The organism is Acetobacter senegalensis (assembly GCF_001580995.1).
In the GTDB taxonomy this organism is placed as follows: domain Bacteria; phylum Pseudomonadota; class Alphaproteobacteria; order Acetobacterales; family Acetobacteraceae; genus Acetobacter; species Acetobacter senegalensis.
Genome location: NZ_LHZU01000129.1, coordinates 1 through 57,671 on the forward strand (window position 1 = coordinate 1; position 57,671 = coordinate 57,671).

Here is a 57,671-nt window from a genome sequence, read left to right on the forward strand (position 1 = left end):
GAACGCAGGAACGCAGGAACGCAGGAACGCAGGAACGCAGGGTCCGGCCTTCCCGTCCCTTCCTCAAGAGAATTTTCCGCATAGTCCCATAAAAATTGGCCAGTCCTGACAGGAACTGGCCATTTTCTAATCTTTTATCCTGAAGAAAAAATCAGGCGACGAGCGGTTCAACATGCTTGAACAGACTTTCAAAGCGGGCTCGGTCTTCAGCAAGCAGGCGCACGGTAATGGTTGTGCATGTATCATCATCCTGCCGGTCAGTTACCTCACCGTGCTGATAGAGCCACGCCGAAGCTGCACCATCAGAAAGCGGAACCCGATACCGCACATTTTCCATGGAAGACGTAATACGGCGGTCAATCACATCCATCAGGGCTGGCAAACCGTCCCCGGTGATAGCGGAAATGGCCACAGTATCTTCTGTCTGCGGCACCGCATCCGGGCCACCCAGCAGATCAGCCTTGTTCATAACTTCAATCATGCGGCTGGCCCAGTCAGACTCAATCATGTCGTCCCGTGCCATGCCATCCAGCACACCAAACACATCTTTCTTCTGGGCAGCACTGTCTGGATGCGCAATGTCACGCACGTGCAGGATGATATCTGCCTCCGCCACTTCTTCCAGCGTGGCACGAAAGGCCGCAATCAGTTCTGTTGGCAGATCACTGATAAAGCCCACAGTGTCGGAAAGAATGATACGCCTGCCGGATGGAAGCGTAATGGCCCGCATGGTCGGATCCAGCGTGGCAAAAAGCTGATCCTTGGCGTAAACGGTGGCCCCGGTCAGGGCATTGAACAGGGTTGATTTACCTGCGTTGGTATAGCCGACAAGTGCAACAACCGGGAAAGGCACACGCTTACGGGCCTGCCGGTGCAAGCCGCGGGTACGCCGAACCTGCTCCAGTTCCTTTTTCAACCGCACAATGCGGTCACCAATCATCCGGCGGTCAGCTTCGATCTGCGTTTCACCGGGGCCACCAAGGAAGCCGAAGCCCCCGCGCTGACGTTCAAGGTGAGTCCACAGCCGCACCAGCCGCGAGCGCTGATATTCCAGATGCGCCAGTTCAACCTGAAGCGTGCCTTCCTTGGTGGCTGCACGTGCACCGAAAATATCAAGAATAAGGCCCGTCCGGTCGATCACCTTGCAGCCAAATTCCGTTTCCAGATTTCGCTGCTGGCCGGGGGTAAGCCGGGCATCAACCACCAGAACATCAATCTTGTCCGCTTTGACGGCGACCTTGAGCGAGTCGACCTGCCCGCTTCCCAACAGGGTGGCTGACCGTTTGGCCCGTACCAGCAGCACTGCCTGCCGGACAATGACCAGACCGATGGAGGCTGCAAGGCCCACAGCTTCTTCAAGCCGGGCTTCTGCCGCCCGGATATCCTGATCATGGGAGGATTTTTCCCACGGCAGGATAACGGCGCCGCGCGTGGCGGAGGGTTTTGTATCAGATAAAGTCGTCGCCAAGAGTTGCTTCTCTGTCTGCCGACGCGCCAGACGCCGGGGTTTCAAATATATTGACTGGTATGGAAGGCATGACCGTGCTGATGGCATGCTTGTAAATGAGCTGGGTATGCTCGTCCCGCTTTAGCAGAACGGTCGTCTCGTCAAACCACGTAATGTTGCCCTGTAATTTGACGCCATTGACCAAAAATACCGTAACAGACGCACGTGAGCGACGAATCTGGCTCAAAAACGCATCTTGCACGTTATACCCGGTTTCCTTTTCCACAGTGTGAGGCCCTATTCTCGTTTTTTGTTAAAGTCGGAACCCGCGTGCAGTGTACGCTGCAATCGCCCTAGCCCGCCCCTCGTTCTTCTGATGTTACACCAAGCTGTTTCAGTTTGCGATGCAATGCGCTGCGTTCCATGCCAACAAATATGGCCGTACGGCTGATATTGCCGCCAAAACGTAATAACTGCGCCTGAAGGTACTGGGTTTCAAACATATCTCGCGCTTCACGCAGCGGAAGGCTCATTACATCCGCCGCGGCATCAAACTTCAGCAGGGCTGGCGCGCCCTCCCCGATGGTGGAAGGCAACATGTCCGCCCGAATGGGCTCCACCGTATTGCCGGGCAGCATGATCAGCACCCGTTCCATCAGGTTCCGCAGTTCACGCGCGTTACCGGGCCAGTCATATGCCTGAAGGGCGGCTATGGCATCAGCCGAGAGTTCCCGTTTGGGCAGCCCGGCCATTTCAGCGGCCCGCCGCAAAAACAGTTCCGCAAGGCCCGGAATATCATCCCGCCGCTCCCGCAGCCCCGGTACGCTCAGGGGCACAACCGCCAGCCGATAATACAGGTCCTCACGGAAGCGTCCCGCCATGATTTCGGCCTGTAAATCCCGGTTTGTGGTCGCCAGAACACGCACATCAACCTTTACACGCGTAGAACCGCCCAGGCGCTCAAACGTCTGATCCTGCAAGGCACGGACAATCTTGCCCTGTGTCTCAAGCGGCATATCCGCCACTTCATCCAGCACCAGCGTGCCGCCATGGGCGCGTTCCAGAACCCCGGTGCGGCGGCCTGTACCATCTGGCGCACCTTCCAGCCCGAACAGTTCTTCCTCAAACCGGCCGGGAGCCAGAATCGCGCAGTTCAGGGCCACAAAAGGACCATCAGCCCGGCGTGAGCGCGCATGAATCATCCGCGCAGCCACTTCCTTGCCGGAACCGGGGCCACCCGTAATCAACACGCGGGAACCTGTGGGGGCTACCCGTTCAATCTGCCCACGCACAGCTGAAATCAGGGCGCTGTTACCAAACAGTTCCGTGTCCTGCCCGGCGCGCAGCCTGAGTTCTTCATTTTCCTTGGCCAGACGGGAGGCTTCAAGAGCACGCCGCACCACAACCAGCAACCGGTCTGCCTGAAACGGCTTTTCAATGAAGTCATAGGCACCGTGCTGCAACGCCGCCACGGCTGTTTCAATCGTGCCGTGCCCGGAGATCATGATAACGGGCACAGAGGGTTCTTCCGCGTGCAGTACATTAAGGATACCAAGCCCATCCAGCTTGGACCCCTGCAACCACACATCCAGCACAACCAGAGATGGCCTACGTGCGCGGAACGCCGCTATGGCTGCATCGGAATTTCCGGCAACCCGCGTTTCGTATCCTTCATCTTCAAGAATGCCCTCAATGAGCATCCGAATATCAGGCTCATCATCAACAATCAGGATTTCATGAGCCATGGTCGTCCTTCATCGGCAACATCAGAATAGCCACAGTTCCTGTTTCCTCCGTCCTGTCTTCCAGACGCACTGCACCCCCGTGGTCTTCCATAATTTTCTTCACAATGGCCAGCCCCAGTCCGGTGCCTTTGGCCTTGTGCGTCACATAGGGTTCCGTCAGGCGGTGCCTGTCATCTGAAGGCAGGCCCACACCATTATCTGCAACTGAAATCTCAACCTCGTCCTGATCCTCTTGCAGACCAATCCATATCGCGCCTGCCACGTTTACGCCATGTTCTCCAACATCACCCTGTTTTGCCGTCATGGCAATGGCATCTGCCGCATTCTGTAAGAGGTTGATCAACGCCTGGCTGATCAGACGCCGATCACACCGCACGATCGGCCCCCTGTCCGGCAGGCTGACATGGTAGGTAATCTCCGGGTGCGCATTGCGTTGCAGCACCAGAACTTCCCGCACGATGCGGGACAGATCTTCCTGAGTCATAACAGGCTGCGGCATGCGGGCGAATGCGGAAAACTCGTCCACCATACGCCCGATATCCCCCACCTGGCGCACAATTGTATCAGCGCACTGGGCAAATGTTTCAGGATCAGACGTAATTTCGCGCAGGAAGCGCCGCTTCAGCCGCTCCGCCGCAAGCTGGATGGGGGTCAACGGATTCTTGATTTCATGGGCGATACGGCGGGCGACATCCGCCCAGGCCGCCTTGCGCTGGGCAAGCTGCAGGGCCGTAATATCATCAAACGTGATCACATACCCTTCCGTTACCGTGCCGCGTAGCTCCGCCCCCAGCCGCACAAGCAACATGCGGCGGTTGGTTACCGGGCCTGTCTGCACCTCCCGCGTGATAACCTGATCGGGGGCCTGACGGGCTTCGGCCAACATTTCCGCAAAGTCCGGTACCCGGACGGAAAGCGGCTCGCCAATGGCATCCATCAGATCTGTCTGAAGCAGTAGGCAAGCGGCGCGGTTCGGCAGTTCAATCCGTTGCTCCACATCCAGCCCGATCACCCCGGCGGAAACACCGGACAGCACAGCCTCCGTAAAACGGCGGCGTTCATTGATCTGGCCATAGGCCGCCATCAGTTCCGAACGTTGGCTGGCAAGCTGTTCCGTCATGCGGTTAAAGGCGCGGGACAGGCTCGTCACTTCATCATCACGGTTGGATTCGGGCACATGGACGCCCAGATCCCCTTCACTGATACGGCGTGCTGCCAGAATCAGCAGACCCAGCGGCTTGGCAATCTGATTGGCCAGAGCCAACCCGATCAGCGCTGCTGCTGCCAGCACCAGCAAGGCCACCAGTGCAAAGATCATGATGAAGGTAAGCTGGATTTTCGCCTTGTTGTCATTCAGGCGCTTGTAATCCGCCACCACTTTTTCCGTGCGGTGCATGTGCTCCAGAATGGTGGGGTCCACCAAGCGGGTGATCACCAGCATCAGGGCAGGCGTCTGAGAAAGCTCTACCACGGCGCGCACACGGCGCTCATCCGGGGAATCAAGGATGGCAACATCATTGGTGCGGGCCATCAGCGTGGCAGCCGGAGGCGGTAGATCCTGCATATAGCCGGTGCGGCTCATCAACCCGCCAGCCGCCACCACCTTGTTGGTAATAGGGTCATACACCAAAGCTTCGGTCAGACCGCGCATGGTGGCCTGACTGTCCAGCATCTGGCCCAATGCATCCGGGTCCTGCAACAGGTTCATGCCGCTGGCCGCCAGTTCATTTTCCGCACTGGTGATATAGTTGGCCATCGAGAACGCATCTGTCCGGATATTGGCGTTGTGTTCCGTCAGATACCCACGTGATGCTTCAAGGGCTTCCGTCAGCGCTGTATTGACCCTGTCCGCAAACCAGATCTGAATGCCGTAATGAAAAAACAATGTGGCGAATGCGCCCACCACCAGAGTGGGGGCCACAGCCACAATGCCAAAAAGAGTGACCAGCCGCACATGCAGGCGCGCCCCGGCCAGCCCTTTGCGATGTTCGGCCAACATGGGCCCCACACGCATGGCCAGCGCCAGCAGCAGCAGACCCAGCACAAGGCTGTTCACCAGCAGAATCAGCGGTTCTATGATGGCATAATGCCCGAAGGACATACCGCCTGAGAGCGCGACAAAGGTTGCAAACCCCAGGCACAGCGCAAGCGCTGCCAAGGTAAGCGCCACACTTTTTCGCTCAAGGGACCGCAGCAGCCAATGCAGCCGGGTGCGGGAGAGCAGCGCCTTGAACGTGGAGAGAAAGTGCTTCATGCGCGCCGGTCAGACCACGCCACGCACAACCGGTATTTCCAGTTCACGTATTTTCTTGCGCAGCGTATTCCGGTTCAACCCCAGCATGGAGGCCGCTTTGATCTGGTTGCCCCGTGTTTCAGTCAACGTCATCTGAATAAGCGGGCGCTCCACTTCCATGATGACGCGGGAATACAGATCATTCAGGGGCATCCCTTCCCTGCCAGCCACAAGGTAACGCAGGATATGGCGGGAAACAGCCTCGGACAGCGGCTCTTCCACCGCTGTTTTCTCCACCAATGCCTCGTTTGCCAGCGGTTCAGCCAGTTCAGCGTCAATCAGATCACTACCTATGGTTTCCTGCGGATAAAGCGCCACAATACGGCGGATCAGGTTTTCCAGTTCCCGCACGTTGCCGGGCCACCGCCAGGACTGCAAACGCTCGATAGCGGACTCATCCAGCACCTTGGAAGGACCACCTGCGTCCCGGCACTGCGCCAGAAAATGGCGGGCCAGCAGCGGAATATCCTCCAACCGTTCCCTCAGCGGCGGCAGGCGCACAGGCACCACATTCAGGCGATAGTACAGATCCTCACGAAAGGTTCCGGCACGGATAGCCTGCCGCAGATCACGGTGAGTTGCGGCAATAATGCGCACATCTGCCCGAATGGGAGCACGCCCCCCAACCGTCGTGAATTCGCCGTCCTGCAAGACACGCAGCAGACGAGTCTGGGCTTCTGGCGGCATGTCGCCAATTTCATCCAGAAACAGTGTGCCTCCCGCCGCCTGCTCAAAGCGCCCCGGACTTCTGCCCCCTGCTGTGCGCTCCTGGCCAAACAACTCGCTCTCAATCTGGTCACGCGGGATAGCCGCCATGTTCACTGCAATAAAGGGGCCGCCCCGCCTGCGCCCATATTCATGCAAGGCGCGCGCCACCAGTTCCTTGCCGGTGCCACTTTCCCCGCTGATCATGACAGTCAGATCAGATGTCGTCAGGCGAGCGATGCTCCGATAGATGCCCTGCATCACCACGGACTGACCAATCAGCGGCAAACGTTCTTCCGGGCTGGCGCTTACGGCTGGTTTGGCCACTTCCTGCGCTGGGGCCGCCAGCGCCCGGCCAACAACGCTCAGAAGCTCTTTCAGGTCAAAAGGCTTGGCCAGATATTCAAACGCGCCCCGCTGTGTCGCTTTCACAGCCGTCATGAGGTTGGATTGTGCGCTCATGACAATAATACGCAGGTCGGGCCGCGCCTGCCTGATGCGCGGAATGAGATCGAGCCCGCTGCCATCAGGCATGATCACATCCGTAATCACCAGATCGCCCTCGCCTTCCTCAACCCATTGCCATAGCGTGGCTGCATTGGGCGTGGACTGCACCTGATATCCGGCCCGCCCCAAAGCCTGCCCCAGCACGGTACGAATAGAACGGTCGTCATCAGCAACAAGAATGGTGGGCAGAGGCGTCATGGCAGGAAGATCACATTCAGCAGCGTTGAAATCAGATAAAATCCGGAAGCGCGCAAAACGCTTCAGGTGACGGGATGGTCTTCAGAAACAACTGGCAGATACAGGCTTATTTCCGTCCGGCCGGGGCGGCTTTCTACTTCAATCACCCCACCGTGGTCATCCATGATCTTGCCCACAAGGGCCAATCCAAGCCCGCTTCCACTCATTTTGGTGCTCAGAAAGGGCTCGAACAGATGCGGACGAATGGTCTCGGAAATACCGGGCCCGGTATCCCGCACCGTGACCACCAACGGCAGATGCCGCCATTGGGTTGTACCGGGCACAGCCATGCGAATACCTGGCCGGTAGCTTGTCATAAGCGTAATTTCACCCGGCTTGCCGGTTTCCCGGATGGCTTCCGCAGCGTTTTTCACCAGATTGATAAGCACCTGAACAAGCTGATCCCGGTCTCCCCACACATGCGGGAGGGACGGATCATACCGCTCCACAATACGGATACCCGCGGCAAACCCCTGATTTGCCAGGAGTTTCACATGCTCCAGAAGCCGGTGGATATTAAGCGAACGGTAATCCGTTGGGGCTTCTCCAAACATGCCCATCCGCTCAACCAGCGCATCAATCCGGTCCACTTCATCACAGATCAAGGTGGCCAGTTCCCGATCCTGATCGGAAACCGCATTTTCCAGAATTTGTGCCGCCCCTTTTATGCCTGACAGGGGATTACGCACTTCATGCGCCAGCATGGCCGCCATGCCTGACACACTACGGGCAGCAGAGCGAAACGCCATCTGCCTGTCGAGCGTCCGCGCGGTGGAGGAATCATACACGGTCAACAGGATGGAACCCGGGCAATCGGGCACATCCGCCCCCTGCACCGTCACCCCTTCCCGATGGAAGCGCGGACTGCTGAAGGCCAGTTCATGCTCCGTTACACTTCCACCTTCACGGCGGAGATGCTGCACCAACAGAAAAAGCGGGTGATCAGAAGGAACCAGATCCTGCAAGGCGCCCTGACACAACTGATGCCGGGACATGGCAAAAAACTCTTCCGCGGCTGAATTGGCAAAACGAATGCCATCATCTGGGCCAAGTTCCAGCACTGGCACAGGCAGACTATCCAGAAGAATGCCGGGGTCTGACCTTTCTGTTGCTGAAAGAGCGCCGGGTTTCATGCAGACCTGATCACGCAGCGCAGGCCTGAGCCTGCTCCGCCGCTTCTGCATGGCGGGAAACGCGTGGCTCACGCACTGCGCCTGCTGCAATCTGCTGATCGTAAAAATCAGTCATCATGGCAATGGCTTCTGGCGCGTTATCAACCCGGTTGAACGCAGCCCGAAAACCGGCGGAATTCGGCAGGCCAGCAGAATACCAGGCAACATGTTTACGGGCCAACCGCAGGCCTGGACGCTCGCCAAAATGGCGGAGCATCATGTCATAATGTTCAAGCACAATGGCTTTTTCTGTAGGCAGGTCAGGGTCAGGCACGTTTTCACCCGTAAGCAGAGCCTGCGCCACCTGTGCCAGAAACCACGGCCGTCCATAGCAGCCACGGCCGATCATCACTCCATCCGCACCTGATTCCGCCAGGGCGGTTCTGGCATCATCAAGGGTCAGGATATCGCCATTCACAATAACAGGCAGGTCAACGGCGTCCTTCACCGTGCGCACAAAAGCCCAGTTTGCCGTGCCATTATAGAATTGCTGCCGGGTACGCCCATGCACCGTGATCATGCGAATACCAGCCTGCTGCGCAATACGGGCCAGAACCGGCGCATTCAGATGCTGATGATCCCACCCCATCCGCATTTTCAGGGTAACTGGCACATCTACGGCTTTGACCGTGGCTTCCAGCAGACGGCCCGCAGCAACCTCATCCCGCATAAGGGCCGAACCGGCCATCTGGCCCACGGCCACTTTCTTCACCGGGCAGCCAAAATTGATATCAATCATGTCCGCACCGCGGCCAACGGCAATGCGTGCTGCTTCCGCCATGGCATCAGGGTCACACCCGGCAAGCTGCACGGCGTTGGGGCCGCCCGCGTCTGCAACCTCGGCCATGCGGAGGGTTGTGTCATTCTCACGCACCATGGCCCAGGAGGCGATCATTTCTGAAACCACAAGCCCAGCGCCCAACTTGCGCGCCAGACGCCGAAACGGCAGATCTGTCACGCCAGACATGGGGGCCAGAATAACAGGCGTTTCAATACGGATGCCGCCGCCCAACTCAATAGGCCGCACTAACGGTTGCGTTTGCACTATCTTTTCCACATTGCCTATGATTTAGGCAGGAATAGCGTTTTCCCGCCCCGGAATCAATCTTTTATATCCGAAACATTCTAACGCTTCAGGACAACAAAAAGCTCAGTTTCCCAACGGTTTTATAACCGGGCCTTACATGTTGTAACGCGGGTTATAGTCTCCTGCCCAGCCAGCTTCAAGACTATCTTGCGCAGGCCTCTTCAACAGAAAAAAGGCACCCCTCCTTACGGAGCAGAGTGCCTTTCTGGCCTCAAGCAGCGCAAAAATGCCCTTCGGATCAGGGGACCAGAACGGAAACCGCCGCCGTGCAGGCAATACCTTCTTCACGCCCCGTAAAGCCCAGACGCTCGGAGGTTGTCGCCTTCACGGAAATGCGGCCAATATCCACCTGCAACAAATCCGCCAACCGCTGGCGCATGGCTTCTGCATGCGGGCCAATTTTGGGACGCTCGCAGATCAACGTCAGATCCGCATTAATCAGCATGCCCCCGCGCTCACGAATACGCTGACCGGCATGCACCAGAAAACGCGCACTGTCCGCATCTTTCCATTCATTCTGGCTTGGCGGAAAATGGCGCCCGATGTCGCCTTCAGCTAGCGCACCATAAATGGCATCACACAGCGCGTGTATCCCGACATCTGCGTCAGAATGACCAGCGAGCCCTTTGGTGTGCGGCACAGTAATGCCGCACAGAATAAGCGGACGCCCTTCTTCAAACGCATGCACGTCGTACCCAAGCCCCACGCGCGGCAAAAGGGTCGGGCCGATCAATCGTTCAAGACGCACGAGATCATCCTCATAAGTCAGCTTGATATTGTCTTCATCGCCACGCACCAGCGCCACGCTGAACCCGGCATCTTCCAGCAGCTTGGCATCGTCCGTCGCACTCTGGGAAGAAGCCGAACGATGCAGGTCACGAAACAGTCCGAAGCGGAACCCCTGAGGTGTTTGCGCGCGGAACAGGTGATCACGCGAGACTGTGCCCGCAATCACGCCATTTTCTTCCCGCTTGAGCGTATCAGCCACCGGCACCGCCGGTATTGCCCCCGGATGTTCGCTCAGGGCTGAAATCACGTTCTGGATTACGGTCGCGGTCACATAGGGACGCGCACCATCATGCACCAGCACCAGATCAGGCTTCTGATCTTCCGGCAGCTTGTCCAGCGCTTCAAGGCCGGCCCGCACACTGGCCTGGCGGGTTTCTCCCCCCGCTACCGGCGGCAGGGTTTCAAGCCCGTCCAGCGCATCCCGCAGGGAGTCCGGATGCCCGACTGGTTGCAGGCAGGTCACATGCGGCATCAGGGCTTCCGCAGCGTGACGGATAACCGGCAGGCCCGCCAGAAGCACATATTGCTTTGGCGTATCAGACCCGCTGGTAGCGGCGTAACGGCTGCCTGTTCCGGCAGCCAGAAGAATGGCAGCAACTCGCATGACGGGAGGAATGAGGCCGGAACCGTGCGGCGTCAAGGCGGAAAATGGCATACCGCATGACCATCAGAGGCTGCTACCCGCTTTGTCGGCCAGCCGGACATAAACCAGCAGACGGGGGACTAAAGCCTCTCGTATCAGTTGGATGCTCCTTTTTACACTTGAATGCGGTGCCTTCTTGACCCTGTAATACCACCGTCAGACGTCGAAGCCGCTTTTTCAGGCATAAAAATCTGGAGGGTTCTAAAAACCCTCTTTTCCGCCTGTATAAAAATCGCAGCCCATTGATATCGCTATTACTGCAAAAATCAAAATAGGGGTTTTTAGACCCCTTCAGATTACTGTCAGGTGGTCTGCTCAATAAAGAAACGGGGGCGCCGCTTCACCTCGGTATAAATACAGCCGATATATTCCCCAACAATCCCCAGCGCGAGCATCTGAAGCCCGCCAATCAGGCAGATCATGGCGTTAAGAGACGCCCACCCGATCGCAGGCTGGAAGAACAGCTTATCCACCACGCTCCAGAGGATGCTCACAAGCCCCAAGAGAAATACACTGACACCCAGAAGCGCGATCATCCGTAAGGGAACGACTGAAAAAGATGTCACTCCCCGCAATGCAAGGGCCACCATCCGGAACAGCGTGTATTTGGACTCTCCGCCCAACCGAGGCGTACGGGTATAATAGACGCTTGCTGTTCTGAACCCCACCAAGGGTACAATACCACGCAGATAAAGGTTTTCTTCCGTGAACGAGAGCACGGCTTTTCTCGCTTCAGGACCCAGCAGACGATAATCTGCGTGATCTTCAATGGTTTCCACGCCCATTATCGTCATGAAGCGATAAAAAAGACGTGCCGTGGTCCGTTTAAAAAGCGTATCGGCTGAACGATCCTGCCGCACCCCATACACCACCTGGCAGCCGTCCCGATAATGTTCGACCATGGCGCTCATGGCCGCAACGGAATCCTGCAAATCCGCATCTATGCTGATACAAGGACCTTCCTGCACAGCGCTCAACCCAGCCAGAAGCGCATTCTGATGCCCAACATTCCGTGACAGCTTCATCCCGCAAAAAGAGCCCGAGCGGGCAGCCAGATTGGTAATTATAGGCCACGTCTGATCAGTGCTGCCGTCATCCACAAACAGCACCTTGCTCTGTTGTGCCACAAGACCTGCCTCAACCATTTTCTGGAGTTGTTCTGCCAGACAAGTCGCAGACTGCAGCAGAACAGGCTCCTCATTATAGCAGGGCACGATAATGGTCAGCACGTCAGGCTGATCTGCGCCTTCATGCACGAGTACGCCCTCTTCCTTTTTCGGCATTTACGTAACAGGCACCATGAAACATGGAGCAATGTTGCCCTGCCTTGGCGCAACACGCCATGCCGCCTGCGCATTGGAGCAGATCACTCTGGTTTAACACCAGCCTGCGGCACCCCTGCCACATGGTAGGACTCAACAAAATAGAGAGGACGATTTTTTGTCTCGTTGAAAATACGACCAATATATTCGCCTATTAGCCCGAGCGTCATGAGCTGAACACCGCCCAGAAACAGGATAACACTCATCAGGCTGGGATAGCCGGGCACATGGGAGCCGAACAAAAGTGTGTTCAACACAATCCATCCGCCATACAACACGGCCAGCAGGGAAATCACAAACCCCAGATACGTCCCTAACTGCAAGGGCAGTACGGAGAACGAGGTAATTCCTTCCAGCGCAAAATTCCACAAGGACCAGTAATTGAAGCTGGTAACCCCTGCCGCCCGTGGCGCCCGATCATAAAACACGGCCTTGGAGGGATAGCCTATCCAGGCAAACAACCCTTTCATGAAGCGATGGCGTTCACGCATCTGCAACAGACTATCCAGCGCTCGGCGGCTAAGAAGCCGAAAATCGCCGGTGTCTGGCGGAATGACAACACGGTTCCCAAGTTTAGCCATCACCCGGTAAAACATCCACGCCGTAAAACGCTTTGGGATGCTCTCACCCTCCCGCGCCCGTCTGCGGGCATATACCATATCCACATCGTCCGACCATTCGGCCACCAACGTTTCAATAACTTCAGGCGGGTCCTGCAGATCGGCATCGATCACAATCACGCCCTGAGTTCCACGGGCATGGTCCAGCCCGGCTGTCAGCGCTATTTCCTTTCCGAAGTTGCGAGAAAGATTGACACTGGAGACCCGATTATCCTGCTGTTCCAGATCACGCATGACCACAAGTGTCTGATCTTTGGAACCATCGTTGACGTAAACCACCTCCCACGGCCGCCCGACACGGCCCATCACGGCGCAGAGATGCTGGTGAAACTCTGGCAAAACAACCTGCTCATTATAGCAAGGCACAACCACACTAAGAGAAGGGATATCTGAAACAGGTAATCGAGTGGGCATGTTTGAAAAACCGTATCGTTTAGCGCGCTACAACTTAAAAAGTATTTTCCAGAACGGAAAATCGTCATATGGCCTAGCTTACATCTTAATGAGCTTAGCAGACTAACTGAACAGCGTAGCAAGCATACGTGATAGGATGCAGCGTTTAAACGCCGATGCTGACTTTAATATTTTATCCTTCCCGTAACCATGCCTTATTTTTCTTCAAATCCACGCATGAACGATGATTTTTTCTGCTTTCTTTTTGTGCAGATAGGTACATCAAATAAGAAGCATCTTTTCAGCAACCCCAATCTCAGATCAGAGGATCTTCCTCGACATGGATTTATTTCATGCACAAGCAGGCGGGTTCTAAAAACCCTCTTTCCGCCTGCACAAGAATCGTAACACGTTGATATTGCTACTACTGCAAGAATCAAAATAGGGGTTTTAGACCCCTCAAGCTGTATGATGCCCTATGACGCCTCATAAGGTGACCTCGCGTGAATATGCCCGTCATGTAAAGCTAAAATATTGAGGCCTTTTTTCCAGTTATCTTCTGGATCAACAAAAAACCATCCCGAATGAGAAATCGTCTTTCTTCGTCCCCTCCAGACTGGATCGCCCATCCATTACGAGGCCCCACGCATGGAGCCCCGCACGGACACTTAACAGGAAAGCATCAATAACAGCATCAGTTCTACAGAGCGAAACTGCCCCGCATTCTGATACCTCCCCTGCTTAAAAAGCCGAATTTTCCTTCTGGTTTTTACCGAACGAAATCATCTGCTGTGTGTGAAACCGCCTCTCAGGCATTGCCAGGGTTAACCGACAGAGAGCAGTACGTAATATCGCTTTTATAGCTCGACAATCTTACCGGAAATTTTTTACAGGATGAAAAGTCTATCTGCATATTATAATGCTCCTTGAACTTAGTGATGGCCCAATTTTTGGCCACCTGATCATTTGGATCATTGAATAATACATACTGCTTGGGCGTCCTGTTTTTAGGCAGATAGGTATAATAAATATCCCAATATTTTTTAGTCCCGAAATCAAACAATCCTCTATTGATCTGAATAACATGTCCTTGAGGGTTGATGACCGGAACGACCCATGCAGAGAAAAAATTGGCATTAAACAAAACATCTGCCTCTTTTACCTCTTGCGGTATATTGCCCTCAAAATAAGGGTGACTGTAACTCCCCCGCCCCCAATCGGGCACGCCTTTGACAAAGCTGACCGCCACCAAAACCGCAGCCGCCCAACATGCCTTTTTTCCGGGTTCATACACAGGTGTCCGCTGCATATTTAAAATTTCATATATCAAAACATAGAAAATAATCGGGCAGATAAGGTCTGTAGGGATAAAATAACGGTAAACACCAAAAACATATTGCCAGACATAGAAAGAGAGAAAGAAAAATAGGAATAAAATATTATCCCGACTCCCCAGCAGACTCTTGAAGCCGAATTTCGCAATTTTTATCGCAAAATATAATGCAAAGAGAACAAAACAGAATAAAGCCGTATAGCACACAACCGCTTTATCATTTGATGCGGTAACAACCCGATCAATATGATCTGCAAAGTAAAAAGGATATATGATTTTTTCCAACCCATGGAATTGAAAAAACATCATGTCCCGCGTTGCATTCTTATCCAGGGACGCATAGGGAGAGCGAAAAATATTATTAAAGAAAGGGAACAGAGGGTTTCCGAAAAGGGTATACAGTTTGTAATACCAAACCCCGGAAGACGCCATCAACGCCAGGAAAGAGGAACTTAAAAAAGAAAAGGCACCGACAATTCGGCGGCCATAAAACAAAGAAATAAGAACAAGAAAAACAGGTATATAGAGCGCCGACGTCAGTTTAAGGCCTGTTGCAGCACCAATGAGCAAACCTGAAAAAATCAGTGCTTTATTTTCTTTTTCTGCAATAGCTTTAAGAACACAGCAAAACGACATTAAAATTGGAACAGCAATAAGATTATCATGCATGGAAGAGCCCAGTTCTCCGATGAAGAACGTGCTTCCAAAACAGCATATAGCTGTCAAAACAAATTGATGTATTTTATCTTTTATAAAGAAACGAGCGATATACATTATTGGAAAGGCCACAAGGCCCTGTAAAAATCCAAATAAAAATGCAACCACAAAAGGATTTAGATGCAATATTGCAAAATAGAAAAGAGAATCCAGATACGGGTTTAAATAGCTATGCGCGCCAGCAGGACCAAGATCATACCCTAACCTGCCGTTAAACCAAGCATACGCATTGTATAAATGGTAGTTCCACACATCTCCGTTTGTATCCTGACGCCGAAGAAGAGAGACACCACCTTCAACCAATGCCAGAAAAAATGGAAACACCATGTATTTCCATTTCTCTTGATACTCAGAATGTTTTTCCATGATGCATTCCCGACATAAGTTTTCTATTTTTTATATTTGTGAAAAATGCAGCGAAAAAATCATTCTCTTGCTTTTTCTTCTGCTATCGGAGGCGCTGGATAAGAAAGATAGCTCAGGCGACGGTTTTCCAATCGGTCAAGGGCAACACTATCCAGAATTTGACCGCAACAAAACGCCAGCGCTGCCAGGATTTCCATCCCTGTCGCTAATAAGGCTGTCGGCAGACGAGGAACATAACCGCTGCTCATGAATTCCAGAACAACCGGCAGCCCGAGCAGTATACCAGCGAAACAGAATATGAAGCTGATAACGCTGAAAAACAGAAAAGGCCGCTCGCGCCTGAGAAGATTAATAATGGTGCCCAGAATACGCACACCATCACGATAGGTATTCAACTTGGAAACCGAGCCTTCCGGCCGTTCCACATAAACCGTTTCAACCTCCCCTACCGGCATACATAGCTTGAGAGCGTGAACCGTAAATTCTGTTTCTGTTTCAAACCCAGCCGATAGTGCGGGAAATGATTTAACAAAACGTTTGGAAAAAATACGATAGCCGGACAACATATCTTTATTACCTTGCCCAAAGAGAGCACGGACAAGGTTTGTTAAGACTTTGTTCCCCAGAACATGGCCAAATCGATAGGCAGCCTGCCGCTCCGTAATGCGAAGGCCTGTCACCATATCAAGACAGTTTTCCTTGGCCAAAGCCAACATACGTGGTGCGGCTGCAGCCTCGTAAGTGGCGTCACCGTCTACCAGAACGTAAAAATCAGCATCGATATCAGCAAACATGCGCCGGATAACGTGCCCTTTCCCTTGCCTGACTTCCGTCCGCACAACAGCCCCTGCTTCTTTTGCAAGGGTCATCGTTTGATCTTGGGAATTGTTATCATACACATAAATGGTTGCGTTCGGTAAGGCGTCCTTAAATTCCCGAACAACCTGAGCGATTGTCACTTCCTCATTATAGCAGGGCAACAAAACAGCCACATTTGGAGACACCTCCGTTGAGGACGGCAAGACAGAAAATCTCGACAGATCAGGCATTTATATATCTACCAAATGAACGATTGTAGGGGATAAGGAAGCAGCAACAGACAATATTTTATGCGTGATGGCAAAGTGTGTGTAGGTGAGTGTCTTAACTTCATCAAACGTCATCAAGACACTTACTATACAGACACTTGATTGAGAAAAAATGAATACGGCTTGCATCCATTTTTGTCTCAATCAATGAGTGCTTTCAGTTAATCTGGATCAACAAAGAAGGCTGGCAGATCCAATTCTTTCGCCTGCAACGCTGCATCAATCCGGTCACATGCGGCAAGGGCTTCTGTGATGGTGACATCCATATCCAGATAACGGTAAGTGCCAAGCCGCCCGAGGAAAGACACGCCTTTCTCTGCGCGGGCGAGGCCGATGTAGCTCTCCAGCATCTGCTTTTCGTTCACGAGGCGGATGGGGTAGTACGGCACATCCTTCTCACCGGCCAAGCGGCTGTATTCGCGGAAACACACCGTCTTGGAGAATTTGTCCTGCTCCCAGGGGGCAAAGTGCTTGTGCTCGGAAATACGGGTGAACGGCACGTTTTCATCACAGTAATTGATGACGGCAGTGCCCTGATGATCACCTTCATCAACAAACCGTTCGAAATCCAGAGTTCTGTAGCCCAGCCGGCCCAGTTTGAACTGGAAGAAGCGGTCAATCGGGCCTGTATAGAAAACGTGCTGGAATTTTTCTTCCAGACTTTCAAACGAACAGCCCAGCCGGAGATCAATCCCCTCAACATTCAGAATATTCTGGACAATGGCCGTATAGCCTTCCTCCGGCATACCCTGATAGGGATGGTTGAAATAGTTGTCGTCATAATTGAAACGCAGGGGCAGCCGCTTCAGAATGGACGCAGGCAGTTCCGTGGGTTCAAGGCCCCACTGTTTGCGGGTGTAGCCATAGAAAAAGGCCCGATACAGTTCCGGCCCGATCATGCTCAACGCCTGCTCTTCAAACGAGCGGGGGTTGGTGATGGTTTTATCCGCTTTGCCTTCAATAAAGGCACGCGCTTCCTTCGGCCCCATGGTGGTGCCAAAGAACTGGTTGATGGTCAGCAGGTTCACCGGAAGCGTATAGACACGCCCTTGCGAAATGGCTTTTACCCGGTTCACATACGGTTTGAACGCGCCAAAACGCTGCACGTAGTCCCATGCGCGCTGGTCTGCCGTATGGAAAATGTGAGGGCCATATTTATGCACCATCACGCCCGTTTCGGCATCCCGTTCGGTATGGCAGTTGCCGCCAATATGCGGACGCTCATCCACAACCGTGACCTTATGCCCGCGTTCCGCAAGATGGCGCGCAATAATGGCACCACTAAACCCGGCACCCACAACGCAAAAAGACATCCAATCCCCCAGTGTTCATCACCTGCATGGCGGCTCCTGAACGGGTTTTCCCATTCATGGCAGCCATTCACATGACCGTTTTGTCAGACTGTCTCTTTCATGCCAGATTGCCACACTGGCACCAACCCATCCCTTGATGAAAATACAAGAGTGAGCTTATTCTCATTCTGTTTTTAATTATTTAACCTTTTGCGTCTTGTCGGCTGCTTTGGCGAACCGCACCCAATAGAGCAACGCAAAATGGAGCCTTCTCTCCCTTAGGAATAAAGAAGGCTCCTCTTCTCAGGCTGGATCAGGAACCAATCCAGCCTGCCCTCTCGGTAAAATTTGATCAGGCTTTTTCGTGCTGCGTACGCACGAACGTATCCAGCAACCGAACACCAAAGCCAGTTGCGCCTTTGGGCTGCCCGTTACGGGGCTTGCTGGACCAAGCCGTGCCCGCAATATCCAGATGCGCCCATGGTGTTTCTCCCACAAAACGCTTGAGGAACTGCGCAGCCGTAATGGACCCGCCGGGACGACCACCGATATTCTTCATATCCGCAATGTCGGACTTCAGCAGGGCGTCATATTCCTTGCCCATGGGCATACGCCACAGCTTGTCACCCGTAATCTCACCAGCCTGAGCCAGGCCACCGGCAAGGTTATCATTATTGGAGAACAGTCCGGCATATTCATGCCCGAGGCTGATGATGATAGCCCCCGTCAGAGTAGCCAGATCGACCATCAGTTTGGGCGCAAACCGTTCCCGTGCGTACCACAGGATATCCGCCAGAACCAACCGACCTTCCGCATCCGTGTTCAGAACCTCGATGGTTTGACCAGAGGCGCTCCGCACCACGTCCCCCGGCCGCTGAGCGTTGCCGGAAACCATGTTTTCCACCAGCCCGATGACGCCCACAGCGTTGACCTTGGCTTTGCGGCCCGCCAGTGCCGCCATCAGACCTGTAACGGTGGCAGCGCCTGCCATATCCCACTTCATTTCCTCCATACCCGCTGCGGGTTTGATGGAAATACCGCCGGAATCAAACGTCACCCCTTTGCCAATAAAGGCGAGAGGAGCATCGTCTTTCTCGCCACCGTTCCAGCGCATGATAACGGTGCGGGGTTCGGCATCACTGCCCTGCGCCACACCCAGCAGCGCGCCAAAGCCCAGCTTTTCCATTGCGGGCTGATCCAGCACTTCCACATCCAGACCAAGGCTACGCAGGGTGCTGACACGCTCAGCAAATTCAACCGGATTCAGCACATTCGCTGGCTCTGTCACCAGATCCCGCGTCAGAATGACGCCGCGCGCAACAGCGGACAATGCGGGCCATGCTGCTTCTGCCTGTGCGGCATCAGCCGCCAGCACAGTAAGAGATGCCAGACGATGTGTTTTATCGTCTTCCGGTGCGCCATGGTACAGAGAGAAATGATAAGCACCCAGCACGGCACCAAGGGCGACGTGAGCCGCATGGGGCAAGCTGCCAACAGCCAAAGCTGCCTTTTCCCCGCGCCCAAGAGCAGTGGCCGCAATACCGCCAGCCTTTTCCGCATCCTTGGGTTCAAAAGCCTCAGCGCGGCCCACACCAATCAGAACAACACGATCAAACCCGGCTCCGGGCGCCAGCACAACGGTGGAGGAACCTTCCTTACCGGTAAACTCATCCGCCTTGACGGCGCGGCTCAGAGTGCCGCCGGTTGCATCATCCAGGCTCTTAAACAGTGCAGGAGCTTCCGCGCCTTCAGGCACCAACAAAGCCAGCGCGCCACCCTGCGGCAATGTTTCGGCAGAAAATGAAATCTCAAGCATAAAATCCGGACTCCTCATGCTTTCTTTTAAAGCGGTCACGTATTGTTCAGCCTTTACCGCTCGCTCTCGGACAACCCTTTCGGCAGGAAGCAGAACCGGGCACTCACACTGAGACACGAACAGGTCTGACATGGCCATTCTGGGCAAACTGGGTACGTCTCCCCTGCGGCGTTGGCAATAGCCAGCGCGCCATCCCCCCCGAAAAAACCGCACACCCCGCGTTATCAAGGCACACAGCAGCGAATACCCCTCACCCTGCCTTACTCTGCAACTGGTGCATAAAAACCATCTCCGTTTTTTGCGCAGAATCAGAGTGCGTGGGGCATGACGGCCTCGTTCACTTGTCGTATGGTGCGGGCCATGACCAGCCACACAGATGCAGACCTTCTGGCTCTGGCCGCCCGCCTGGCGGAAGAAGCCGCGGAAATTATCCGCACCATCCGCGCCCGCGGGTTTGAGACACTGACCAAAACAGATGCCTCGCCCGTGACCGAAGCCGACCACGCAGCGGAAGCCCATATCCTCAAAGGATTGCGCTCTGCCGTGCCGGATATTCCCGTCATTGCGGAAGAAGAAGTGGCTTCCGGCCTGCGGGGAGTGGTTTCTCCCTCCTACTGGCTGGTGGACCCGCTGGATGGCACACGCGAATTTGCAGCTGGACGGGATGATTTTACCGTCAATATCGGGCTGGTGCGTGATGGCCGTGCCGTGCTGGGGGCTATGGCTCTCCCAGCATACCACCAGCTTTACACAGGTGGCATCAACGCGCCGGCAGAGCGCAGGGACCGCACGGGCGTTCACCGCATTCACACCCGCACACCGCCAGCAGAAGGGCTGAGTGTTCTGGCATCACGCCACTATGCTGATGATCCGCGTCTGGCGGCTTATCTGGGCGAACGGCGCATTGCCTCTATCGGGAATATCGGTTCTGCCGTGAAGTTTGCGCGCGTGGCGGAAGGCGCGGTGGATTTCTACCCACGCCTTGGCCCGACCATGGAATGGGATACCGCCGCCCCGCAGGCTATTGTGGAAGCGGCTGGCGGCCATATTACCCAACTGGACGGCACCCCGCTGCTTTACGGCAAACCGGACTGGAAAAATCCACCGTTTCTGTGTACCGGAACTCTGTAATTACATCCTTTCTGCGCGCTCTGGTGCTAGTGCCACCAAGCCAGATAAAGCCAGAACCTGTATAAAATTTGAGCTCCCCTAGCGTTAGGGGGCTTAAGCGCGTTAGACGGAACTGCATGACCCAGCGCCTTCCCGCCACACCTTCCGGCCTTGAAACCGCCGCCCGCATTTTGCGGGAAGGAGGGCTTGTGGCGTTTGGAACCGAGACCGTTTACGGCCTTGGAGGAGACGCAACACAACCGGCAGCCGTCGCCCGTATTTTCGAGGCCAAGAACCGGCCACGCTTTAACCCGCTGATCAGTCATTTTGCCACAGCAGACACTGCGTTTGAGCAGGTTGTCGCCACATCGCTGGCGCGTAAGCTCGCACAGGCCTTCTGGCCCGGTCCGCTCACACTGGTTTTGCCGCGTGCCCGCACCAGCACAATCTGTGATCTTGCAGCAGATGGGCTGGAGTCCCTGGCTGTACGGTTACCCAAAGGGGAGTGTGTGCAGGCGCTGTTACAGGCCGTCAATCGTCCCATCGCCGCCCCCTCTGCTAACCGTTCCGGCCGTATCAGCCCCTCAGACGCCAGTCACGTTCTGGAAGAACTGGAAGGACGCATAGACGCCGTGCTGGATAGCGGTCCCTGCGCTGTTGGGCTGGAAAGTACCGTTCTTGATCTGACTTCAGAAGACCGTCCGCTACTACTGCGCCCCGGCGGTATTCCTGCTGAAGCATTGGAAGAAATTTGCGGTCCCCTCGCCTATCCGGAAACAGAGACTGATGCCGCACCGGCCTCTCCCGGCAGAATGCTTTCCCACTACGCCCCTGCGCTGCCGGTACGGCTGAATGCAACTTCCGTAAAACCGACGGAAGGCTTGCTGGCATTTGGCCCGACACCACTTACCGGAGCAGGTGCCGTATGGAATCTCAGCCAGACCGGCAATCTGGAAGAAGCCGCAGCACGCCTGTTTTCCGGGCTGCGTTATCTGGATAAACAAGGAGCCCTGCTTGGCCTGACGGGTGTGGCCGTGCAATCCGTACCTGCGCATGGACTGGGCCGTGCCATTCAGGACCGTCTGCGTCGCGCCGCAGCCCCACGGCCGCTTTGAGGCTTCCATGAGCACATTTGACCCCAAAGAACTCAAAATCCTGTCTGATATTCTGGCTCTGGTGTTGGAAGATCAACCGGGCCAGTCCGCTACAGCGCTGGAAGCCATCAAGAACCGGGCGCGCCGAAACAACATGACCGGCGGTGCGCTGAAAAACCTGTTTCAGGCCATAGCACCAGACCCCTCTCAGGCCCGGAGTGCGACACGTAGCAGCCGCACCGCCCGCGCCAGCACCCCGATGGACGAACATCGCGCCCAATTGCGGCAGATGGCGGAAAGCATCAACAAGCTGGATCGGGATCTGCGCACGGCCCGCGCCCAGAACGAGACCCTGAAATCTCAACTCTATCTGACACAGCAGGCCAGAGCGGAGACACTTGCCCAGTTATCTCAGGTACAGACAGACGCCCGTTATCCACGGCTGATGATTATTTTCATGGCAGTTGGCGCTGGCCTGCTCAGCGGCATTGCCGGAACAGAAGTGTTTCATCTCTTTCAGCATACAGTCTGCAATGCTGCGGATAACGCACGTTATCTCTACTGACCAAACCATGCCGAAGTCTTTTTTGCCGTGCCATACATGATCTGATTTTACGGTACGGAGTATCCGTGTTTCCGCTCACTCCGTTGCGTCCTGTTTTTCAAACAAGGTTTGCCTATGTCTGATGCCTCTCTGCCCCCTGCCCTGCACGATGCCCTTCTGACCCTGCTGGGGCCAGCCGGATTCCTGACCGATGCAACCGACACGGCTTCCTTCTGCACGGACTGGCGGCTGCTGTATCATGGCCGCTGTGCTGCCGTACTGCGCCCGGCAACAACGGAAGACTGTGCGAAAGCTGTTGCCCTGTGTGCTCAGTATGACGTGCCCATGGTGCCCCAAGGCGGCAATACCAGCATGGTTGGAGGCGCGACACCGGATGAAAGCGGCAAGGCAGTTGTCATTTCCACAACACGGATGACGCGCATCCTGAGCATTGATCACGCTGATCTGACCATGACGGTAGAAGCCGGCGTGACGCTCAAGGCCGCACAGGATGCAGCCTGGGCGGAAGACCTGATGCTGCCTCTTTCCATTTCATCGGAAGGATCTGCTGATATTGGGGGTATTCTGGCTACCAATGCTGGCGGCAACAATACTGTGCGCTATGGCAACGCCCGCGAACTGGCTCTGGGGCTGGAAGCCGTGCTGCCGGATGGCTCCATTCTGAATCTGCTGCGCAAGCTGCGCAAGGATAATACAGGTTATGCCCTGCGGCAGCTTCTGGTGGGGTCTGAAGGCACATTGGGTCTTATCACCACCGCCGTGCTTCAGCTTCAGCCCCGCCCTCGCTCGCGCGAGACTGCGTTATGCGCCGTGGCTGACGCCAAGAGCGCGCTGGCTCTGTTCGCGGCCTTCCGCAAGCAGGACCCGGCCGCCATTCAGGCCTTTGAATATATGTCTGGCACCAGCATGGCGCTGGTCAACACACTGATAGAAAGCTGCCCACTTCCCTTGTCTGAGCCTGCACCTGCCTATGTGCTGGTTGAACTGGGCAGCCCGCGTGAAGATGAAAGCCTGCGCACCCTGATGGAAGATGTGCTGGGACAGGCGCTGGAAGAGGGATTGGTAACGGACGCGGTTCTGGCTGAAAGCGAGACCCAGCGCCAGAACATCTGGATGATTCGCGAAGAACACGCAGAAGCCCAGAAACGGGCTGGGGCATCGGTCAAAAACGATGTGTCTGTCCCTCTGGCCGCCATTCCGGACTTTATTGAAGAGGCGACAAAAGCGTGCGAATCCCTGGTTCCGGGCATACGCGTAGCACCCTTCGGCCATATTGGAGACGGCAACATCCACTTCAATCTGGTGCAGCCGGAAGGGGCTGATCCTGCGGCCTTTCTGGCGCAGGATCATGCCTTAATGGATGCGGTTGCTGAGATTGTGAGAAAATTTGGCGGTTCATTCTCGGCCGAGCATGGTGTCGGCCAGTTGAAAACCTACATGATGCCTTCATGGCGTGGTGGGGCGGAACTTGAAACCATGCGCAAGATCAAGAATGCGCTGGACCCCAAAAACCTGATGAACCCCGGAAAAATTTTCCCGTCACACTGAGAAAACCAAACCCTGACGCCTGCATAACGGCGTCAGGATATTTCCTTGCTGTCGGTCGCACTCAGAAACTGAGCGTTATTTGTTACGGGAAAAGAAATCCATTTCCGGACGCCGCAGAGCTGCCAGTTGCAGCAGAAACGCTGGCAGCATGATCAGCCCCAGTTCCGGGCCACCCAGCACCGCAGCGCCAAGTGTAAAAAGCGGGGCCATACGCCGTTCCACCACGGCCGCTCGCGGGCTGCCACACGCCAGAACAGAGCACAGGCCGCCGACAGCAATCATGATGGCGGCCGATATGGCCCGAAACGGATGACGCAGGACATTGGGCGTCAGCCCTCCCATCACGCTATCAAGCGATGACATGTCGGACGACCAGCCAGCCAGACCGAACAGGAAGGTGAACGGCAGCACAAGCACGCCGAACACGTCCTTCAACAACAACAGAAAACCCATAACCAAGGGGGGCAGCAACACAAAGGCCACCCCAACCGCAGCATCGGCTATCAAGAACACAAGAGCGGGGGTTACGGAAGCATTTTTCATACCCCGCACCCTAAGCCAAAATATGGCGAAATGTTAGTTAGTCTTTCCACCATTTCACGGGCTGAGGCTCTTCCACATCCAGTTCCTCTTCCCGCACTTCGTCCGCCATAGCGTAGTCCTCAACCGGGCGGGTACGGGGGCGGCCACGCGGGCGCGCTTCCGCTTTTTTGCGCAGTTCTTCTTTCTCTTCTTCCAACGCAGCGATCTCACGCTGGATGCTGCGTAGCTCCCGCGCCTGTTCCGCCAGATCGGCTTCCCGCTGTTGCAGCTTTTCTTTCAGTTCCCGCACCATCAGATCAGCATGCACCTGACGGGTTTCCATGCTTTTCTGTGCGTTCTGCAACGCTTCAATCTGCTGTTCTGCCTCTTCCGCTCTCAGTTTTTCATCTGCAAGCTGGCGGCGCAGTTTGGAAACTTCACCATTTTCTTCATCTGTGAAGTGCAGCGCGCGTGAGGTGGACATCTTGCCCGGCATGGCCAACGTACGCGGTTTGGTACGCGCCAGAGAATGTTTTTCTACCTGCACATCACCATCTTTTACAAAACGGCGACGTTTGCCCTGCGCAGAATCCGCAGACGGACGAGGCGTTTGCTGCGGCCGTGAGCGAGAGGAAGACCCAAGCCGCTCCAACGCGTTGCGGAGGGAGGCTTCCTCAAATGCTTCATCCTGGCTTTTTTCGGCCACGGGCGTTGATAAAAAAGACGGTGTCTTCATGAATTCGGAAGTCACTCTGCTTTATACTTTCCTGACTCTGCAAACAGTTACCTGAGTTTTCCACATACACGATGCTTTCAGAATAAATCTGAAAATATCAGGAAAAATCATAAGCTACTCTTTTTCGCCTTCAACGGGCAGATAAAACCCAGACAGGCTACATGGGATATATGGATAAAGAAACATTCTGCGCTCTCTTCTTGCTGACAGAATTCTTTCTTTCAGGTGTTAGTCTAACACATCTAATTGCTATTTCCAACACATTCAAAACACAAGAAAAAACTTTTCTATCTGCGCTCAGGTCATATGCGCCATACCTTCAGAGCACATTCCATTACTTTTGCGTCATTACAAAAAAATGAAGCAAGCGCTACTTCGTGGTCTTGATACTATGAATTTTCATTTAGTTTATGGCGTAAATATAGGCCCACTCCCCTTGGCTTCAAGAGGGCACCCAAAGAATATCCTCTTTGCCATCTGCATTGAAATGACGAGCGAGAACAAAAAAATAATCGGAAAGTCTGTTAAGAATTCTTATAAGTTCAGAATTCACACCTTCCTGTTCCGCTAGTGCAACCACACGCCGCTCCGTGGTGCGCGCCTGTGTTCGCGCCAGATGCGCCCATGCGGCAGCAACACTGCCACCGGGCAGGACAAAACTGGTCAAAGGCGCCTGTTTTTGCCGTAGCTGCTCAGTCCACTCTTCCAACTGCACAAGTATCTGGCCTGTCACCCGGCGCGCATGTACTGCCTTTGGCGTATCTGGCTGGCATAAGTCGGCGCCCATATCAAAAAGCAGATTCTGCACCCGCTGCAACTGCTGACGAACAACACAGCCTTCCTTGGTCTGTGTCTGTAAAAGACCAACAACAGCATTCAGTTCGTCCAGACAGCCCATGGCTTCAATCCGCGCATTGCTTTTGGAAACACGCTGACCATCCCCTAACGATGTCTGTCCCGCATCTCCTCCACGCGTTACAACCTTGTCTATCCGTACGCTCATGCGCCCTGCCCTTTAGTCGTGAAAAGTGTTTGGAATCTTAACGTGACTGCCTAGCGGACTTTTAAATGTCTTTCCCGTCACAAAAAATCCTGTGTTGCTGACGCTCTAAACAGGCTCTGGCTCAGAAATAAAGTATTTCGCGTCAGGTTAAGCGCCCCCACACCGGTTTTTCTGTTTCCGCTGCGGCAGGATACGCCCTATAGAAAGCGCATCATGGTATCTTCTTCTCTTATCCCTCGTCTGTGGCGCATATGTGGCGCATTATTTGCTGGCACCGGCACCATTATGGGGGCGCTGACCGCCCACATGCCTGATGCAAATTTTGGTGCAGGTGGCCGCGCCATGGCGCATGGCGCGATGGAAATGCAGATGTGGCACGCACTTGCTCTCATCGTCCTTGGCCTGACCACACATCAAAAACCCGGCCGGTTGCTGGCCATTGGTGGATGCGGACTGTTGTTGGGCACAGTGCTGTTTTGTGGCGGCGTGTATTACACTGCATTTTCTGGCCATCACGCTGCCCATGTCGCCCCCACCGGCGGCAGTATTCTTATCCTCTCGTGGCTCTGCCTTGCTGTTGGATGGGCCTTCCGCGCATGACACAGACCATTCGAGGCGCCTGGCTGGCACCAGAAGGGCTTGAAACTGTTCTGGAGCAGGATCTTGCCCGCCGTGGCGTGACAATAGACCGCTGGCATGGCCAACTGGCACTTTCTGGCCAGCCGTCTGTTTTTTCCCCCTGGGCGCTGGATATCTGGCAGGAGCCGGAAGTGGCTCCTATCACCTCCATTCGCAGTGCAGCGGAAATCCTGCGCGCGCGCCAACGCAACTGGAGCCTGTACGCAGCAGACTGCTTCCGGCGTGCAGCCTTGATAGAAGAACGGCTTCCACCCGTAAAAGCAGCGCCTCTCACGTTTCCCACCGCTCCACCTACAAGCCCGTTGGGCGCGTGGACGCTGCTGGATGCCAGCACACTGCTCTTTTCCGCCCGTAAAAGCAGTCCGTTTGTTAACGGCACGCCCCAATTTGTAGAAGACCGCATCGGTCCCCCCTCCCGCGCCTATCTGAAATTGTGGGAAGCCTGCACCCGCCTCGGCCGCTGGCCCCAGGCTGGCGAGACGTGTCTGGACCTTGGCGCGACCCCCGGCGGGTGGACGTGGGCAATTGCAAAGCTGGGGGCAAACGTCACCGCCATTGATCGCGCACCGCTGGACCCGCGTGTGGCAGCCATGCCTACAGTCTCCTTCCAACAAGGCAGTGCCTTTGGTCTGGACCCAAAGGAAATGCCTGAAGCAGACTGGGTGTTTTCGGATATTATTGCCTACCCCAAGCGCCTTTTTGCGCTCGCGACACGCTGGATAGAGTCAGGCCGTGCCAAACAACTTGTTCTGACTGTCAAATTTCAGGGCGAAACAGACCATGACACAGTGGCCGCTTTTGAAGCCATTCCCGGCGGCCATCTGGCGCATCTTGCCCAGAACAAGCACGAACTGACTTTTTTCTGGACCAAACCGGCACCATGATCCGCACGGGTTCAGGCGCTCCGCGACACGCTCCTGTTCCAAGGCTGCACGACTGACGAAATAAACGGTGGAGTAAGCTTATGCTGCCTCCACCAACAGCATAAGCGTGACCCGCCATGCCACCCCAACCGGACATCTGCCCCAGCACCACCGCGCTTCGCGTAGCCCGGCAACGCGCCTTGCATCAGATACGTGAAGAGGGCCGCCTGTTTTCAGACCCGTTCGCCATTCGCGTTCTGGGTGAAACCGCTGAAACCCTCGTTTTTTCTGAACAAGAGTATGCGAAGGCGCGCCTGCGCCACTTTGTTGCCGCCCGGCAGCGTATTGCGGAAGATGCCCTCGCCAAAGCGGTCAGGCACGGTATGCGCCAGACTGTTATTCTGGGGGCAGGGCTGGATACGTTTGGCCTCAGAAACCCCTTTGCTCCCCTTGGTCTACGGGTTTTTGAAGTGGATGCACCCCAGATGCAGGCATGGAAACGCGCACAACTCCATAAACTGGCCCTGCCGGTTCCGGCCTCCCTGATATATGTCCCCGTCAATTTTGAAACAGACACACTCAGCCAGCGCCTTGAAGAGAGTGGATTCGACCCGACCCAACCGGCTTTTTTCTTCTGGCTGGGCGTGATTCCCTATTTAACCCGCTCTGCAATTACCGCCACATTGGGGTTTATGGGGAAAGTGCCCCATGCAAACGTCGTGTTTGATTACAATGAGCCTGTTTCCAACTACACGGGTCAGGACCGCAAAAACACGCTGGCACGGGAACAGGCCGTTGCGGCTCTGGGCGAACCCTGGCTTTCCCGCTTCCAGCCAGAGGATATGGCGTCCCTGCTCCGCTGTTCCGGTTTCTCACACATACAAGACCGGGACCGTTATGATCTCGCGGCCTATTTTGGTAACGCCACGCCTCGCCCAACCCCAAGGCCAGCCAGCGCGCATATTCTTCACGCATGGCGGTAACGCCCCCTCCGCCCCTCTTATCTCGCCAGATGAGCGCAAAATCGTCCGTCTCTTCGTGTGGGTAAAAAAGATGGGCAGCGCAAGACATCACGCCGTCAGTTTTAAACCCAGCACTGAATACTGGCTACAAACGTATAAACACCTGCGGCAAACTGCGGAAACATCAGTTCATCGCAGCGGACCGTTTGAACGGGCAACTGCAACATGATGCCCAGAAATTCAAAGAGGAAAGATATCTGTTAAAAAGGACACTCCAGAAATATCAGCCCTGAAGAGCAGGATGATCAGGAGCGAATCCTTTAACCTTCCCGCCATATTTTTCAGGCCGCCTTACCGGCGGGCAAACACCTTTTCGCCCATCCGCACAAGCACGACGGCCAGCACGAAACACACAAATATCAGGCCTGCGGCGATCATCTGCTGCTGTTGTGTCACCCCTCCGGCAGCGAGAATCCGCAAAATGCTGCTTCCGGCGTGAAGGCCAGTGACCTGATCAAGCCACGGCAGGATTCTCAGCAATTCGCGCAGCAGGGCTATCAGCAGCACGGTCAGGGCTACCGTGCTGGCTGTTTTGATAAGGGTCTGCTTCAAACTGCCGGGTACAGATGAAGAGGGCGTTTTTCTAGGCATCAAGATCCTTCACATCAGCATAAATCATCATCCGGCAACCCTTGCCTATTGAGGCACCGCCTGACCTTTTTTGCGCATTTCCGCCTGATGCCGTTTGATGGACGTTTTGAAGCCGGGCAGATCAGTTGCAGTCAACGTGTCCACATAGGTTCCGTTTTTCCAGATCCAGCGGTCAGAACTATCCACCAGAATATCCCGCATGCCGCCATGCGTTGTGGACAGCAGGCTGATGGGCCCGCTCACGGAATCCAGAATTTTGCTCCAGCTATTCCCCCGTTTCAGATAAACGTCCGTTGAACAACCAGCCGAGCCACACAGGCTGGCCGACTGTACCTGCACGAACAACGCTATATTCTTGCCATCAGGGGAAAGAAGCGCAGACCCAATCAAAATCAGCGGGGTCTCATGGTGCCGTGCGGCTGCTGCCAGATCATCCGTGTTCAGTTTACGGGCCTCGGCATCCAACCCACTCCCAGGCTGGTGCGTCAGGATAACGGGGTCCCCCCCTTTCTGTGCCGTACTGTGGGTCCGCTTTGCGGCGTGCGCCAAAGAAGGAGCTGCTATCAGCAACGCCCCCGCCAGCACGTGGCCCAGAATGAAAGAACGGTTCAAGGTTGCGATCCCTCCGCAAGCTGTGGAACATCTGTCTATCATGAATACTCACGCTCAAAATACGATCGACACCACCATGCCGGAACATCCACGGCCCGGCCTGTACCGACATTACAAAGGAGGACTGTACACCGTTCTTTGTGTCGGACGCCACAGCGAGACTGAAGAATGGCTTGTCACCTACCGCAGTGAAGCCCTTGGCAGTTACTGGGTCCGGCCATTGGCCATGTGGCAGGAACAGGTGGATGGCATTCCGCGCTTTGCCCTGATTGAAGAAACCGCATCAAAATAATTACGAAAACAAACCATTATTCATGATCCGTTTTCTTTTCACCAACAAGAAAACGGATCAAGTCAACAAGAGTGTAAAAACAGTCCTGAATTCAGGATGGAACCTTTTCTGGAAGGGTGCGTTTTTATTGCCTGTAAGGACATTATAGTTTTTATCAGGAGAGAAACATGATTTCTAAACGCACTATTACTTTTAGCGCAGCCCTTCTTACTGGTGTTCTGGCTCTTTCGCCTGTTCTGGCTCACGCTGAAACCATTTCATCAGAAGGCCATTTTGCTCCCCAGAAATCTGCCGGTGCAGAAGCCACGGGCGGCGTGCGCGCCACGCTTGAAACGCGCAACAATCTGCTCAGCTACACCATTACCTGGAATAACCTTTCAGGCCCGGTTGTGGCGGCTGAGCTTCTGGCTGCCAAATCACTGACTGATACGGCAGACAAAGTGGAACCGCTGAAAGGCCCGTTCACGTCTCCGCTCACCGGCACCATCACGCTCAGCGCGGATGAAATTGAGCAGTATCGCAATGGCCAGCTTTACGTCAGCCTTGGCACGGCAGCCCATCCGCATGGCGAAGTGCGCGCACAGCTTACGCCTGCCGGTGGTGCATCCAGCCACCAGTAATCTCTGTTTCCTAAACGGAGGAAAGGGGCCTGACCACCGTGTCAGGCCCCTTTTTCATCTCCTGTGCTCTAACCGGGCACAAAAAATGGCCGGGTCTCAGCTTTCCTGTGCTTTTACGGTAGCAATCAATTCACCCACAATATCCGGATCAGCCAGGGTGGACAGATCCCCCAGCCCTTCCAGATCATGCGATGCTATCTTACGCAGCAAACGCCGTACAATTTTGCCGGATCGGGTTTTGGGCAGATCCCGCACCACATATATTTTTTCCGGCACTGCATAGCGCCCCACACCTGCCGCCACGGCGGTGTTGACGGCGGACGGATGAAAGACATCCTGCTCTCGAGGCACCACAAACACCACCAGCCCCTGCCCTTTCAGGTCATGGGGGATGCCCACGGCAGCACTTTCCACAACTTCATGGTCTGTGGCTATGGCATCTTCAATTTCTGCCGTGCCAATCCTGTGCCCGGATACATTGACCACATCATCCACACGGCCAGTTATCCAGTAATACCCATCTTCCTCTCGCCGTGCGCCGTCCCCGGTAAAGTAATGGCCCGGACAGGTTGTAAAGTAAGTCTGCCGGAAACGGTCATGATCCCCCCAGATGGACATGGCCTGCCCCGGCCAGGATTGGGCCATGCACAAAAGCCCTTCGCCCGCACCCGCTACTTCCTTGCCCTGCGTATCCAGCAGCACAGCCTCCACGCCCGGCAAAGGCCGCGCAGCCGCACCGGGGCGAGGAACCACACATCCGGCCGCAGCCGTAATCATCACGCCGCCGGTTTCAGTCTGCCACCAGGTATCCACCACTGCGCAGTGGCCTTTGCCCACTTCATCATGGAACCAGTGCCATGCCTCCGGGCTGATCGGCTCGCCCACTGTTCCCAGAATCCGCAGGCTTTTGAGGGAACGGCTCCGCACAACGGCTTCATCTTCACGCATGGCCGCTCTTACAACCGTGGGAGACGTGTAAAAGACAGTCACACCGTTCCGGTCAATCACATCCCACCACTGCCCCGGCTCCGGCCATGACGGCAGACCTTCATACACCATAATGGTCGCGCCATTGGCCAACGGGCCATACACCACATAGGTGTGGCCGGTAATCCAACTGACATCCGCTGTACACCAGAAAATATCGTCTGGTTTGTAGTCAAACACCACAGCGTGGGTAAATGCGGCCCAGGTCAGGTAGCCGCCCGTGCCATGCACCAACCCTTTGGGACGGCCGGTACTGCCAGAGGTATAAAGCAGAAACAGTGGGTCCAGAGCATTCATGCGCTCTGCCGGGCAATCTGCAGCTTCCTTCGCGACTTCCTCCGCATAACGCAGGTCGCGCCCGGGCTGCATGGGCACGTCTGCCCCGGTAACAGGCACCACAATTACATGCCGCACAGCGCTGGCTGCGCCACACCGTGCAATGGCGTCATCCATTGTCGTCTTGCTGGGAATACGCTTGCCACCCCGGCGCGCCACATCGGCCGTCAGCACCACAACGGCGGCGCTATCTGTCAGACGTTCAGCCAATCCTTCGGCTGAGAAACCGCCAAACAGCACCACATGCACAGCGCCCACGCGGGCACACGCCAGCATGGCGATGATCCCTTCCGCCACCATAGGCAGATGAATGGCGACACAGTCCCCTTTTTTAACACCCAGCCTACGCAGAACATTGGCCAACCGGCAGACACGCTCATACAGGTGCCGATAGGACAACACTTCCCGCTGGCCGGCTTCCTGCCCTTCCCAGATCAGGGCCGTTTTCTCCGGCTGTGTGCGCACATGGCGGTCCAGACAGTTTTCTGAAGCGTTCAGAAATCCATCAGCATACCACTCTATCCGAACATCCTGCGTGAAGTCCGAGCGGGAGGCCTGCGTGGGCGGGGTTTGCCATGTCAGGCGGCGAGCCTGCTGGAGCCAGAAGGCTTCAGGATTTGTGTGCGCTTCCCGCACCATGCCATCATATTGCCCGGCAGACAGCGTTGCGCCACCGGGGGTTACAAACGCGTCTGACACGTTCTCCCGCCCTTTCTTCTTGTTTTGCCGCTCGAGACCCAATGTTCGAAGCCGAAACGGTTTCATCACATTAACGCGATTGGGGAAAGGTATGCCGCCCGATACGGCCAGATTAAACTTGGTTTATAATAACAAGAAAAAAGGCCGACTGCTTTGCGCAGCCGACCTTCCCCCTTTTTACAACTCTTACCCTACAAGGCCTGAACCCGCAGGAAAGACCTGAGAACCTGTGTCTTACAGTGCAGCCTTGGCGCGAGACAGAACTGCCGCGCAGGTTTTCTGGCGCACCGGAATGCTGGATGTTGCAATGGAATAGGTCTTGCCATTGGCCTGAAGCTGCCCGGCTGTGCCACGGGCGTAATACATGTTGCCTTCCTGGCCATCCGGCACGGCGTTGGTCTTCTGGTTGTAAGACTGCAGCACCTTGAAGCCATCATCATAGTCAACATAGTTGCCCTGGGTGCAGTAGTTCAGCAGCCCGGCCACTTCAACCGGATTGATGGACCCCACATAACCGGACAGATCGGCATCTGTCTGGATAGCGCCTTTGCCACCGGCTTCAGCCTGTTCACCACCCTTGGAAACCGGAGCGGGGGTATCGGCAGCGTGCGCAAACACAGGCGCGCCAGCCAGCATTGTTGTAACAGCAAGCGCCGACAGGGCACGTACGGAAATCAGTTTCATTCAGAATCTCCCTAGCGGAATAAGCGCCAAACTGCCCTGCAAACCACAGAAAGATCAAGCCAGCCCTCTGCGCATCTCAAGCATGGCAGACCTCAGATATCACTCAGCTTTTTCCGCTCCTCCCTACCCATTTCATCCCGATGCAAGTCCTCTCTCCCCTCCTGCGCCTTTGCTCTAGAGAAAACCTTGCAAGCCCTGCGGATGGACAGCCCCCCGCTCCCACAACATCAACTTCTGGAAAACGTAATGAGCCCAGCATCATTTTCCGGGTTTTTATGGCGTTCTGAAACCACGCGGGCGCAAGGCTGGCCCGTGGAGAGATAGAGGGCTGACACCCTGCCTGCACCACCCCGGCACGCGGCTTGGCAGTAACGTCCCGCACCACCAGTTCGCCCTGCCTCCGGCAGCCTGTTCACAATATAGTGACCACCGACTTTTCCTGCGCTGCCCATCATCGCCCAGCAGATACGTTCATCCGGCAGGTTACTGCGTCATCTGCCACAGGCATTTTCGTTCTCCTGACGAGACGGGTTGGCATAACAGACTGACGCTCTCTATGATGCCATCAGATGTTTCTGGTCGATTTTTTGGAGCCCCCCACGGATGCTACCTGCTAGCCTTTTCAACAAAACGGAATTTGCAGGCCATGGCACCGCGTCAGAAACCATTTGCGCGGCTTTGCGCAAGGCGATTCTGAACGACACTCTGGAGGCAGGGCGGGCTTTACCTCAGTCTGAACTGGCAAACGGTTTTGGCGTCAGTATCATCCCGGTCAGGGAAGCCCTCAAACATCTTGAAGCCGAAGGACTGGTGGCATTTCTGCCCAACCGCGGAGCAACCGTGGTGGGTATGAACGAAGCCGATATTCTTGAATATTCCCATATCCGCGCTCTGCTGGAAGAACAGGCGGCGGGAGATGCCGTGCGGAACATGACCCGTGTGGATCTGGCCCGCATAGAAGATGCCTATGACGCCTTTGTGGAAGGTGTAAGCGGCCCGGATGGCACGGTGAAGTCCGGTGCCCTGAACCGTGCCTTTCATAACGCCATCTATGCCGCCGCAGGCAAACCCCGCCTGCTTGAAATGATTGATGATCTGCACAACAAGCTGGACCGCTACATCCGTGGCCATCTGCTAATTGAAGGCCGTAAGAGCACGACGGATGAAGAACACCTCGCCATTCTGGAAGCCTGCCGGGCGCGAGATGCAGATCTGGCTGCACGGCTGACCCGTATTCATATTCTGGATGCCGCCGATATCTCGGTTAAAGTATTCCGCAATAAGAAATCTCAGGCCAAAATCCGCTGAACCCGCAAGCGGGTGGCTTGGCACTGATAGAGTGGTTTCCTCTTCTTCTGGCCTTTCGTAACGGCTGATTATTCCCGTCTCTTCTGGTCCCGCGTTCCATCCTTCGCAGACAGATGCGCCCTTGCACAAAGGGCGTGCGCAGACTGCTGCCCTCACAAGTAATATATGATCTTGCAAATCATATATTATCATGCGAAGGACGAAAAACGTTATGAAGCCAAAACTTCCTGAGTCTCGGAATGATCAGGAAGCGCAGGCACTCCACATGCCGGAATAGAAGCCCATGTCAGTGTATGACACTTTCGCCCCCGCGTTTTCTTCCCGCACGCCCCTGCGCAAGGCTATTGTTGAGGCTATTCGCAAGCCGGAAGCGGCCTGCGTCACGGCTCTCACGCCCGCTGCAACACTGACCGACGCTGAAAGCCACGCCACCACCGCTCTGGCGACCCGCCTTGCTGAAAAGCTCCGGGCGGAACGGAACCCGGGCCTGGTCGAAACACTGGTACAGGAATTCTCCCTTTCTTCTGCCGAAGGGGTGGCCCTGATGTGTCTGGCCGAAGCCCTGCTGCGTATTCCTGACACCGCCACGCGTGATGCTCTGATTCAGGACAAGATTGGCGAGGGAAACTGGCTGGCCCATGCCTCTCGCGGTCGGCCGCTGTTTGCCAATGCGGCGGCTTGGGGGTTGGCGCTGACAGGCAGACTGGTGGCCGAGCGGGACGAGAAAGATCTGACCACTGCATTGCTGGGCTTTGTAAAACGCGCCACCAAGCCGGTTATCCGCAAAGCCGTTGATGCCGCCATGCGCCTGATGGGCGAACAGTTCGTGCTGGGCGAAACCATTGAACAGGCCCGCAAAAACAGCACAAAGCTGGAAGAGATCGGTTTTTCCTATTCCTATGACATGTTGGGAGAAGCCGCGTTCACAGCACAGGACGCCAACCGTTACCGGCAGGATTACATCAACGCCATTCATGCCATTGGCCGCAGTGCCAAAGGCGCAAATGTGTATGAACGCCCGGGCATTTCCATCAAGCTTTCCGCCCTGCACCCGCGCTACGCCCGCGCGCAACGCGAACGGGTTATGACAGAACTGCTGGCTGTTGTGCAGGAACTCACCCTGCTTGCCCGCAGCTATGACATTGGCATCAATATTGATGCGGAAGAAAGCGAAAGGCTGGATATCTCGCTTGATCTACTGGAAGCGCTTTGCCAGACCCCCGGCCTGGAAGGCTGGAACGGCATTGGCTTTGTGGTGCAGGCTTACGGCAAACGCTGCCCATACGTGCTGGACTTCATTATTGACCTTGCACGCCGCACCAACCGCAGGCTGATGGTTCGGCTTGTTAAAGGCGCTTACTGGGACAGTGAAATCAAGAAAGCACAGGTCGATGGCCTATCTGATTTCCCGGTTTATACCCGCAAGAGCCACACAGATATCAGCTACATTGCCTGCGCCCGCAAACTGTTGACCGCACGGGATGTCATCTTCCCGCAATTTGCCACCCATAATGCCCGCACGCTTTCCACCATCTATACTCTCGCAGGTGAAAAGTTTGAGATTGGGTCATATGAGTTCCAATGCCTGCATGGCATGGGCGAACCTCTTTACAAGCAGGTTGTCGGGGCAGAAAAACTGGGGCGCCCCGCACGGATCTATGCACCTGTCGGCACACATGAAACACTACTGGCTTATCTTGTGCGTCGCCTTTTGGAAAACGGGGCCAACTCTTCCTTTGTGAACCAGATTGGTGATGAAAACATTCCGGTTTCCGCCTTGGTGGAAGATCCGCTTGAAGTAGCACGCAGCTTCACACCCTACGGCGCGCCCCATTCCGAAATCCGTAAACCGGCAGATCTGTTTGGTGCAGAACGTCGCAACTCCGCTGGCACAGATCTGGCGGACGATCAGGTTCTTGCAACCCTTGCTGAGGGATTGAAAAACGCACCTGAAACATGGACAGCGGGTCCCATCATCGTCGGCCAGAAGCCCAAAGGGACTGCGGCCCCCGTTACCAATCCTGCCAACCGTCAGGACGTGGTTGGCACGGTGGTGCTGGCTACACCGGCTGTTGTCAAAAAAGCTGTTACAGCTGCGGAAAAAACCAAGGCTGACTGGGCGAGCACCTCTCCCGCCATCCGCGCGGACATTCTGGAAAAAGCCTCTGACCTGCTGGAGGCCCGGCAGGATGAACTGCTGGCTCTGCTATCCCGTGAAGCTGGTAAATCCCTGCCCAACGGCATTGCGGAAGTGCGTGAAGCGGTCGATTTTCTCCGCTATTATGGCGCACTCATACGCCGGGACTTTGATAACAGCACCCATGTGCCTCTTGGCACCGTAGCGTGCATCAGCCCCTGGAATTTTCCGTTAGCCATTTTCACCGGGCAGATTGCCGCAGCACTCGCCGCTGGCAACGTGGTATTGGCCAAACCGGCTGAAGAAACGCCCCTGATTGCCGCATTGGCCGTTGGCATCCTGCACGAAGCAGGCGTGCCCGCTGGCGCGCTGCAACTCCTGACGGGAGAAGGAGACATTGGCGCAGCGCTGGTGGGGGATGATCGCGTTGCGGGCGTGATGTTCACCGGCTCCACCATGGTTGCGCAGGCCATTAATCGTCAGCTTGAAACCCGCCGCACCCATACGGGCCAGCCCGTGCCGCTTATTGCGGAAACTGGCGGCCAGAACGCTATGATTGTCGATTCCACGGCATTAGCAGAGCAGGTTGTGGCCGATGTTGTGGCTTCCGCTTTTGACAGCGCAGGCCAGCGCTGCTCCGCCCTGCGTCTGCTATGTGTTCAGGAAGACTGCGCGGACCATATTCTGACCATGTTGCGCGGTGCCATGCGCGAGTTGCGCATGGGCAACCCGGCCCTGCTTTCAACCGATGTTGGCCCGGTGATTACGGCAGAAGCTGCTGAGGGGATAAGCAAACATATTGAAAGCTTCCGTCAGAAAAAGGCACCGGTTTTTGCTCTCTCTACGCCGGAAGCCTGTTCCAATGGCAGCTTTGTGCCCCCTACAGTGATTGAAATCAACTCGGTGCGGGAAATGGGCGCGGAGGTGTTCGGCCCCGTGCTGCACGTACTGCGTTATTCCCGCAGTGGGCTGGATCAGCTTCTGGCCGATATCAATGCAACAGGGTACGGCCTAACCTTTGGTCTGCACACCCGCATTGAATCGACCGTTCAGCATGTTCTGTCCCGTGTGGACGCGGGCAATCTGTATGTAAACCGCAACACCATTGGCGCTGTGGTTGGCGTGCAGCCCTTCGGTGGACGTGGGCTTTCTGGCACCGGCCCCAAAGCTGGCGGTCCGTTGATTCTGCGCCGCCTGCTGGCTCAGGCCCCCACCGTTCCGCAACTGGTGCGAGGCCGTGTGCCCGCCGCCATGACAGCATGGACTGACTGGCTCCGTGAGCAGGGAGAAAGCACTTCCGCCCGAACGGCTGCGGCTCTCGCCCGTCAGCCACTGGTGGAGGGTGAGACCGCCCTCCCCGGCCCTGTTGGGGAGAAAAACCTCTACAATCTTGCGCCGCGCGGCAATGTGCTCTGTATTCCAGCCACTAAGGCAGGCTTGTATGATCAGATTTCTCTCACTCTCAGCGGCGGAAATACGGCGCTCATTCTGGCAGATGAATCCATTGCAAGCTGGTACGTCAGCCTGCCCGAAGCCATCCGCGCCAAGGTAAAACTGGTGGCAAGCGCCACTGCGGAACCTTGCGCCATCGTGTTAAGCGAACGTGATGATGCCGCCTTTGCTGCGGCCCGGCAGGCTCTGGCGAATAGCACCGCCCCCATCGCTTCAGCGTGGATTACGGGCAACGGCCTTCCCTCTGCTGAATGTGTGTTGGAAGAACAATCCCGCAGCATCAACACAACGGCTGCTGGAGGAAATGCCAGCCTGATGACACTCGGTTAACCAGCAGCCACCATCAAGCCAAAGCTGAGATACAGGCAGTTCCTTCCTGTATCTCAGCGTGCCTTGAGCCCAGTTGGGCATAACAATCTTTTGCCGGACGGGTTTTAACAAGAGAGAAAGTTCTCTGCCTCTTTGCAGGCTGTGTGAATAACCGGGGAGGCTTCTCAAAGCGCCTTCCTGCAAGAAGCAGCCTTCTCCATCTGCTGCCCTGATAAAGAATTACCATCTCCGGCCATGATTCTTCTTGTTCCCTCAGGGCCTGACCTCTTTTTTCTTAAAACTGCCTCTACTGAAAATCGGCTTGAAATTTTTTGACCGCCGCCAGAGCACAGGCTTCATCCTTATCACCACCCGGTGCGCCAGACACGCCAAGACCACCCAGAACTGTGCCACCAGATGCCGTGCGCAATGTTACACCGCCCGGAACAAACAGAACTTCCGGAATGGTGTTCAGTGCCCCGTTGGCAGGTCCTGTCACTTTGGCGGCAATCAGTTCGCTAGTTGTGTTCTTGTTAAACGCCAGCCCGTACGAATAAGCCGTATAAGCTTTGCGATAGGAGACCGAGAGCGACTGCAACGGCACCGTATCGCCTTTAATAACAACCTGCTGATGCCCCGTGGTGTCCACCACCGTCGCCGTTACGGAATATCCCTGTGCCTGACACACCCGCACGGCTTCCGCCGCAAGATGCTCTGCGGTGGACCAATCCAGTTTTTGCAAGGATACAATATGGCTTTGCGCACAGGCCACCGAATGCCACGCCCCCGCCACCATCATACCCGCGCACATTACTGACGCGATAAAACCTGCGGGCTTGTAAAACATGATTTTCGCACTCCTGCTGCCATTATACCAAAGAACGGTGTGACAGGGGGAGAAACGCCCGCAAATCAAAAATGCAAGAGCAGACAAACTTCTTTTCTCATCCACCGTTTCCTGCTCAAGATCGGCATGCAAAAAGCCGTGCAACAGCCCCATAGGAGCCTTGACAACAGAACCACACAAAAACGTGAAAAAATGATATGAGACCCCTTATCCCTCTTTATCCACCACTTTATTGTCCGGAGATTTCATGACCACCCGCGCAGGCCACGACCCCCGACTGGTTGCCGCCATTATCTTGGTAACCATGGCCATGGGCATGCTTGATGCCGTATCCCTGCTGCACCTGAAAATCTTTGCTGGTTACATGACAGCGACCATCCTGCTCATGGCGGTGCATATTGCGACATCGGAAACGGTGGTACTGTCCGGCTTTGAAGCAATTGGCCTCTATCTTCTGGGGGCCGTTACGGGTGGACGCCTTACCCGAAGGGACCGCACGGTTCGCTACGCTGTGGGGGATATCCTGTTGCGTGTTGGTCTGCTGGTGGGGCTGACCGCTTTGGTCTGGGCGGCCAATCCACCGGGCCGTACCTACATCACACTCGGCCTGCTGGCTTTTGCCATGGGCATGCAAACCTCCGCCACGCGGCACGCCAGAGTAGCGGACATGAGCCTGCCTGCCGCCACCATGCTGCTGCATGGTCTGGCCCACAACAGCAGTATTGCCGGAGGCTCCAATCCCGGCACATGGCGCAGGTTGGCCGCCATCGGCAGCCTGTTTGTGGGCGCCGTTATCGGCACGTTGGTTTCCAGCCACAGCATATCCCTGTCCATCGCCATTGCCGGGGCGACCATTCTTTCAGCAGGAACGCTGCTTTATCTGCGCGAACACGGCCTGCTGGTGCGTCTGGACAGTCTGACCATTCACTAAATGGAGTGGGTAAGAGCCTGACAGGCCGGACGTAAAGTGTAGCAGTCAGCCTAAAAATCTATCAGCTTGATCTGGCGCATTTTCAGCGGGTGACTGTGTGGGATTTGCATCCCGATGGCCCCGCATCTCGTCTTCAAATCCATCCGTCAGTCTTTCAAACTCCCCTTCCCTGAACTGCTTGTTCAGAACAGCCTCTAAAAGTCAGAAACAGAAGGCTAACAAGGATGCGTCGGGTGGAGGCCTCTGCAAAGAAAGTCCGCCCGCCCCTACAGGCACAAAGGGAATACTCTCTTCAAACGGTTTTGCCTTACGGCTTGCGCTCCCCACGCATCGAGGTGATAATTCTATCGTAACAATATAGCGGAAAAGTCAGGGCGTGATGATCTGGCAAGCGATCGCAGAGAGATACGGCTTTCTGGCTTTGTGCTGTGTCCTCTCAGGAGCAGCAACACGCTGTGAGGCAGCAGAGGCCGGAACATCGCCCGTTCCGTCACAGGTGCAGGGTCTTTCCGGCTGCTGGCAAGGCGACGGGACTGTTATGGAAAAGCCCGTGTGGATTCACCTGGCAGCCAAGCCAATAGTGCTTGGCGCGATGCTGGCGATTGATGCAACCAGCACCGCCAAGAATGATAAATCAGATCGTTATGCAGCGCATCTTCTGTTCGGTGCAGGCCCTGAAACTGCTCCTCATCCAAATGCACAACACCCAGTCAGTGCATTCTGGGCCGATAGCTTTGGCGGAACATTTGCCGTTACAGGCAGCGGCACCACACTACCTGATGGTTTTGACATCGTATATCATTACCCGCAACAGACTTTCCTGAATCAGTGGCGCAAGCAGGGAGACCATTTGACATGGGAGATTTTCACCATGTCGTCCGGATCAGTCCTCAAAAAATTGTTTGCCCAGTATCGTTTGCAAAGCACTCCCTGCACTTCCACCGACCATAAAGAGTGATGGTGCGTGACATGAAAACACTTGGCACAAGACGATCCCTGCGGCGCTTTTCTCCTTCTTTGCAAAAGTTGCGCGCCCTTGCGGCTACACTCACCATCTTTCTGGGTCACTCACCTTGCACCGCAGGGGCGGAAACTGCCTTTTCCATGCCGCCAGAGGCGCAACGTTTGATTACGCATTATCACATGCTGCCAATCCCCGTTGAAGGCGGATGGTTCTCCCAATTGCAAAGAACACCGGAAACCATTCCCGGGGCAGTACTGCCTGCCCGCTATGCAGGCGTTACACACCCTATCTCAACAGCCATTCTGTTACTGGAAACCCGAAGCGGATTTTCAGCCCTGCATCGCTTAAAAACTGCCGAGATCTGGCATTTTTACAAAGGAGATTCCATTCATCTGCTTCTGCTTTACCCCGATGGCAGCATCAAGCGGGTAATATTGAATTCAGAAAACCCCGCCTTTGTTGTGCCGGAAGGTGTGTGGCAGGGCTCGACCCCGGAAGGCCCCTTGGGGTGGGCCTTTGCAGGCACCACAATGGCGCCCGGCTTTATACCGGATGATTTTGAAGCCGGAGAACGCACGCAACTTTCCCGCCTGTATCCTGCTGCGGCCAAAGACATTCTGGCGTTAACCCGTGAGAAAGCCCCCACACCATGAAGATACTGGTTTCTGTTGTTCTCATCCCGGTGCTGACGGCTTTTTCCGGCATATCTGCACATGCCCAGACACTCACACCCGCCCAGGTGCCAGCAGTCACACCCTCGGCTGGAAGCAGCCTGAAAGAACTGGTGGGACGAAATGCGCCCCTTTCATCAAACAGACTGAGCGTGGCCTTGTTCACGCTTAAACCCGGCATTGCCTATCCGGAAAGCTACAACAAAACTGCCGAAGAGTTTTTTCTGATCCATGAAGGCCATGGCACGGTTTGGCTGGAAGGCGTTCCCCACACAGTAAAAGCGGGAGACATTGTGCGCCTTCTTGCCGGCAGCCGACACCGCATTGCAGCAGCACCGGATAGTATGCTCAGCTTTTACGCGCTCACGGCCCCACCATTCCAACCGTCAGATTATGTGCAGACAGGAAAACGATGAAGAAACCAGTTACCTAATTTCAAGCAATAATCTGGCCCATGGGATGATTTTTATGAAAACTGTCTCGCTCCAGAAGAAACGTACATCATTTGGCGAGGATACCGCCGCCTACCAAAACGCACGCCCTCCCTACCCCGCTACGGTTTACGATCAGCTCATGGCGCACGTGCCTCTCTCTGGAGCGCACATTTTTGAAATTGGGCCGGGAACGGGGCAGGCAACACGCACCCTACTGGCGCATATGCCTGCGGAACTGAAAGCGATTGAGCCAGACACGCGGCTATGCGCCTACCTTGAAGGTCATCTTGCCCCGAGGGCTCCGGAGCTGTCTGTGGTTCCCTCCTCCTGGGAGGACGCGCCCATTGAAACAGGCCGATATGATCTGGGCATTGCAGCAACAGCCTTTCACTGGCTGCCGCAGACAGACGCTTTAGGCAAAGTTTATCAGGCTCTCAAACCCGGTGGGTGGTGGGCCATGTGGTGGAATGTATTTGGTGACCCGGATGAGCCCGATGCCTTTCATCAGAAAGCCAGTCCGCTGTTTGCCCAACTGGGGGACAGCCAGAGCTGGCAACAGGGCCAACTTCCCTTTGCACTGGACCGCTCGGCACGCCTGTCCGACCTTGAGGCGGCAGGATTTCAGGACATGGAAACAAGTTTACTGCGGTGGAGTATCACCATGACAGCGGCACAAGTCTGTGCGCTTGCGGCAACCTTCTCGCAAGTTATCACGGCTGAGGCGGTTCTAAAAAAGACCTTCCTGAATGCCTTGGCTCAGCTAGTAGACCATGAATTTGGCGGTACGGTGGAGCGGCGGTTCATGACCGCGCTCTATATGGCGCGCAGGCCGCCCAATCCCGTTTTACGATCAAGCCCCCTCTGATCAGGCCCGACGCCCGGCGCGAAAAGAGGCCAGCGCGTAGCACACAACCGATGTACCAATACTGGCAACAGCTGTCATCCGTTCTGCGGGGTTCAGCAGCATGGCCAGAAATACAAACACCACGGCAATCAGCGCTACATAGTTGCAATACGGAAAAAACGGGATGGTGTAGCCTTCCGTATCACCCGCTTGCTGGGCTGCGCTTCTGGCCTTGATGTAGGCCGCCACAATCATGGAATACACCACCAGAATAACACCCCCACTGCAACTGAGCAGAAAAGCGAAAATAGTATCTGGCGCGAGAATGGAAGAAAACGCCACCAATGTTCCCGCCACACTGCTGACCACAATGGCCATACGCGGTGCATCCGCAGTTGATTGCCGCACCAGAGAAGACGGAGCATCCCCACTGGCCGCAAGTTCAGTCAGAATACGGGAGGTGATGTACATGCTGGAGTTCAGGCAGGAGACAATGGCGCTCAGCACCACAATCCGCATCAGAAGGCCTGCACCGGGAATACCCATGGCATCCATGGCCGTAACAAACGGGGACTTGCCGGGAACAATGCTGGTCCATGGCACCACCATCAGAATCATGGTGACAGACAAAAGATAGAACAGTGTCACACGCGTGCCGATGCTGCGTGTGACACGTGCCACGTTCTTCCCCGGCTCTGGTGATTCAGCGGCCGCAACCGTGGCAATTTCCGAACCCATCATGGTGAACAGAATTGTGGGAATAATGGACAGAACAGCCACAAACCCATGCGGGAAAAAACCACCATGCCCGACAAAATTCTGGATGGGAGCGGTACCGGGTCCGAACAGATGCAACACATACAGCCCGGCCACCAGAACGAAGGCGATAATGCTGACAACCTTGACCAGAGAGAGCCAGAATTCGCACTCCCCAAACACCCGTGGGGCTGCAAAGTTGATCAGCTTGAGCACAATAATCAGGCCAATCGCCAGCACCCACACCGGCAGCCTGACCCAGTCCTGTATCACTATGGCACCCGCTATGGCTTCACTGCCCAGCACCACAACCCAGAAGAACCAGTAGAGCCAACCGGCGGTAAACCCTGCGCGGTCTCCGCACGCGGTGCGGATGTATTCAACAAAGGAGCCGCGCCCGGGGCTGGCTACCACCATTTCCCCCAGCATGCGCATAACCAGAATGACCAGCGCACCCACAGCCAGAAAAGCCAGCAGCACGGCTGGGCCCGTGGCCGCTATGGCGGCCCCGCTCCCGACAAACAGCCCCGCACCAATAACCCCTCCGAGAGCGATCATCGCGATATGGCGATTCCGTAAACCCGCGGCTGATGTTGTGGTTGGAGTGCTGTCCTGTTCAACCATGTGCATGGCATCCTTTCGTGTCGTTGCTATTGTGAATCGTTAGCCTGACGAAAAAAACTACTAATTCCTGTTGGTAGATAAGTCTTTCAGAAGTGTTTGTAAAAATACGCCTCTATAATTCCGGCATGGTGGCCAATATCTGGTACCGGATAGCCGCCCGGCACACCCGCATGGGCCAACGCCCGGCCTGATGGTCCGGCAAACGCAACACCGCCCGCCAATGCGGCGGATGTTGTGGCATTCATGGTGTATTCAGCCGTAACATCCAGCTCATCAGAAATATGGCGACCCACCGATTTCAGGCCCACGCCTGAAGGATAAAGCAAGGACAGATCATAGTAATGCAGCCCCAGCTTCAGGTTGTCCCCCTTGTTGAGCAGATGCACCGGAGGCGTGGCCGTGAGATCAAGCTGATGCACTTCCAGATCAGAGAGCGGAGCGAGATACATGCCGACAATTTCACCCGGCCAGTATCCGCCATACGTGTAGCGCTTTCCATCATACAGGAAGAACGTATCATAGCTGTGCTTGACCGTTCCGTTAGGGTTCTTATTCCCACCATAGCGCGTGTAGCGGTAAAAGATCTGCGGCTGCCAGGGTAGCATGGTGAACCTGTAACCGGGCTCAAAATACATGCCGTAGGCTTCAACCGATTTATAGCCATTGCCTGCGTGACTGTTCTGTTCAGACACAAAGCTTCCATAAAACGTGAAGTTTTTTGAAATCCCCAATGGCCTGAATGGAACCAGGGCACCGCCCCAACTGAGCGAGGCCACGTTCATGCCATTACGATCGCCACGGGCTGAATAATCATAATGGGAAGACGTATCGGCATCCCGCACATGGAAATAGGTCAGCGTGACGTAAGCCGCCCGATCAGCGTAGGTGCTTTCCCCATGGCCACCCGGCGTATTGCGAAACCAACTGACATCGAACCCGACAAATTTGGTTTTTGGCCTGTCATTGCCCCAGTCGATATCGTTATCCGCATTGCTTTCCAGCATGAAGATATCCGCCCGCACCGGATTGCCTTCCAGTTTGATGACACCGGGCCCGGAGAAGGCAAAGCGTGGCGCATACCACCATGCGCCACGGCTGCCCGCGCTGTAGGTGCCTTTCCCGATCAGAAAGCCATCATCCACAGCAAAGGCCTGCCGTCCCCCCAACACGGTAAGCTGCTGGCTTTTACCTGCCAGATGGACAGGCAAGGTCACGCCGATATTCGCTTCTTCCAGATAAATGGAACGTGGGGTTCCGGATGTCTGAGAGACTTCCTGTGCATCCCCATGCCCCAGAGTAGCGGCTCCCAGCGCAGAAGCCTTGCCAATAATGGCCACGCCCTGCCCCAGATCCCAGCGCCCGGAGAGAATGGGCTTGCCATATAATTCACCATAAGTCGGGCTTTGCGCCCTGTTATAGCGGCCTCCCGAACGCGGTGCATAAGAGCCTGCGCCAAAATTGACATTGGGAAGGTAGAAAGCTGAACCGCCGATATCCAGACCACCTTCGATCGTTATATCTTTGACAGACACCAGCGTTTTTTCAGCGCATGCGGGAGAGGCCAAAACCGTGGCGCAGCAAAACAGAACAAGCGGATAGACACAGAAACGCATGTCGGCTCAGCGCCATCCGGCATATCGCAAGATACAGACAATGGACATAACGCCCTTCTCCCATAGTGGAGGGCCAAATATCCTTTATGGGCAGTGTACCATCAGGATTATTGGCCCTGAGCCATATGGCCCGCAGCATTCCGAGACCCTGATAATCTCGAATATGTTATAAAATTTACATTATAATATAATATTTTCAACCCAAACTCTTTCCGAAAATTATCCATCTCATTACTATAAAAACCATATTATTTCTAAAATAACGTAATAAAAACATGTCACCCAAGCAACGTTAAAGGTGGGGCGCATCCTCTAATATCCGGCAGAAAACCGCTATTTTCTGCCTCCATTCTTATCAACTTTCTCATTATTTATAACAGGGGGCACCCCATGCAAAAACCGGGAAAGGGTAGCTGTTTAATTTTTTAAACACAAACCCGTGATCACAGAATCGTTATTGATGACATTTTTGTCATTTTTCCTTTATAACCATTTCAAAACAATAAGTTACTTTTAATTCCTTCGCCAAAATCAGCGCTGCCTCTCTGCACGCTCGATTTTTCCCGATTTTTAAAATGAACGCCTTCAGACCCCGCTTGCCAAACTGTACAAGTATTTCTTCTTCGTAATAAATGGTTATGCACCATATCTGGCCTTATGTTCCTGGCCACGCTGAGGCGCGCACCCAAGGATGCCGATCAACCATCCCCATCCGCAGGGAACCTCCTTCAGCCGGAGGGCTTCTAGAAGCATTACCCCCTTCTATGGACTAAGGACTGAAGAGTATGGCGAAACCCAATGTTGCGGATATTCTGGTACAAACGCTCGAACAGGCTGGTGTCGACTCTATTTATGGCGTGGTGGGCGACAGCCTGAACGGCATTACGGACAGCCTGCTCAAACGCAAGACCATCCGCTGGGTCCATGTCCGGCATGAAGAAGTTGCCGCCTTTGCCGCTGCCGGCGCGGCGCATGTTACCGGCAAGCTGGCTGTTTGCGCAGGCTCATGCGGGCCGGGCAACCTGCATCTGATCAATGGACTGTATGATGCCCACCGCTCCCGCATGCCGGTTCTGGCCATTGCAGCCCAAATTCCCAGCCCGGAGATTGGATCGGGCTATTTTCAGGAAACCCGGCCAGAAGCCCTCTTCCGTGAATGCAGCCATTATTGTGAAACCATTTCCTCACCCGAGCAGGCCCCGCGCGTGGTTGAAGCCGCCATTCGCGCCGCAGTGGGTCAAAAAGGGGTAGCGGTAATTGCCATCCCGGGAGATGTGGCGCTGAAGGCGGCGGTTAATACCGTTATTTCCGAAAAAATAGCCCTGCTGCCTAAAGAGCCGGTTGTTGTTCCGCCAGAAGACGATCTGACCGCTTTGATAGATCTTCTGAAAAGCGGAAAGCGCATTACCATTCTGGCCGGGCGCGGCTGCGCTGGTGCCCATGCCGAACTCATCCGGCTGGCCGAGACCCTCAAGGCCCCCATTGTCCACGCCCTCGGTGGGAAGGAACATGTGGAATATGACAACCCGTACGATGTGGGCATGACAGGACTGATCGGGTTCTCCTCCGGTTATCATTCGCTGCTGGCCGCTGATGTCGTGCTGATGCTGGGCACGGACTTCCCTTACCGCCAGTTCTATCCGGAAGACGCAAAGATCGCGCAGATTGATATTCGGCCCCAGCAGCTTGGCCGACGCTGCCCCCTCGCCCTTGGTCTGGTGGGGGATGTGAAACACACCTTGACCGCGCTGTTGCCTCGGCTGACGGCCCGCACCGACCGCACCCATCTGGATAAATGTCTGGAACTTTACAAAAAAGCACGTCAGGGACTGGATGATCTGGCAACTGGCGGCACCAAAAAACCCATCCACCCGCAATATCTCACCCGTCTGATCAATGAAACCGCAACACGTGACGCCATTTTCACGGCAGATGTCGGCACCCCTACGGTGTGGGCTGCGCGCTATCTGAAAATGAATGGACAGCGACGGTTGATGGGGTCCTTTGTCCATGGGTCCATGGCCAACGCCCTACCGCAGGCCATTGGGGCACAGGTGGCGCAACCCAACCGTCAGATTATCAGCCTCTCAGGTGATGGTGGTTTTACCATGTTGATGGGAGACCTTCTGACACTGGTTCAGGAAAAACTTCCGATTAAACTTATTATTTACAATAATGGCACTCTTGGCTTTGTGGCTATGGAAATGAAAGCGGCCGGATACCTGGAAACAGGCGTGTCCCTGCAGAACCCGGATTTTGCCGCCATGTGCCGTGCCATGGGCATTCATGCTGTGCGGGCAGAAACCCCCGCCGAATTGCCCGCTGCTGTGGACAACATCCTCAACCACCCCGGCCCTGCCGTGCTGGATGCCGTCACCAACACGCAGGAACTGGCCATGCCACCCAAAATTGAAAAATCCCAGATTACCGGCTTCAGTCTTTACGCTCTCAAAGCCATCATGAACGGTCGGGGTGATGAGATTATTGATGTCGCCAAAACCAATATTCCATTTCTGCGGTAACGGGTTTTAGCAATCAGCTTTTCTTAGACCATGAGGGATATGCCCGCAGATCAGGCTATCCCTCCTCTCTCCGACACCTAGGGGAAAAACCGCAGGCAAGCGTGAAGCGTCCCGATAATGGAGCCTCTTCCTCTGCCACTGCCACTGCCACTGCCTCCGGTTGGCGTCGCCCCTTGCCTGAATATGGGCATGGGTTGCGTCCTGACATTAGATATCTACACGATACGCCTTTAGATCTGCACGATCATCTTTGGTTTTCAGGATGCTGACAACCTCAGCCTTCTTGCCATGCTTGGTTCGGAGAACACGCTCCACATCCTGCATGCGGTCTTTCGGCGCATTGAAGCGGACGTAATAAGCCCCCGTTTCAGCATGCACCGCATGTCTTCCACGCCTTTTCTGGCATCAAAAGATGTAATGCTGGCCCTGTAACGCACGGTCACAGAGCTGGTAACGGCAATATACCGCAAACAACTGTTTTCATTGATTTTTTTGGAAATGGAGCGGATGAGGGGAATCGAACCCCCGTATGCAGCTTGGGAAGCTGCCGTTCTACCATTGAACTACATCCGCGTTCTGTGGCGCGCACTATAGCGATGCGCAGTGCCTCTGACAATCCGGTTTTTGATCTGCCAGATCTATTCGGCTTCCATTTCCGCACTGATCAGGTCTGACAGGTGCCCAATCTCGCGCAGGGCAAGCCCTTCTGGTGGTTTGCTGCGCGCACTACCGCGCGCAATACGGCGGGGCAGCACGGCACGATCAAACCCCAATTTGGCGGCTTCCTTCAGGCGCGCATCTGCCTGCGCCACCTGCCGGATTTCTCCTGACAATCCCACTTCACCAAAATAGACTTCACCAGAACTGGTAGGTACACCGCTGGCTGCGGAAATCAGGGCTGCCGCCACGGCAAGATCTGCCGCTGGCTCCGCTACTTTCAGGCCCCCAGCCACATTCAGATAGACATCCATGCCGGAGAGTTTCAGGCCACAGCGTGTTTCCAGCACGGCCAGCAGCATGTTCAGCCTGCCGCTATCCCACCCCACCACGGCCCGGCGGGGCGCGCCATCTCCACTTTTGGGAGAAAGCAGCGCCTGTACTTCAAGCAGTACGGGGCGCGTGCCCTCCAACCCGGCAAAAACGGCAGACCCGGCAATATTGCCGCGCCGCTCAGCCAGGAACAGGGCGGAAGGATTGCTCACTTCCTCCAGCCCTCTGTCCGTCATGGCAAACACGCCAATTTCATCCGTTGCGCCAAAACGGTTCTTCGCGGCGCGCAGAATACGGAACTGGTGTCCTCGGTCGCCTTCAAAATACATGACGGCATCCACCATGTGCTCCAGCACACGCGGGCCCGCCAACGCGCCTTCCTTGGTAACATGCCCGACCAGTATCAGGCTGAAGCCGCGGCGCTTGGCCAGACGGATGAGTTCAAACGCACAGGCCCGCACCTGAGAAACAGTGCCGGGGGCACTTTCCACCGTTTCAAGCCACATGGTCTGAATGGAATCGATTACCACCGCCCGCACATCAGGCTCGGCTTCCAAAGTGGCCACAATATCCATCACATTGATGGACGCTGCCAAATCCAGCGTGGCGGTGCCAACGCCAAGACGCAGAGCACGCAGGCGAATCTGATCGACCGCTTCTTCGCCTGAAATATAGAGAACACGCTCGCCCTTGCCCGCCAAACGACACGCCGCCTGAAGCAGCAGCGTGGACTTGCCGATACCGGGGTCCCCCCCCACCAGCACGACCGAAGCCGGGACCAGTCCGCCCCCCAGCACGCGGTCAAGTTCCACAATACCGGTCTGGGTACGGGGCGGAGGGGCAGCCATGCCCTCCAACCCTTCAAGCTTCACCCGGCGCCCCTTGCCAGCCGCACGGGGGGAGGACGCCGCCAGAGGTTCAGCAGTTTCCTCCACCAGCGTGTTCCATTCTCCACACGCTTCGCACTGGCCGATCCATTTGGGATACACCGCCCCACAGGCCCGGCAGACAAACTGGCGGGACGGTTTTTTAGCCACGATGTTCTATCCCTGTTCTCATTCTGAATGATGTAAGGCTAAAACATCCAAGGCTCAAGGGCGACCAACAGACTCGTAGGTCAGGCCCGCCGCCCGCATGGCGGCCGGATCAAAAATGTTGCGCAGATCAACAATCACACCATTGCGCATCCGCTTGGCCAGTTCTGCCGGAGAGAGCGCGCGGAACATGTTCCATTCCGTCAGCACCACCAGCACATCGGCCCCTTCTGCTACTTCCAGCGCATCGACGCAGTACACCACATCCTGCGGCAGAAGCGGCTTGGCAGCAGCCATGCCAACGGGATCATACGCGCGGATCGTCGCGCCCGCTTCTGCCAGACGATGCAGAATCGGGATGGAGGCAGATTCGCGCATGTCATCTGTCTCGGGTTTGAAAGTCAGCCCCAGCACGCCAACCGTCTTGCCTGCAACAGACCCACCACAGGCAGCCGCAATACGCCCGGCCATACCTGCCTTACGGGCTTCATTCACCTGTACTGTGGTTTCTACCAAGCGGCATGCACTATGCGCTTCCTGAGCAATGCGTGAAAGCGCCAGCGTATCCTTGGGGAAGCAGGAGCCACCATACCCCGGACCGGGCTGCAGAAAATCCCGGCCAATACGCTTATCCATGCCCATGCCCCGGGCAAGATCATGCACATTCGCACCCAGTTTTTCGCACAGATCGGCCATTTCATTGATGAAGGAAATCTTCATGGCAAGGAAGGAATTGGACGCGTATTTGGTCAGTTCCGCTGTTTCCAGCCCGGTGAACAACAACGGCGCTTCAACCACGGACAACGGACGATAGACCTGCCGCAGCACACCTTCCGCACGGCTGGCCCGTTCCGGCAGACGCTGGTCCAGACCGATAATCACGCGGTCAGGCCGCATGAAGTCTCCAATGGCGCTGCCTTCACGCAGAAATTCCGGGTTGGACGCCACATCAAAGTCAGCATCAGGCCGTGTCTGGCGAATAATCTCCGCAATCCGGCGGCTGGTGCCCACGGGCACGGTGGATTTGGTGACAATCACGGCATAACCGGTCAGGGCTTCCGCAATCTGGCGGGCAGCTGCGTGCACATATTGAAGGTCTGCAGCGCCGTCACCATTCCGAGGGGGCGTGCCAACCGCAATGAACACTGCTTCCGCGCCAGTTACGGCCTGCGCAATATCATCACCGAAGGTCAGACGACCGGCCTGGCTGTTAGACGCCACAAGAGCATCCAGGCCGGGTTCATAAATCGGAATACGGCCATCCCTCAGGGCAGACAGTCGCTCCGGGTTGGTTTCAACAATGGAAACATTGATGCCGAATTCGGCAAAACACGCCCCGGATACAAGCCCAACATATCCGCCGCCGATCATGGCTATGCGCACTTTCTGTCCTCCGCCTTCTCGCTTCTGCCCTCCCCTCATCCATCAGCGGAATGAGAGGGAAGACATATTTCTGTGCCACACCAATGCCCTCCCTCGCCGCGCCCTGCAATGGGGCAGCCGTGCAACGGGCCTGTTTTGCGGATGGTTTATGCTGCTCTTTCCGCGTCAAATGGATAGGGAGCCAGCGCAAAGACAGACTTCAGGCTTTGACGCGCCCCCCATAGTCGGGCTACGGCAGCTAGAACGTGTTTTGACACTCGCCTGCTGGAGCGGACAACCAAAACGGATGAATATGGTGCTCACTCTCGTGGCCGGACTGGGTCGCGGTACCCTTGCCTTGATACGGGCCGCGGGGTCTCTGGCTCTGTTCGCGCTTGAAGGGCTTTCCCACATTGTGCGCCCTCCCTTTTATGGGCGCGTCTTTTTGGGGGCCTTTCTGGAAACCGGGTTTTTCTCCCTTCCCGTCGTGGCTTTGACCGCCCTTTTCTCTGGTGGGGTGATTGCCCTGCAATCCTATACGGGGTTTGCGCAGTACCATGTGCAAAGCGCCATTGCCGGAATTGTGGTGCTGGCCGTAACCCGTGAACTCGGCCCCGTTCTGGCGGGCCTGATGGTAGCGGGCCGCGTAGGTGCCGCCATGGCAGCACAGATTGGCACCATGCGCGTCACAGACCAGATTGACGCCCTGACCACCCTTTCCACCAACCCCATGAAGTATCTGGTAGCGCCACGCCTGCTGGCGGGCCTGATTGCCCTGCCTCTGCTGGTGCTGGTGGCGGATGTTCTGGGGGTTGCTGGCGGTTTTACCGTATGTGTCATGAAGCTGGGCTTCTCCCCCAACGCCTATATCACCTCTACCCTGAACTCCCTGAAGGCCATTGATGTCACGGTCGGGCTGGTCAAGGCCGCATTGTTCGGGTTCCTGATTGCGCTGATGGGCTGTTACTACGGCTACAACAGCAAGGGTGGCGCAGAAGGCGTTGGCTCCGCCACAACAGCGGCGGTGGTTGTGGCCTCCATTCTGTTGCTGGCCTTTGATTACCTCCTGACAGATCTGTTTTTCTCACAATGAGCACGCCTCTCCCCAAGATCCGCATCCGCGATCTGCACAAATCCTTCGGCACCAAAAAAGTGCTGGATGGCGTTAATCTGGATGTTGCGCAGGGCACATCGTTCGTCATCATCGGCGGGTCTGGCAGCGGAAAATCCGTGCTGCTGCGCTGCATTCTGGGCCTGATCATCCCCGATTCCGGCAGTATCGAAATTGATGGCGAAAACATTCTCACCGCCACAGACAAACGCCGTGAGGCCCTGCGCGGTGAAATTGGCATGCTGTTCCAGAACGCGGCCCTGTTTGACAGTCTGCCCGTGTGGGAGAACGTGACCTTCGGCCTGCTGGCCCGCAAGCGGCTGAAGCGCCCGCAGGCACGTGAACACGCCGGGTCCATTCTGGCGCAGGTGGGGCTGGACCCATCCGTGGGCGATCTTTACCCCTCCGAACTTTCGGGCGGGATGCAGAAGCGCGTGGGGCTTGCCCGCGCCATTGCCGCAACGCCGGACATTCTGTTCTTTGATGAACCCACCACCGGGCTGGACCCGATCATGGGGGCGGTAATTGATGGCCTGATTGTGGATTGCGTGAAAAAACTGGGCTCCACCGCCATTGCCATCACGCATGATATGGCGTCTGCCCAACGTATCGGGGATGAAGCCGCCATGCTCTACAAGGGGCAGTTGATCTGGCAGGGGCCGGCCTCGTCCCTCATGCACAGCGGCAACGCCATGGTGGACCAGTTTACCCATGGTCGCCGGGAAGGCCCCATCACCATGGAATTGCGCAAATAAAGGCCACCACCACGCTCCTGCTGGCCCTCTCACACGGGCCGCTACATTTTCTTTCGCTTTTTTGCCGCGCGTGCTTGCCCGCCTTCCTTGCGAATGAGATAGAAGCAGGAACAGATCCTTTCAGGAAAGAGACCATGAAACACGCGGTTATGATGCTGGTATGTGCTTTTGCGCTCTCAGCCTGTGGCATGTTCAAAAGCGAACCCAAGCACCTGACCACTCCCGCTCAGTGGGAAAAATACGGCTATCACGACCACCTGCACAGCGACCATAAATAAGGCCGCTGGATAACAGCGTCTTCCTGCTTCTGTTTTTCTGGCCCCTTCCATAATCCGGCTCTTCCAGTCGCCGGAGAAGAAGGAAAAATAGGAAAAACGGTCTCCTCCTGCTGATCATTCCGCGCTCTTCCGGCGTTGATTGTCATTTAGTCCGTAGCGTTCGCCGGTCTTTTCCCCCTATCAGAGCGCAACCTCCCTGTTAGCTGTCACGTTTGGCTGGGAGTAGTGTTTCTGGCGGGGTGTAGAGAAGACTGATGATCAGCAAGCCGTTTCGTGCGTTTTTCCCTGTTCTGGCCGTTCTGTTTCTGGGGCTGCTTTTCCCTCCCCTCCTCTCTCATAGCCAGGTCTGGGCGGCCGAGACGGATACAAAGCAGGTCTCTCAACCTGCCACTCCCGCTACGCCGCTCATTTCAGATATTTCTGCCGTGGCTACAGATGCCACGCTGGATCAGATCAATAATGAGATCCGGGCCATCTATCAGGACAGCCTGAAAAACTACTCAAAGAGCGAAAACGCAGCGGTCTTTGCGGCTCTTCTCAAACGCGCCACGGCAGTTTCAACCCTTACGGACGCATTGCTCGCCAAGATAAAACCCTACGAATCCGTTTATCAGAATTTTCTGGACATCCTTGGCCAACCTCCCGGCAAGGATGCGCCGCCCGAAGCCGCCTCCATTACGGAACAGCGCAAGACTCTGGCCGCCAAACAGCGTGATATTTCCGGGCGTATTACGCGGCTGAAGCTCTATCAGCTTGAAGCCCAGCAACTGGTGGATGAACTCCGCCAGCACGGCACCGCCATTCAGCAGGCCACCCTCACACAACGGTTTCCCTCCCCGCTGGGGATCCCGTTCTGGACGCAACTCATCGCCACATCCGGGGATGATACGGATCGTTTCTCCAGCATCGTGCAGGAAACTGGTGCGGTGCTGATTGAGGCCTTCCGCGGCACCCACGCCCTTTGGACATTGGGTGGTCTGGTTGTTGGCGGCCTGCTGCTGACGCTTTACTTCTTCTGCCATCATCCGGTGCGCATGCTGGTGGCCCGGTTTCTGCCAACGGGCCGCATCCGCCCTATTGCCGCAACCGTTCTATGCGCTGCCATCAGTGTGGCAGCATGGGCATTTGCCTTCCGCATTGTGTGGGGTGCCATAGCGTTCAACAACCCGGCCTTGGGGGAAGATCTGGACACATTGGCCGATATGGTCGCGTCTCAGGTGCCGCTTTGCGGCTTTGTTATTGAACTGGGTATCAGCCTGCTGGCCAGCAAGCCGGAATGGCGGGTGTTTCCCATGCCGGACAAGGTTGCGCACAATCTGCGGCTGTTTCCCATCTGGTTTGCGGTCGCCCTGATTGTGCGCGGCGTTCTGCGCTATGTGGACACCAAAAGCGGGCTGAGCATCCTGCCGGTACAGTTGCTGGACGGGCTTTATACGCTGGCCGTCAGCCCGTTGCTGTTCGCCATTCCGCGCCAGCTCCGCATTTCTGCCGAAGAAGGCTCCGGCAGCCACCCTACAGTGGCCCCGTTCCTACGCACAATTGCCATGACCATTTCCATTGTATGCTGGCTGGCTGTTCTTTCTGGCTACATTCCTCTGGCCTACACTATTATCTCATGGGTTTCGGTCATGGCCATCACCATGACAGCCCTGTTGCTGCTTGCCCTTCTGGCCACAGCGCTGGGCAGCAGCGTCTTTCCCTCTCACGGGCCGATCGGGCAGCATCTGGTGCAACTGGGGCTTGCGGCGCGACTGGTGGATCAGGCCAGCGTTGTCATTCCCGGTTTGATCAGCGTGTTTCTGCTGGTTGTGGCGTTTTCCGTTGCCACGGCCGGCGCGGATTTTGACCCAACACAGGTTGGCAACCGCATTCTCTTCATCTTCCGTGGGCAAAATGGGGCGTCCACAGAAGGCAGTTTCAATATCTCGCTGGATACCATTCTGCTTTGTGCGGTTTTGCCCATTATCGGGCATTACGCCATTCGCATTCTCAAAAACTGGTTCCGTCAGCGCTTTTTTCCTACCACGCGGCTGGATATCGGGGCGCAGGCGTCCATCCTGAGCATTATCACCTATTCCGCATGGATTCTGGTGGGACTGAGCATGGCGTCTGCCCTTGGCGTCACCATGAAGAGCATGACATGGGTGGTCAGTGCGCTTTCCGTGGGGATTGGTTTTGGTCTGCAATCCATTGTGCAGAATTTTGTGTCCGGCATTATCCTGATGGCCGAACGCCCCGTCTCCATTGGGGATGTGGTGGATATTGCGGGCGCACATGGTGAAGTTGCCCGTATCAGCGTGCGATCCACCAATATCAAACTGGCTGATGGTTCCACCATGATTGTGCCGAACTCCCAGTTCATCACATCAGCCGTGCGCAACGCCACGCGGGCCGAAAAGCCGGGCGTATTTACCCTCACCCTCCAGCTTCCGTTTGCGTCTGATCTGCAAAAAGCCATGGATGTGATGGTGGCCACCCTTGCCGCGTGCAAGAATGTTGACCCACAACTGGCCCCGACCGTCAGCATCTCTTCTGTAACCGATGGCTCAGCCCTGTTGACGGGCACAGCCCGCGCCCGCACAGGGCTGGACCCCGCTGCGGTAAGAAGTGAAGCCCTTTATGATCTGTGGCAGGCCTTTCAGAACAACCACATCCCCATCACGGTGCCGACCTCTCTGGCAGCCCCTAACAGCTAACAAAAAAGCCGGGTTCCGAACCCGGCTTTTTCTTTCCTGTGCAGGGAATATTGCTCGGTATGGCTAAAAAACCCACCGGCTCACTTCCCTCACCACCCGTCCGGCTGATTAGCGAATCTGATCTTCGTGAATGGTATCCAGATCTGTAAAGCGTGTGTATTCGCCTTCAAAATACAGATGTACGGTGCCGGTTGGTCCGTGTCTCTGTTTTTCCAGAATCAGTTCTGCCTTGTTATGCACCAGCCCCATCTTGCGCTGCCAGTCATCAAGGGCCGCTGAGTATTTATCCATGGAATCGAAGGCCGTTTCCTTGGGCATGCGCTGCTGCAGATAATATTCATCACGGTAGACAAACATCACGGCATCGGCGTCCTGCTCGATCGAGCCGGATTCACGCAAGTCAGACAACATGGGGCGCTTGTCTTCCCGGCTTTCCACCTGACGCGAGAGCTGGGAAAGTGCGATAACCGGCACTTCCAGTTCCTTTGCAATGGCTTTCAGCCCCTGCGTGATCATCGAGATTTCCAGCACGCGGCTT

49 protein-coding genes and 1 tRNA gene (1 of these 50 running past the window's edge) are annotated in these 57,671 nt (G+C 55.6%); 21 read left to right on the forward strand and 29 right to left on the reverse strand.

Annotation, left to right across the window (positions count from 1 at the left end; genetic code table 11):
- Positions 1–151: 151 nt before the first annotated feature.
- From hflX to AD948_RS08680, 14 genes are all read right to left on the reverse strand, one after another.
- Positions 152–1,468, reverse strand: coding sequence for a GTPase HflX (hflX, locus tag AD948_RS08615; RefSeq protein WP_006559671.1), 1,317 nt, complete (start codon positions 1,466–1,468; stop codon positions 152–154).
- Positions 1,449–1,733, reverse strand: a complete 285-nt coding sequence (hfq, locus tag AD948_RS08620; protein WP_006559672.1) for an RNA chaperone Hfq — start codon at positions 1,731–1,733, stop codon at positions 1,449–1,451. Before hfq ends, hflX begins: the two co-directional genes overlap by 20 nt.
- A 67-nt stretch (positions 1,734–1,800) precedes the next feature.
- On the reverse strand, positions 1,801–3,192 hold the full coding sequence (gene ntrX / locus AD948_RS08625; RefSeq protein ID WP_006559673.1) for a nitrogen assimilation response regulator NtrX: 1,392 nt from the start codon (positions 3,190–3,192) through the stop codon (positions 1,801–1,803).
- Positions 3,182–5,446: a sensor histidine kinase NtrY-like gene (locus AD948_RS08630; protein ID WP_006559674.1), complete on the reverse strand. Its 2,265-nt coding sequence runs from the start codon at positions 5,444–5,446 to the stop codon at positions 3,182–3,184. Before AD948_RS08630 ends, ntrX begins: the two co-directional genes overlap by 11 nt.
- A gap of 9 nt (positions 5,447–5,455) precedes the next feature.
- On the reverse strand, positions 5,456–6,895 hold the full coding sequence (ntrC, locus tag AD948_RS08635) for a nitrogen regulation protein NR(I) (RefSeq protein WP_006559675.1): 1,440 nt from the start codon (positions 6,893–6,895) through the stop codon (positions 5,456–5,458).
- Between the two features lie 62 nt (positions 6,896–6,957).
- Positions 6,958–8,067, reverse strand: coding sequence for a two-component system sensor histidine kinase NtrB (locus AD948_RS08640; RefSeq protein ID WP_006559676.1), 1,110 nt, complete (start codon positions 8,065–8,067; stop codon positions 6,958–6,960).
- 10 nt (positions 8,068–8,077) lie between these two features.
- A complete protein-coding gene (dusB, locus tag AD948_RS08645; RefSeq protein ID WP_035381003.1) occupies positions 8,078–9,151 on the reverse strand; it encodes a tRNA dihydrouridine synthase DusB in 1,074 nt (357 codons plus the stop codon).
- Positions 9,152–9,431: 280 nt separating this feature from the next.
- Positions 9,432–10,586 carry a 2-C-methyl-D-erythritol 2,4-cyclodiphosphate synthase gene (gene ispF / locus AD948_RS08650; RefSeq protein WP_061471528.1) on the reverse strand — a complete coding sequence of 385 codons (1,155 nt, stop codon included), beginning with the start codon at positions 10,584–10,586 and terminating at the stop codon, positions 9,432–9,434.
- A gap of 341 nt (positions 10,587–10,927) precedes the next feature.
- Complete coding sequence (locus tag AD948_RS08655; RefSeq protein WP_061471501.1) at positions 10,928–11,908, reverse strand: glycosyltransferase family 2 protein; 981 nt, start codon at positions 11,906–11,908, stop codon at positions 10,928–10,930.
- A gap of 83 nt (positions 11,909–11,991) precedes the next feature.
- A complete protein-coding gene (locus tag AD948_RS08660) occupies positions 11,992–12,981 on the reverse strand; it encodes a glycosyltransferase family 2 protein (RefSeq protein ID WP_211264460.1) in 990 nt (329 codons plus the stop codon).
- Between the two features lie 787 nt (positions 12,982–13,768).
- The gene (locus AD948_RS08665) at positions 13,769–15,376 is read right to left on the reverse strand and encodes a glycosyltransferase 87 family protein (protein ID WP_061471502.1); all 1,608 of its coding nucleotides are present in this window, start codon (positions 15,374–15,376) and stop codon (positions 13,769–13,771) included.
- 59 nt (positions 15,377–15,435) lie between these two features.
- Positions 15,436–16,425 carry a glycosyltransferase family 2 protein gene (locus tag AD948_RS08670; RefSeq protein WP_061471503.1) on the reverse strand — a complete coding sequence of 330 codons (990 nt, stop codon included), beginning with the start codon at positions 16,423–16,425 and terminating at the stop codon, positions 15,436–15,438.
- 200 nt (positions 16,426–16,625) lie between these two features.
- Positions 16,626–17,777, reverse strand: a complete 1,152-nt coding sequence (glf, locus tag AD948_RS08675) for a UDP-galactopyranose mutase (RefSeq protein WP_058988484.1) — start codon at positions 17,775–17,777, stop codon at positions 16,626–16,628.
- 331 nt (positions 17,778–18,108) lie between these two features.
- Positions 18,109–19,572: a leucyl aminopeptidase gene (locus AD948_RS08680; RefSeq protein WP_061471504.1), complete on the reverse strand. Its 1,464-nt coding sequence runs from the start codon at positions 19,570–19,572 to the stop codon at positions 18,109–18,111.
- A gap of 360 nt (positions 19,573–19,932) precedes the next feature.
- On the opposite strand from AD948_RS08680, the gene AD948_RS08685 reads away from it, so the two are divergent.
- The 4 genes from AD948_RS08685 to AD948_RS08700 all read left to right on the forward strand — a co-directional run bounded on the left by AD948_RS08685 (position 19,933) and on the right by AD948_RS08700 (position 23,889).
- Positions 19,933–20,703 carry a 3'(2'),5'-bisphosphate nucleotidase CysQ family protein gene (locus tag AD948_RS08685; protein ID WP_211264461.1) on the forward strand — a complete coding sequence of 257 codons (771 nt, stop codon included), beginning with the start codon at positions 19,933–19,935 and terminating at the stop codon, positions 20,701–20,703.
- Positions 20,704–20,819: 116 nt separating this feature from the next.
- Positions 20,820–21,797 carry an L-threonylcarbamoyladenylate synthase gene (locus AD948_RS08690; RefSeq protein ID WP_061471506.1) on the forward strand — a complete coding sequence of 326 codons (978 nt, stop codon included), beginning with the start codon at positions 20,820–20,822 and terminating at the stop codon, positions 21,795–21,797.
- 7 nt (positions 21,798–21,804) lie between these two features.
- Positions 21,805–22,341 carry a hypothetical protein gene (locus AD948_RS08695; protein ID WP_006559263.1) on the forward strand — a complete coding sequence of 179 codons (537 nt, stop codon included), beginning with the start codon at positions 21,805–21,807 and terminating at the stop codon, positions 22,339–22,341.
- Between the two features lie 114 nt (positions 22,342–22,455).
- The gene (locus AD948_RS08700; RefSeq protein ID WP_061471507.1) at positions 22,456–23,889 is read left to right on the forward strand and encodes an FAD-binding oxidoreductase; all 1,434 of its coding nucleotides are present in this window, start codon (positions 22,456–22,458) and stop codon (positions 23,887–23,889) included.
- 75 nt (positions 23,890–23,964) lie between these two features.
- Here the strand turns inward: AD948_RS08700 and AD948_RS08705 are convergent, their stop codons facing one another.
- From AD948_RS08705 to AD948_RS08720, 3 genes are all read right to left on the reverse strand, one after another.
- Positions 23,965–24,432 carry a hypothetical protein gene (locus tag AD948_RS08705; protein ID WP_006559261.1) on the reverse strand — a complete coding sequence of 156 codons (468 nt, stop codon included), beginning with the start codon at positions 24,430–24,432 and terminating at the stop codon, positions 23,965–23,967.
- Between the two features lie 37 nt (positions 24,433–24,469).
- A complete protein-coding gene (locus tag AD948_RS08710) occupies positions 24,470–25,147 on the reverse strand; it encodes a hypothetical protein (protein ID WP_061471508.1) in 678 nt (225 codons plus the stop codon).
- A 442-nt stretch (positions 25,148–25,589) separates the two neighbouring features.
- Complete coding sequence (locus AD948_RS08720) at positions 25,590–26,150, reverse strand: cob(I)yrinic acid a,c-diamide adenosyltransferase (protein WP_061471510.1); 561 nt, start codon at positions 26,148–26,150, stop codon at positions 25,590–25,592.
- 213 nt (positions 26,151–26,363) lie between these two features.
- On the opposite strand from AD948_RS08720, the gene AD948_RS08725 reads away from it, so the two are divergent.
- The 3 genes from AD948_RS08725 to AD948_RS08735 all read left to right on the forward strand — a co-directional run bounded on the left by AD948_RS08725 (position 26,364) and on the right by AD948_RS08735 (position 28,635).
- Positions 26,364–26,750, forward strand: a complete 387-nt coding sequence (locus AD948_RS08725; RefSeq protein ID WP_237913102.1) for a DUF423 domain-containing protein — start codon at positions 26,364–26,366, stop codon at positions 26,748–26,750.
- Positions 26,747–27,673, forward strand: a complete 927-nt coding sequence (locus AD948_RS08730) for an SAM-dependent methyltransferase (protein WP_061471531.1) — start codon at positions 26,747–26,749, stop codon at positions 27,671–27,673. The genes AD948_RS08725 and AD948_RS08730 overlap by 4 nt, the downstream gene beginning before the upstream one ends.
- Positions 27,674–27,789: 116 nt before the next feature.
- On the forward strand, positions 27,790–28,635 hold the full coding sequence (locus AD948_RS08735; protein ID WP_061471511.1) for an SAM-dependent methyltransferase: 846 nt from the start codon (positions 27,790–27,792) through the stop codon (positions 28,633–28,635).
- A 330-nt stretch (positions 28,636–28,965) separates the two neighbouring features.
- Here AD948_RS08735 and AD948_RS08740 read toward each other — a convergent pair whose 3' ends face one another.
- Positions 28,966–29,265, reverse strand: a complete 300-nt coding sequence (locus AD948_RS08740) for a hypothetical protein (RefSeq protein WP_061471512.1) — start codon at positions 29,263–29,265, stop codon at positions 28,966–28,968.
- Between the two features lie 45 nt (positions 29,266–29,310).
- Positions 29,311–29,877, reverse strand: coding sequence for a hypothetical protein (locus AD948_RS08745; RefSeq protein ID WP_061471513.1), 567 nt, complete (start codon positions 29,875–29,877; stop codon positions 29,311–29,313).
- A 40-nt stretch (positions 29,878–29,917) separates the two neighbouring features.
- Between AD948_RS08745 and AD948_RS08750 the strand changes: the two genes are divergently transcribed.
- Positions 29,918–30,169 (forward strand): DUF1653 domain-containing protein, encoded by a 252-nt coding sequence (locus AD948_RS08750; RefSeq protein ID WP_006559251.1) that lies wholly within the window; start codon positions 29,918–29,920, stop codon positions 30,167–30,169.
- Positions 30,170–30,336: 167 nt separating this feature from the next.
- On the forward strand, positions 30,337–30,789 hold the full coding sequence (locus AD948_RS08755; RefSeq protein ID WP_061471514.1) for a CHRD domain-containing protein: 453 nt from the start codon (positions 30,337–30,339) through the stop codon (positions 30,787–30,789).
- 96 nt (positions 30,790–30,885) lie between these two features.
- On the opposite strand, the gene acs is transcribed toward AD948_RS08755, so the two are convergent.
- Both acs and AD948_RS08765 read right to left on the reverse strand, forming a co-directional pair.
- Complete coding sequence (gene acs, locus AD948_RS08760; protein WP_082782377.1) at positions 30,886–32,811, reverse strand: acetate--CoA ligase; 1,926 nt, start codon at positions 32,809–32,811, stop codon at positions 30,886–30,888.
- A gap of 234 nt (positions 32,812–33,045) precedes the next feature.
- Entirely contained in the window at positions 33,046–33,495 is a 450-nt protein-coding gene (locus AD948_RS08765) for a DUF2501 domain-containing protein (protein ID WP_006560090.1), read from the reverse strand.
- A gap of 603 nt (positions 33,496–34,098) precedes the next feature.
- Here AD948_RS08765 and AD948_RS08775 point away from each other — a divergent pair.
- A complete protein-coding gene (locus AD948_RS08775) occupies positions 34,099–34,803 on the forward strand; it encodes a GntR family transcriptional regulator (protein ID WP_058988474.1) in 705 nt (234 codons plus the stop codon).
- 283 nt (positions 34,804–35,086) lie between these two features.
- The gene (putA, locus tag AD948_RS08780; RefSeq protein WP_061471516.1) at positions 35,087–38,722 is read left to right on the forward strand and encodes a bifunctional proline dehydrogenase/L-glutamate gamma-semialdehyde dehydrogenase PutA; all 3,636 of its coding nucleotides are present in this window, start codon (positions 35,087–35,089) and stop codon (positions 38,720–38,722) included.
- 286 nt (positions 38,723–39,008) lie between these two features.
- On the opposite strand, the gene AD948_RS08785 is transcribed toward putA, so the two are convergent.
- Positions 39,009–39,512 (reverse strand): GlcG/HbpS family heme-binding protein, encoded by a 504-nt coding sequence (locus tag AD948_RS08785; protein ID WP_408736062.1) that lies wholly within the window; start codon positions 39,510–39,512, stop codon positions 39,009–39,011.
- Between the two features lie 283 nt (positions 39,513–39,795).
- Here AD948_RS08785 and AD948_RS08790 point away from each other — a divergent pair, with 283 nt between their 5' ends.
- From AD948_RS08790 to AD948_RS08810, 5 genes are all read left to right on the forward strand, one after another.
- Positions 39,796–40,479 carry a YoaK family protein gene (locus AD948_RS08790; protein WP_039905264.1) on the forward strand — a complete coding sequence of 228 codons (684 nt, stop codon included), beginning with the start codon at positions 39,796–39,798 and terminating at the stop codon, positions 40,477–40,479.
- Between the two features lie 376 nt (positions 40,480–40,855).
- Positions 40,856–41,437, forward strand: coding sequence for a hypothetical protein (locus AD948_RS08795; protein ID WP_156478995.1), 582 nt, complete (start codon positions 40,856–40,858; stop codon positions 41,435–41,437).
- An 11-nt stretch (positions 41,438–41,448) separates the two neighbouring features.
- Entirely contained in the window at positions 41,449–42,096 is a 648-nt protein-coding gene (locus AD948_RS08800) for a cupin domain-containing protein (protein ID WP_248845972.1), read from the forward strand.
- On the forward strand, positions 42,093–42,530 hold the full coding sequence (locus AD948_RS08805) for a cupin domain-containing protein (RefSeq protein ID WP_061471519.1): 438 nt from the start codon (positions 42,093–42,095) through the stop codon (positions 42,528–42,530). The genes AD948_RS08800 and AD948_RS08805 overlap by 4 nt, the downstream gene beginning before the upstream one ends.
- Positions 42,531–42,582: 52 nt before the next feature.
- Complete coding sequence (locus tag AD948_RS08810; RefSeq protein ID WP_169797403.1) at positions 42,583–43,413, forward strand: class I SAM-dependent methyltransferase; 831 nt, start codon at positions 42,583–42,585, stop codon at positions 43,411–43,413.
- Here AD948_RS08810 and AD948_RS08815 read toward each other — a convergent pair whose 3' ends face one another.
- Positions 43,414–44,772 carry an amino acid permease gene (locus tag AD948_RS08815; RefSeq protein ID WP_061471521.1) on the reverse strand — a complete coding sequence of 453 codons (1,359 nt, stop codon included), beginning with the start codon at positions 44,770–44,772 and terminating at the stop codon, positions 43,414–43,416.
- An 86-nt stretch (positions 44,773–44,858) separates the two neighbouring features.
- A complete protein-coding gene (locus AD948_RS08820; protein WP_156478996.1) occupies positions 44,859–46,385 on the reverse strand; it encodes an alginate export family protein in 1,527 nt (508 codons plus the stop codon).
- Between the two features lie 785 nt (positions 46,386–47,170).
- Between AD948_RS08820 and poxB the strand changes: the two genes are divergently transcribed.
- Entirely contained in the window at positions 47,171–48,907 is a 1,737-nt protein-coding gene (gene poxB, locus AD948_RS08825; protein WP_061471522.1) for a ubiquinone-dependent pyruvate dehydrogenase, read from the forward strand.
- Between the two features lie 207 nt (positions 48,908–49,114).
- Here poxB and AD948_RS18180 read toward each other — a convergent pair whose 3' ends face one another.
- The 4 genes from AD948_RS18180 to AD948_RS08840 form a co-directional block, all read right to left on the reverse strand.
- The gene (locus AD948_RS18180; protein ID WP_156478997.1) at positions 49,115–49,285 is read right to left on the reverse strand and encodes a hypothetical protein; all 171 of its coding nucleotides are present in this window, start codon (positions 49,283–49,285) and stop codon (positions 49,115–49,117) included.
- Between the two features lie 121 nt (positions 49,286–49,406).
- Positions 49,407–49,480, reverse strand: a tRNA-Gly gene (locus tag AD948_RS08830).
- A 65-nt stretch (positions 49,481–49,545) separates the two neighbouring features.
- A complete protein-coding gene (gene radA, locus AD948_RS08835; RefSeq protein ID WP_035378142.1) occupies positions 49,546–50,934 on the reverse strand; it encodes a DNA repair protein RadA in 1,389 nt (462 codons plus the stop codon).
- 54 nt (positions 50,935–50,988) lie between these two features.
- On the reverse strand, positions 50,989–52,302 hold the full coding sequence (locus AD948_RS08840) for a UDP-glucose dehydrogenase family protein (protein ID WP_061471523.1): 1,314 nt from the start codon (positions 52,300–52,302) through the stop codon (positions 50,989–50,991).
- 298 nt (positions 52,303–52,600) lie between these two features.
- On the opposite strand from AD948_RS08840, the gene AD948_RS08845 reads away from it, so the two are divergent.
- The 4 genes from AD948_RS08845 (at position 52,601) to AD948_RS08855 (ending at position 57,133) form a co-directional block, all read left to right on the forward strand.
- A complete protein-coding gene (locus tag AD948_RS08845) occupies positions 52,601–53,386 on the forward strand; it encodes an MlaE family ABC transporter permease (protein ID WP_006559776.1) in 786 nt (261 codons plus the stop codon).
- Positions 53,383–54,159 carry an ABC transporter ATP-binding protein gene (locus AD948_RS08850; protein ID WP_061471524.1) on the forward strand — a complete coding sequence of 259 codons (777 nt, stop codon included), beginning with the start codon at positions 53,383–53,385 and terminating at the stop codon, positions 54,157–54,159. Before AD948_RS08845 ends, AD948_RS08850 begins: the two co-directional genes overlap by 4 nt.
- A gap of 134 nt (positions 54,160–54,293) precedes the next feature.
- Positions 54,294–54,437, forward strand: coding sequence for a hypothetical protein (locus AD948_RS18400; RefSeq protein WP_162829227.1), 144 nt, complete (start codon positions 54,294–54,296; stop codon positions 54,435–54,437).
- A gap of 254 nt (positions 54,438–54,691) precedes the next feature.
- Positions 54,692–57,133 carry a DUF3772 domain-containing protein gene (locus AD948_RS08855; RefSeq protein ID WP_061471525.1) on the forward strand — a complete coding sequence of 814 codons (2,442 nt, stop codon included), beginning with the start codon at positions 54,692–54,694 and terminating at the stop codon, positions 57,131–57,133.
- 108 nt (positions 57,134–57,241) lie between these two features.
- On the opposite strand, the gene AD948_RS08860 is transcribed toward AD948_RS08855, so the two are convergent.
- On the reverse strand, positions 57,242–57,671 hold the 3' end of the coding sequence (locus AD948_RS08860) for a replicative DNA helicase (protein WP_006559781.1). It continues 1,085 nt past the right edge of the window; 430 of the gene's 1,515 nt are visible here — the last part of the coding sequence; its start codon lies off the right edge, out of view; the stop codon is at positions 57,242–57,244.

What these genes read in the sequence shown, in the direction of transcription:
- AD948_RS08705 (WP_006559261.1), bottom strand. Translation starts at nt 24,432, where the DNA reads ATGAAAAATGCTTCCGTAACCCCCGCTCTTGTGTTCTTGATAGCCGAT.
- AD948_RS08680 (WP_061471504.1), bottom strand. Translation starts at nt 19,572, where the DNA reads ATGCTTGAGATTTCATTTTCTGCCGAAACATTGCCGCAGGGTGGCGCG.
- ntrX (WP_006559673.1), bottom strand. Translation starts at nt 3,192, where the DNA reads ATGGCTCATGAAATCCTGATTGTTGATGATGAGCCTGATATTCGGATG.
- putA (WP_061471516.1), top strand. Translation starts at nt 35,087, where the DNA reads ATGTCAGTGTATGACACTTTCGCCCCCGCGTTTTCTTCCCGCACGCCC.
- AD948_RS18400 (WP_162829227.1), top strand. Translation starts at nt 54,294, where the DNA reads ATGAAACACGCGGTTATGATGCTGGTATGTGCTTTTGCGCTCTCAGCC.
- AD948_RS08855 (WP_061471525.1), top strand. Translation starts at nt 54,692, where the DNA reads ATGATCAGCAAGCCGTTTCGTGCGTTTTTCCCTGTTCTGGCCGTTCTG.
- ispF (WP_061471528.1), bottom strand. Translation starts at nt 10,586, where the DNA reads ATGCGAGTTGCTGCCATTCTTCTGGCTGCCGGAACAGGCAGCCGTTAC.
- AD948_RS08850 (WP_061471524.1), top strand. Translation starts at nt 53,383, where the DNA reads ATGAGCACGCCTCTCCCCAAGATCCGCATCCGCGATCTGCACAAATCC.
- AD948_RS08655 (WP_061471501.1), bottom strand. Translation starts at nt 11,908, where the DNA reads ATGCCGAAAAAGGAAGAGGGCGTACTCGTGCATGAAGGCGCAGATCAG.
- AD948_RS08640 (WP_006559676.1), bottom strand. Translation starts at nt 8,067, where the DNA reads ATGAAACCCGGCGCTCTTTCAGCAACAGAAAGGTCAGACCCCGGCATT.
- AD948_RS08790 (WP_039905264.1), top strand. Translation starts at nt 39,796, where the DNA reads ATGACCACCCGCGCAGGCCACGACCCCCGACTGGTTGCCGCCATTATC.
- AD948_RS08755 (WP_061471514.1), top strand. Translation starts at nt 30,337, where the DNA reads ATGATTTCTAAACGCACTATTACTTTTAGCGCAGCCCTTCTTACTGGT.
- AD948_RS08820 (WP_156478996.1), bottom strand. Translation starts at nt 46,385, where the DNA reads ATGCGTTTCTGTGTCTATCCGCTTGTTCTGTTTTGCTGCGCCACGGTT.
- AD948_RS08685 (WP_211264461.1), top strand. Translation starts at nt 19,933, where the DNA reads ATGACCAGCCACACAGATGCAGACCTTCTGGCTCTGGCCGCCCGCCTG.
- AD948_RS08695 (WP_006559263.1), top strand. Translation starts at nt 21,805, where the DNA reads ATGAGCACATTTGACCCCAAAGAACTCAAAATCCTGTCTGATATTCTG.
- AD948_RS08800 (WP_248845972.1), top strand. Translation starts at nt 41,449, where the DNA reads ATGAAAACACTTGGCACAAGACGATCCCTGCGGCGCTTTTCTCCTTCT.
- AD948_RS08740 (WP_061471512.1), bottom strand. Translation starts at nt 29,265, where the DNA reads ATGCCTAGAAAAACGCCCTCTTCATCTGTACCCGGCAGTTTGAAGCAG.
- AD948_RS08750 (WP_006559251.1), top strand. Translation starts at nt 29,918, where the DNA reads ATGAATACTCACGCTCAAAATACGATCGACACCACCATGCCGGAACAT.
- AD948_RS08785 (WP_408736062.1), bottom strand. Translation starts at nt 39,512, where the DNA reads ATGTGCGCGGGTATGATGGTGGCGGGGGCGTGGCATTCGGTGGCCTGT.
- AD948_RS08670 (WP_061471503.1), bottom strand. Translation starts at nt 16,425, where the DNA reads ATGCCTGATCTGTCGAGATTTTCTGTCTTGCCGTCCTCAACGGAGGTG.
- AD948_RS08765 (WP_006560090.1), bottom strand. Translation starts at nt 33,495, where the DNA reads ATGAAACTGATTTCCGTACGTGCCCTGTCGGCGCTTGCTGTTACAACA.
- AD948_RS08775 (WP_058988474.1), top strand. Translation starts at nt 34,099, where the DNA reads ATGCTACCTGCTAGCCTTTTCAACAAAACGGAATTTGCAGGCCATGGC.
- AD948_RS08720 (WP_061471510.1), bottom strand. Translation starts at nt 26,150, where the DNA reads ATGAGCGTACGGATAGACAAGGTTGTAACGCGTGGAGGAGATGCGGGA.
- AD948_RS08700 (WP_061471507.1), top strand. Translation starts at nt 22,456, where the DNA reads ATGTCTGATGCCTCTCTGCCCCCTGCCCTGCACGATGCCCTTCTGACC.
- AD948_RS08660 (WP_211264460.1), bottom strand. Translation starts at nt 12,981, where the DNA reads ATGCCCACTCGATTACCTGTTTCAGATATCCCTTCTCTTAGTGTGGTT.
- AD948_RS08730 (WP_061471531.1), top strand. Translation starts at nt 26,747, where the DNA reads ATGACACAGACCATTCGAGGCGCCTGGCTGGCACCAGAAGGGCTTGAA.
- AD948_RS08810 (WP_169797403.1), top strand. Translation starts at nt 42,583, where the DNA reads ATGAAAACTGTCTCGCTCCAGAAGAAACGTACATCATTTGGCGAGGAT.
- AD948_RS08845 (WP_006559776.1), top strand. Translation starts at nt 52,601, where the DNA reads ATGAATATGGTGCTCACTCTCGTGGCCGGACTGGGTCGCGGTACCCTT.
- AD948_RS08815 (WP_061471521.1), bottom strand. Translation starts at nt 44,772, where the DNA reads ATGGTTGAACAGGACAGCACTCCAACCACAACATCAGCCGCGGGTTTA.
- AD948_RS08690 (WP_061471506.1), top strand. Translation starts at nt 20,820, where the DNA reads ATGACCCAGCGCCTTCCCGCCACACCTTCCGGCCTTGAAACCGCCGCC.
- AD948_RS08805 (WP_061471519.1), top strand. Translation starts at nt 42,093, where the DNA reads ATGAAGATACTGGTTTCTGTTGTTCTCATCCCGGTGCTGACGGCTTTT.
- AD948_RS08725 (WP_237913102.1), top strand. Translation starts at nt 26,364, where the DNA reads ATGGTATCTTCTTCTCTTATCCCTCGTCTGTGGCGCATATGTGGCGCA.
- AD948_RS08735 (WP_061471511.1), top strand. Translation starts at nt 27,790, where the DNA reads ATGCCACCCCAACCGGACATCTGCCCCAGCACCACCGCGCTTCGCGTA.
- glf (WP_058988484.1), bottom strand. Translation starts at nt 17,777, where the DNA reads ATGTCTTTTTGCGTTGTGGGTGCCGGGTTTAGTGGTGCCATTATTGCG.
- ntrC (WP_006559675.1), bottom strand. Translation starts at nt 6,895, where the DNA reads ATGACGCCTCTGCCCACCATTCTTGTTGCTGATGACGACCGTTCTATT.
- poxB (WP_061471522.1), top strand. Translation starts at nt 47,171, where the DNA reads ATGGCGAAACCCAATGTTGCGGATATTCTGGTACAAACGCTCGAACAG.
- AD948_RS08840 (WP_061471523.1), bottom strand. Translation starts at nt 52,302, where the DNA reads ATGATCGGCGGCGGATATGTTGGGCTTGTATCCGGGGCGTGTTTTGCC.
- AD948_RS08710 (WP_061471508.1), bottom strand. Translation starts at nt 25,147, where the DNA reads ATGAAGACACCGTCTTTTTTATCAACGCCCGTGGCCGAAAAAAGCCAG.
- AD948_RS08665 (WP_061471502.1), bottom strand. Translation starts at nt 15,376, where the DNA reads ATGGAAAAACATTCTGAGTATCAAGAGAAATGGAAATACATGGTGTTT.
- AD948_RS08630 (WP_006559674.1), bottom strand. Translation starts at nt 5,446, where the DNA reads ATGAAGCACTTTCTCTCCACGTTCAAGGCGCTGCTCTCCCGCACCCGG.